Origin of the sequence: Bifidobacterium goeldii, assembly GCF_003951095.1 — a bacterium.
GTDB classification, from domain to species: domain Bacteria; phylum Actinomycetota; class Actinomycetes; order Actinomycetales; family Bifidobacteriaceae; genus Bifidobacterium; species Bifidobacterium goeldii.
Map to the genome: position 1 here is coordinate 57,672 of NZ_QXGL01000005.1, position 57,671 is coordinate 115,342.

General features: G+C 55.9%; 45 protein-coding genes, 3 tRNA genes and 1 pseudogene (2 of these 49 cut by a window edge). 26 read left to right on the forward strand and 23 right to left on the reverse strand.

All coding sequences use genetic code 11. The features are described from left to right. Window positions 1–98, reverse strand: the 5' portion of a protein-coding gene (gene dnaA / locus D2E25_RS07915) for a chromosomal replication initiator protein DnaA (protein WP_125981598.1). It extends 1,570 nt beyond the left edge of the window; 98 of the gene's 1,668 nt are visible here — the first part of the coding sequence; its start codon is at window positions 96–98; its stop codon lies off the left edge, out of view. Between the two features lie 315 nt (window positions 99–413). On the opposite strand from dnaA, the gene rpmH reads away from it, so the two are divergent. The 8 genes from rpmH to D2E25_RS07955 all read left to right on the forward strand — a co-directional run bounded on the left by rpmH (window position 414) and on the right by D2E25_RS07955 (window position 6,601). After that, a complete protein-coding gene (gene rpmH, locus D2E25_RS07920) occupies window positions 414–548 on the forward strand; it encodes a 50S ribosomal protein L34 (protein WP_003827866.1) in 135 nt (44 codons plus the stop codon). Between the two features lie 22 nt (window positions 549–570). After that, a complete protein-coding gene (gene rnpA / locus D2E25_RS07925; protein ID WP_125981600.1) occupies window positions 571–951 on the forward strand; it encodes a ribonuclease P protein component in 381 nt (126 codons plus the stop codon). Further along, window positions 948–1,259 (forward strand): membrane protein insertion efficiency factor YidD, encoded by a 312-nt coding sequence (yidD, locus tag D2E25_RS07930; RefSeq protein WP_125981602.1) that lies wholly within the window; start codon window positions 948–950, stop codon window positions 1,257–1,259. The genes rnpA and yidD overlap by 4 nt, the downstream gene beginning before the upstream one ends. Before the next feature lie 19 nt (window positions 1,260–1,278). Then, window positions 1,279–2,298: a membrane protein insertase YidC gene (gene yidC / locus D2E25_RS07935; RefSeq protein ID WP_125981604.1), complete on the forward strand. Its 1,020-nt coding sequence runs from the start codon at window positions 1,279–1,281 to the stop codon at window positions 2,296–2,298. A gap of 117 nt (window positions 2,299–2,415) precedes the next feature. After that, window positions 2,416–2,982: a Jag family protein gene (locus D2E25_RS07940; protein ID WP_125981606.1), complete on the forward strand. Its 567-nt coding sequence runs from the start codon at window positions 2,416–2,418 to the stop codon at window positions 2,980–2,982. A 35-nt stretch (window positions 2,983–3,017) separates the two neighbouring features. Further along, the gene (rsmG, locus tag D2E25_RS07945; protein WP_125981763.1) at window positions 3,018–3,740 is read left to right on the forward strand and encodes a 16S rRNA (guanine(527)-N(7))-methyltransferase RsmG; all 723 of its coding nucleotides are present in this window, start codon (window positions 3,018–3,020) and stop codon (window positions 3,738–3,740) included. Between the two features lie 340 nt (window positions 3,741–4,080). Further along, complete coding sequence (locus tag D2E25_RS07950) at window positions 4,081–5,025, forward strand: ParA family protein (protein WP_125981765.1); 945 nt, start codon at window positions 4,081–4,083, stop codon at window positions 5,023–5,025. Between the two features lies 1 nt (window position 5,026). After that, the gene (locus D2E25_RS07955; protein WP_125981608.1) at window positions 5,027–6,601 is read left to right on the forward strand and encodes a ParB/RepB/Spo0J family partition protein; all 1,575 of its coding nucleotides are present in this window, start codon (window positions 5,027–5,029) and stop codon (window positions 6,599–6,601) included. Window positions 6,602–6,721: 120 nt separating this feature from the next. Here D2E25_RS07955 and D2E25_RS07960 read toward each other — a convergent pair whose 3' ends face one another. The 3 genes from D2E25_RS07960 to D2E25_RS07970 all read right to left on the reverse strand — a co-directional run bounded on the left by D2E25_RS07960 (window position 6,722) and on the right by D2E25_RS07970 (window position 9,968). Then, window positions 6,722–7,828 carry an NAD(P)/FAD-dependent oxidoreductase gene (locus tag D2E25_RS07960; RefSeq protein ID WP_420897342.1) on the reverse strand — a complete coding sequence of 369 codons (1,107 nt, stop codon included), beginning with the start codon at window positions 7,826–7,828 and terminating at the stop codon, window positions 6,722–6,724. Between the two features lie 183 nt (window positions 7,829–8,011). After that, complete coding sequence (locus D2E25_RS07965; RefSeq protein WP_125981610.1) at window positions 8,012–8,974, reverse strand: Ltp family lipoprotein; 963 nt, start codon at window positions 8,972–8,974, stop codon at window positions 8,012–8,014. A 175-nt stretch (window positions 8,975–9,149) separates the two neighbouring features. Further along, a complete protein-coding gene (locus tag D2E25_RS07970; protein WP_125981612.1) occupies window positions 9,150–9,968 on the reverse strand; it encodes a hypothetical protein in 819 nt (272 codons plus the stop codon). Window positions 9,969–10,447: 479 nt separating this feature from the next. On the opposite strand from D2E25_RS07970, the gene D2E25_RS07975 reads away from it, so the two are divergent. Continuing rightward, a complete protein-coding gene (locus tag D2E25_RS07975) occupies window positions 10,448–11,698 on the forward strand; it encodes a Fic family protein (protein ID WP_125981614.1) in 1,251 nt (416 codons plus the stop codon). 90 nt (window positions 11,699–11,788) lie between these two features. On the opposite strand, the gene D2E25_RS07980 is transcribed toward D2E25_RS07975, so the two are convergent. The 3 genes from D2E25_RS07980 to D2E25_RS07990 are packed head-to-tail and all read right to left on the reverse strand — an operon-like array spanning window position 11,789 to window position 19,415. Beyond that, window positions 11,789–16,165 (reverse strand): murein biosynthesis integral membrane protein MurJ, encoded by a 4,377-nt coding sequence (locus D2E25_RS07980; RefSeq protein ID WP_125981616.1) that lies wholly within the window; start codon window positions 16,163–16,165, stop codon window positions 11,789–11,791. After that, window positions 16,162–18,750: a DUF6049 family protein gene (locus tag D2E25_RS07985; protein ID WP_125981618.1), complete on the reverse strand. Its 2,589-nt coding sequence runs from the start codon at window positions 18,748–18,750 to the stop codon at window positions 16,162–16,164. Before D2E25_RS07985 ends, D2E25_RS07980 begins: the two co-directional genes overlap by 4 nt. Further along, on the reverse strand, window positions 18,747–19,415 hold the full coding sequence (locus D2E25_RS07990) for an NUDIX hydrolase (RefSeq protein ID WP_164514770.1): 669 nt from the start codon (window positions 19,413–19,415) through the stop codon (window positions 18,747–18,749). The genes D2E25_RS07985 and D2E25_RS07990 overlap by 4 nt, the downstream gene beginning before the upstream one ends. Window positions 19,416–19,515: 100 nt before the next feature. Between D2E25_RS07990 and D2E25_RS07995 the strand changes: the two genes are divergently transcribed. Next, a complete protein-coding gene (locus D2E25_RS07995) occupies window positions 19,516–20,931 on the forward strand; it encodes a CCA tRNA nucleotidyltransferase (RefSeq protein WP_164514782.1) in 1,416 nt (471 codons plus the stop codon). Between the two features lie 327 nt (window positions 20,932–21,258). On the opposite strand, the gene D2E25_RS08000 is transcribed toward D2E25_RS07995, so the two are convergent. From D2E25_RS08000 to D2E25_RS08040, 9 genes are all read right to left on the reverse strand, one after another. Beyond that, window positions 21,259–21,882: a LytR C-terminal domain-containing protein gene (locus tag D2E25_RS08000; RefSeq protein WP_125981622.1), complete on the reverse strand. Its 624-nt coding sequence runs from the start codon at window positions 21,880–21,882 to the stop codon at window positions 21,259–21,261. Window positions 21,883–21,920: 38 nt separating this feature from the next. Then, complete coding sequence (locus D2E25_RS08005; protein ID WP_125981624.1) at window positions 21,921–22,844, reverse strand: 4-(cytidine 5'-diphospho)-2-C-methyl-D-erythritol kinase; 924 nt, start codon at window positions 22,842–22,844, stop codon at window positions 21,921–21,923. Then, the gene (rsmA, locus tag D2E25_RS08010) at window positions 22,841–23,833 is read right to left on the reverse strand and encodes a 16S rRNA (adenine(1518)-N(6)/adenine(1519)-N(6))-dimethyltransferase RsmA (protein ID WP_125981626.1); all 993 of its coding nucleotides are present in this window, start codon (window positions 23,831–23,833) and stop codon (window positions 22,841–22,843) included. Before rsmA ends, D2E25_RS08005 begins: the two co-directional genes overlap by 4 nt. Before the next feature lie 89 nt (window positions 23,834–23,922). Continuing rightward, window positions 23,923–25,602: an aggregation-promoting factor C-terminal-like domain-containing protein gene (locus D2E25_RS08015; protein ID WP_478213045.1), complete on the reverse strand. Its 1,680-nt coding sequence runs from the start codon at window positions 25,600–25,602 to the stop codon at window positions 23,923–23,925. A gap of 342 nt (window positions 25,603–25,944) precedes the next feature. Next, window positions 25,945–26,018, reverse strand: a tRNA-Thr gene (locus D2E25_RS08020). A 209-nt stretch (window positions 26,019–26,227) separates the two neighbouring features. Next, window positions 26,228–27,211, reverse strand: coding sequence for a DsbA family protein (locus tag D2E25_RS08025; protein ID WP_125981630.1), 984 nt, complete (start codon window positions 27,209–27,211; stop codon window positions 26,228–26,230). A 117-nt stretch (window positions 27,212–27,328) separates the two neighbouring features. Next, the gene (locus D2E25_RS08030) at window positions 27,329–29,497 is read right to left on the reverse strand and encodes a serine/threonine-protein kinase (protein ID WP_420897343.1); all 2,169 of its coding nucleotides are present in this window, start codon (window positions 29,495–29,497) and stop codon (window positions 27,329–27,331) included. Between the two features lie 200 nt (window positions 29,498–29,697). After that, window positions 29,698–30,540, reverse strand: a complete 843-nt coding sequence (locus tag D2E25_RS08035; protein WP_164514771.1) for a MurR/RpiR family transcriptional regulator — start codon at window positions 30,538–30,540, stop codon at window positions 29,698–29,700. An 86-nt stretch (window positions 30,541–30,626) separates the two neighbouring features. Further along, a complete protein-coding gene (locus D2E25_RS08040; protein WP_277599951.1) occupies window positions 30,627–31,421 on the reverse strand; it encodes a class II glutamine amidotransferase in 795 nt (264 codons plus the stop codon). Window positions 31,422–31,634: 213 nt separating this feature from the next. On the opposite strand from D2E25_RS08040, the gene D2E25_RS08045 reads away from it, so the two are divergent. The 13 genes and pseudogenes from D2E25_RS08045 (at window position 31,635) to D2E25_RS08110 (ending at window position 50,413) form a co-directional block, all read left to right on the forward strand. After that, window positions 31,635–32,942 (forward strand): glutamine synthetase family protein, encoded by a 1,308-nt coding sequence (locus tag D2E25_RS08045; protein WP_125981638.1) that lies wholly within the window; start codon window positions 31,635–31,637, stop codon window positions 32,940–32,942. Between the two features lie 33 nt (window positions 32,943–32,975). Continuing rightward, the gene (locus tag D2E25_RS08050) at window positions 32,976–34,385 is read left to right on the forward strand and encodes an aspartate aminotransferase family protein (protein WP_125981640.1); all 1,410 of its coding nucleotides are present in this window, start codon (window positions 32,976–32,978) and stop codon (window positions 34,383–34,385) included. A gap of 2 nt (window positions 34,386–34,387) precedes the next feature. After that, complete coding sequence (locus D2E25_RS08055; RefSeq protein WP_164514772.1) at window positions 34,388–35,524, forward strand: amidohydrolase family protein; 1,137 nt, start codon at window positions 34,388–34,390, stop codon at window positions 35,522–35,524. A gap of 233 nt (window positions 35,525–35,757) precedes the next feature. Continuing rightward, window positions 35,758–37,091: pseudogene (locus tag D2E25_RS10750) on the forward strand (amino acid permease). 106 nt (window positions 37,092–37,197) lie between these two features. Further along, complete coding sequence (locus D2E25_RS08065; RefSeq protein ID WP_125981644.1) at window positions 37,198–37,914, forward strand: type 1 glutamine amidotransferase; 717 nt, start codon at window positions 37,198–37,200, stop codon at window positions 37,912–37,914. Window positions 37,915–37,986: 72 nt separating this feature from the next. Beyond that, window positions 37,987–39,021 (forward strand): asparaginase, encoded by a 1,035-nt coding sequence (locus tag D2E25_RS08070; protein ID WP_125981646.1) that lies wholly within the window; start codon window positions 37,987–37,989, stop codon window positions 39,019–39,021. A 260-nt stretch (window positions 39,022–39,281) separates the two neighbouring features. Continuing rightward, the gene (locus tag D2E25_RS08075) at window positions 39,282–39,722 is read left to right on the forward strand and encodes a PTS sugar transporter subunit IIA (RefSeq protein WP_241217103.1); all 441 of its coding nucleotides are present in this window, start codon (window positions 39,282–39,284) and stop codon (window positions 39,720–39,722) included. 73 nt (window positions 39,723–39,795) lie between these two features. Beyond that, window positions 39,796–40,092, forward strand: a complete 297-nt coding sequence (locus D2E25_RS08080; protein ID WP_125981648.1) for a PTS sugar transporter subunit IIB — start codon at window positions 39,796–39,798, stop codon at window positions 40,090–40,092. 64 nt (window positions 40,093–40,156) lie between these two features. Further along, the gene (locus D2E25_RS08085; protein ID WP_125981650.1) at window positions 40,157–41,536 is read left to right on the forward strand and encodes a PTS ascorbate transporter subunit IIC; all 1,380 of its coding nucleotides are present in this window, start codon (window positions 40,157–40,159) and stop codon (window positions 41,534–41,536) included. Between the two features lie 225 nt (window positions 41,537–41,761). Next, a complete protein-coding gene (locus tag D2E25_RS08090; protein ID WP_125981652.1) occupies window positions 41,762–42,502 on the forward strand; it encodes a GntR family transcriptional regulator in 741 nt (246 codons plus the stop codon). A gap of 357 nt (window positions 42,503–42,859) precedes the next feature. Then, entirely contained in the window at window positions 42,860–43,987 is a 1,128-nt protein-coding gene (locus D2E25_RS08100; RefSeq protein WP_125981656.1) for an ABC transporter ATP-binding protein, read from the forward strand. Between the two features lie 226 nt (window positions 43,988–44,213). Continuing rightward, window positions 44,214–45,638 carry a DUF4032 domain-containing protein gene (locus D2E25_RS08105; protein WP_125981658.1) on the forward strand — a complete coding sequence of 475 codons (1,425 nt, stop codon included), beginning with the start codon at window positions 44,214–44,216 and terminating at the stop codon, window positions 45,636–45,638. 476 nt (window positions 45,639–46,114) lie between these two features. Further along, window positions 46,115–50,413, forward strand: a complete 4,299-nt coding sequence (locus D2E25_RS08110; protein WP_125981661.1) for a SpaA isopeptide-forming pilin-related protein — start codon at window positions 46,115–46,117, stop codon at window positions 50,411–50,413. A gap of 64 nt (window positions 50,414–50,477) precedes the next feature. Here the strand turns inward: D2E25_RS08110 and D2E25_RS10495 are convergent, their stop codons facing one another. Together D2E25_RS10495 and rlmB are read right to left on the reverse strand one after the other, a co-directional pair. Then, window positions 50,478–50,642, reverse strand: coding sequence for a hypothetical protein (locus D2E25_RS10495; RefSeq protein WP_164514773.1), 165 nt, complete (start codon window positions 50,640–50,642; stop codon window positions 50,478–50,480). A gap of 127 nt (window positions 50,643–50,769) precedes the next feature. After that, a complete protein-coding gene (rlmB, locus tag D2E25_RS08115; RefSeq protein ID WP_125981663.1) occupies window positions 50,770–51,771 on the reverse strand; it encodes a 23S rRNA (guanosine(2251)-2'-O)-methyltransferase RlmB in 1,002 nt (333 codons plus the stop codon). A gap of 105 nt (window positions 51,772–51,876) precedes the next feature. Between rlmB and D2E25_RS08120 the strand changes: the two genes are divergently transcribed. After that, complete coding sequence (locus D2E25_RS08120; RefSeq protein WP_241217104.1) at window positions 51,877–53,235, forward strand: MDR family MFS transporter; 1,359 nt, start codon at window positions 51,877–51,879, stop codon at window positions 53,233–53,235. Between the two features lie 185 nt (window positions 53,236–53,420). Here D2E25_RS08120 and D2E25_RS08125 read toward each other — a convergent pair. Together D2E25_RS08125 and D2E25_RS08130 are read right to left on the reverse strand one after the other, a co-directional pair. Further along, window positions 53,421–53,493: transfer RNA gene (locus D2E25_RS08125), tRNA-Ala, on the reverse strand. Between the two features lie 48 nt (window positions 53,494–53,541). Next, window positions 53,542–53,615 (reverse strand) — tRNA-Ile (locus tag D2E25_RS08130). 119 nt (window positions 53,616–53,734) lie between these two features. On the opposite strand from D2E25_RS08130, the gene D2E25_RS08135 reads away from it, so the two are divergent. Further along, a complete protein-coding gene (locus D2E25_RS08135) occupies window positions 53,735–54,358 on the forward strand; it encodes a M48 family metallopeptidase (RefSeq protein ID WP_420897340.1) in 624 nt (207 codons plus the stop codon). Between the two features lie 216 nt (window positions 54,359–54,574). On the opposite strand, the gene D2E25_RS08140 is transcribed toward D2E25_RS08135, so the two are convergent. The 3 genes from D2E25_RS08140 to D2E25_RS08150 form a co-directional block, all read right to left on the reverse strand. Then, on the reverse strand, window positions 54,575–55,054 hold the full coding sequence (locus D2E25_RS08140; RefSeq protein ID WP_125981667.1) for a Dps family protein: 480 nt from the start codon (window positions 55,052–55,054) through the stop codon (window positions 54,575–54,577). 233 nt (window positions 55,055–55,287) lie between these two features. Continuing rightward, window positions 55,288–56,595, reverse strand: a complete 1,308-nt coding sequence (locus D2E25_RS08145) for a hemolysin family protein (protein WP_125981669.1) — start codon at window positions 56,593–56,595, stop codon at window positions 55,288–55,290. 99 nt (window positions 56,596–56,694) lie between these two features. Next, window positions 56,695–57,363 carry a carbonic anhydrase gene (locus D2E25_RS08150; protein ID WP_125981671.1) on the reverse strand — a complete coding sequence of 223 codons (669 nt, stop codon included), beginning with the start codon at window positions 57,361–57,363 and terminating at the stop codon, window positions 56,695–56,697. Window positions 57,364–57,613: 250 nt separating this feature from the next. On the opposite strand from D2E25_RS08150, the gene ahpC reads away from it, so the two are divergent. Further along, window positions 57,614–57,671, forward strand: the 5' end (the start) of a protein-coding gene (gene ahpC, locus D2E25_RS08155) for an alkyl hydroperoxide reductase subunit C (RefSeq protein WP_125981775.1). 506 nt of this gene lie beyond the right edge of the window; the window shows 58 of its 564 coding nt (coding positions 1–58); its start codon is at window positions 57,614–57,616; its stop codon lies beyond the right edge, outside the window.

The window sequence follows — 57,671 nt, forward strand, 5'->3', positions numbered from 1 at the left end:
TCGCGCGGCGACAGTGACGGATTGTCACGAAGCATTGCCAGCGTGTCGCTCCACAGGCGCGCTGCCTGTTCGGCAGGTCCAAGAAGGTCATCCGACATTGTGACCTCCTTCAGGCGACGGTTGTGCGAATGAATACGACAGACTATATTTACTCCAAAACATGGAAGTTATCCACAGCCTCGCGTGTTGTGCTCATTGGGATGTGAATAACATCTGTGTAATTTGTGGATAACTCATCCCCAGCTTTTGGCGTGGTTCCAAGGATTAATAGTCATTACGCGGCGTGCAGCGGTGTATCGGAATGTGAAGAAAACCGTTTCATTTTGACTTAGGGTAGGGGTCAGAGTAACGTGATAGAGCTTGACTCATGAGGAGCCGTGCATTGTCATGGCTAAAAACCGGGAGCATTAACTATGAAGAGGACATTCCAGCCCAACAACCGCCGTCGTCACATGAAGCACGGTTTCCGCGTTCGTATGCGCACTCGTTCTGGCCGTGCGCTGATCAACCGTCGTCGCGCTAAGGGACGCAAGTCCCTGTCCGCCTGATTGTAGCGGCGGTATAACCGACGTGGAGCGGCTGAAGAGCCACCGTGACTTTGTCACCGTGCTCAAGCGGCGTCGTAAAGTCAGTGATAAGGATATCGTCGTGCACTATCTAGTGCGCGACGATTCCTCGATTTTAGGAGATTCACACGTTCCCGCAGATAGTGGGCGGCGAATCGGTCTGGCTGTATCCAAGTCGGTGGGACATGCGGTAACTCGCAACACTGTCAAACGACGTTTTCGGGTTTTGGCCCGTCAATACGAATCACGTCTGCCCGAGCGGTGCGATGTGGTACTGCGGGCAAAACCAAGCGCGGCGCATGCTGAATTTCAGTCGTTAGATGGGCAGATGGCCTCATTATTCGATGCTGTTGCCCGCAAGGCAGCGAAGCAGGATCGTCGATGAGCATTGCCAATGCCATGATTCGTGCGATTCGCTGGTATCAGCGAAATATCTCAGCGAATCGGCCGGCATGCTGCAAGTATTACCCCACGTGTTCGAGGTATGCCATCGAAGCGTTGCAACGTTATGGCGCCTGTAAAGGGGGACTTCTGGCGGTATTGCGCTTATTGCGCTGCCGGCCATGGAGCCGAGGCGGCATCGACGACGTACCGCAGCGTTATTCCGTCTTTTATCGATTTTCGTGGTCAAAGGCTCATGAGGAGCCTCGACTCACACCACTGGCCTGGCATGACAGTCATCATGCCGAATAATAAGGAGAGGGCCTAAGCGATGAATAATTCTAGTCAATTCCTGCTTGACAGCGGGTTCTGGGGATTCTTCTATAAGATCCTGACCCCGGTTGAATGGCTGCAGACTTGGATCATGAAGCTCATGCATGATTTCCTCGTCATGCTTGGCATGAACCCGGTCGGTGTCTCGTGGGTCGTCTCCATTATCTTCCTAGTGCTGTTTGTGCAGGCGTGTATCTTCCCGCTGTTCTACAAGCAGATGAAGTCGATGCGCAAACTGCAGGCTTTGCAGCCTAAGATGCAGCGCATTCAGAACAAGTACAAGGGCAAGAAGGACCAGGCCAGCAAAGAGGCCATGCAGCGTGAGATGATGAAGCTGTATCAGGATAACGACGCTAACCCCGCCGGATCCTGCCTGCCGCTGCTCATCCAGAGCCCGGTGTTCATGGCCATGTTCTACACGCTGTCTGCTATTCCGTACATCGCGAGCGGTGTACGTGAAGAGCCACTGGGCGCGTTCGATCAGGCCACTGCTCAGCAGTTCACGCAGACTGACGTGTTCGGTATTGTCAGCGTCACTGATAACTTCACCTCTGCGGATATGGGCGGCAAGGTTGTTATCGGTGTGTTCGTAGCCTTGATGTGCTTCTGCCTGTGGTTTACCACATACTTCAGCATGAAGCGCAACACGAACCCGGAGGCAATGGTTGGCCAGGCTGCCACCATGCAGAAGAGCATGCTGTGGCTGTTCCCAATCATGTATATCTTCTCCGGTATCGCCATGCCGTTCGCCGTGTTGGTGTACTGGCTCACTAACAACGTGTGCAACTTGGCTCGTACAATCTGGCAGGTATCCGCATTCCCAACTCCTGGCTCCCCGGCTGCTAAGGATAAGGAAGTGCGTGATCACAAGCGCGAGAACGAGCGCCGTGCGAAGGCTGGTCTGCCGTCCCTCGAGGAAGAGGAGCTGCAGAAGGCCAAGGAAGCTGCCGAACACCGTGATGCTCATGGTTACCAGCGCGTTCAGCCGCAGCGCAAAAACCGTAATAAAAAGAAGTAAGCGGCTTTGATTATTGACTTGGTCTCATGGAAACGACAACAATTCGTTTCCATGAGACCAAGTGGTTTACACTGACTTTTAGATTCCGAGACCTTCGCTGAGTAAGGAGTTTGTGACATGGCGCAGGATGAGAGTAAGACGATCGATCAGCTCAATGATGAGGCTGATATCGCTGCCGATTATTTGGAAGGTCTGCTGGATATCGCCGATTATGATGGCGACATCGAGATGGGCGTGCGTAACGGTCGCCCGATGGTGCAGATCGTTGCGGACGATGATTCTGACATTAAGCATTTGATCGGCCGCAATGGGGAAGTGGTCGATGCGCTGCAGCAGCTTACTCGACTCGCTGTGCAGCAGAAGACTGGCGATCGTTCGCACTTGATTGTTGATGTTGACGGCTTCCTGAAGCGCAAGCGTCAGCGTCTGCGTGATATTGCATTGGATGCTATCGACGAGGTGAGGGAGACCGGTGAGCCGGTTGATTTGAAGCCGATGAACTCCTTTGAGCGCAAGGTTGTGCACGATGTGGTTCGCGATGAGGGCTTGAAGTCCCGCTCGCACGGTGAAGAGCCGAAGCGTTATGTGACGATTTACCTGCGCAACAACGCAGAGGATACTGACGCTGAGGTGGCTGATACCGACCTCGATACTGATCTCGACAACGAGGCTGGCGAAGAGTGAGCGACACTGTTTCACGTGAAACAATCGAACCGCCGCTGGATGATGCTTCAGCATCTGCTCCAGTATCCACGTCAGCGGTTGCTCCAGTACCGGATGAGCTTGATGGCTCGCCTGTAGTGCGCGAAGTTCTCGGTGATGCATATGACAAGCTGTCAGTGTTTCACGTGAAACTTTCCAAGGAGGGCGAGCCTCGCGGTCTTATTGGGCCGCGTGATGTGTCGATTATCTGGGAACGGCATATTCTCAATTCGGCAGCTATTGTACCTTTTGTGCGGCGCTCTACTGAGGGTAAGCAGTTCAAGACTATTGCTGATGTTGGTAGCGGGGGAGGCTTCCCTGGCATTGTTGTGGCTGCTTGCCTGCCAGATCATCACGTCACGTTGATCGAGCCGATGGAACGTCGTGTGGAGTGGCTGCAAGAATGTGTCGATGAGATGCAGCTGGATAATGTCGACATTATTCGCGCGCGGTCTGATGAAGTTATCGCGCAGGTGCGCGATCGTCGCTCAGGGATGCATCCGTTTGCGGTAGTGACCTGCCGCGCAGTAGCGCCGATGACTAAACTGTCTGGTTGGACGCTACCACTCTTGGGTCGTCGTGGTCAGCTGATTGCGCTCAAAGGTCGCTCTGCTCAGGCGGAAATCGATAAGGCTAAGCGTCAGATCACGCAATTTGGTGGCTCTCATGCACGCGTGGTTGAGGCTCCAGTTGGCCCTGGTTTGGAGCCGACGCACGTCGTTATCGTCAATAAGCAGTAATGCGTGACTGTATACCAAACGATGCGCATTATGGGCGTACGGTAGCAGCACACTAAGGGTTATCCACATTTTTTCAGACATGTCCACAGTTATCCACAATGCTTTTTGGATATCTGTGGACATGTCTACAAACGGCGGTGTTGCAACGATTTTCAGCGTTGCTAAGTGGTACTATCAAGCAAGATTTCAACCAAGTTATCCACAGTTATCCACATGGGTGTGCATAACTCACAAATAGGTAATGCATGTCCATACGAATAGGAAAACTAGAAATTGTTGTTTTTTCAAGGAGGGGATAATGCAATCCGTTGGGCAGTCTGATTCCAATGCAATGGCTGGTATGGAATCTGCCTCAGAGACCATTCGCCGAATCTTCGGTGACAGCAGTTCCTCGCTCGGTGCGGAGATCATCGACGAAACAACGCGCTATCACGCCCTCCAAAATCAGGAGTTCCCGCGCCCCTCGCGTACGCGTTTGATCGCTGTCGCCAACCAGAAGGGCGGCGTTGGTAAAACCACCACCACAGTGAATGTTGCTTCGGCGTTGGCTGCACATGGTGCTCGCGTACTCGTCATCGATATGGACCCGCAGGGCAACGCGTCTACAGCGCTTGGTGTCTCTCATGGCACTAAAGATCCGTCAGTGTACGATGTGCTTGAAGGTCGACTGACTATTGCTCAGGCCAAGGTACAGTGCCCGCAGTTTGAGACCCTCGATGTTGTGCCAGCGTCTATCGATTTGTCTGGTGCAGAACTCGAAGTTGCTGATCTTGCCAACCGCAACGATCTACTCAATGAAGCACTGTCGGCGTTCCTCAACGAATCCGAAGAGCATTACGACTACGTGTTCATTGACTGCCCGCCGAGCCTCGGCTTGCTGGTGATCAACTCGATGTGCGCAGTCACTGAAATGCTCATTCCGATTCAGGCAGAGTATTACGCGCTGGAAGGTCTCGGTCAGCTCATCAACACAATTGGCTTGGTGCAGGAGCATTTCAACCCGAACCTGACCGTATCGACGATGCTGGTCACGATGTTCGATAAGCGTACGTTGCTCAGTCGCGAAGTGTACAACGAAGTGAAGAGTCACTATCCCTCCATCGTGCTGAATACCACTATTCCGCGCACGGTGAAGATTTCCGAGGCTCCAAGTTTCGGTGAGTCCGTAATCAGCTACGATCCCCGCGGTATGGGAGCAATAGCATACGGTGAAGCAGCGCTGGAAATTGCGCGCCGCTCGCCATCCGTAATCGCCGCGATCGATGCGAAGAGGGGAGAGCACTGATATGGCCTCGAAGTCACGTTTAGGAAAAGGTCTTGGTGCTCTGTTCCCTGCGCTACCGGGCGAGCATGAGGCTGCTGACAAAGTTGAGTCGCAGCACGGTGCCGATGATCATCGCGTTGGTGCAACTGCATCAGCGGGGGAGAAGACGACCGCTACCAAGGTTGCTGCTACCCCTGCTACTCAGACTGCAGCGGCGAAGAAATCCGCTACGGTGAAGCCGGAGCCGACCGCAAAACCAGCTACCGCTACAAAGCTGGAGTCTCAGACCGCTGATGAGTCGTCGACAAATCAGCCGTATGTGGAACGCAAGCGTCCGGCCGTACCTGCAGTGCAAGATTCTGTGCCGGAGATGCATTCGCCGTTGACTGCGTCCTCCTCGCGCAAGTCTAAGCGCGCGTCGATGCCAGGTCTGGGAGACATCGCGCATCACCCGAGTGATATGTTCTTCGGTGCGCCTGCTGTGCCGACTGTATTGCCGGGCCTAGATGCGCACGATGCAGGTAGTAGTGCAGCAGCCGATAAGGTTGCGGATGCTACTGCTCCTGGCAGCAAGCCTGCTGCTCAGAAGAATGCCGTTGCCGCTCAGGGCAAGGGTACTTCGGCTCAGACTCGTAACAGCGAAGCTAAGGCTGATGATAAGGATAAGGAACCGGAGCTTAAACCAGTGGCAGGTGGCTACTTGGCTGAGCTCAAGGTGACCGATATCGTACCGAATGCGCAGCAGCCGCGTACGGTATTTGACGAGGATGAGCTGAACGAGCTGTCCGCGTCGATTAGCGAAGTTGGTGTGCTGCAGCCGATCGTTGTTCGGAAGAAGCCCGATGTTTCACGTGAAACATCGGCGACAAACGCAGACAAGACCGACTCCGCTGATGTTTCACGTGAAACATCTACAGCATCAGCATCGTCAGCACACTATGAGTTGATCATGGGTGAGCGCCGTTGGCGTGCATCTCAGCTGGCTGGCCTGACCACGATCCCTGCAATCGTGAAGACAACCACCGACGATGAGATGTTGCGCGACGCCTTGCTGGAAAACCTGCACCGCGTGGCACTGAATCCGTTGGAAGAAGCTGCTGCCTATCAGCAGATGATCGACGAATTTGGACTCACTCAGGCTGAACTGTCGAAGTCAATCTCCAAGTCTCGCCCGCAGATCGCGAACACGCTACGACTGCTGAACTTGCCTGCATCCGTGCAGAAGAAGGTTGCGGCTGGCGTACTGTCTGCCGGCCACGCTCGCGCACTACTGGCGTTGAACGACGAAAGTGAGATGGAGAAGCTCGCTACGCGCATTATTGGTGAAGGCCTGTCGGTACGCAGCGCCGAGGAGATCGTAGCGATGAAAAACGCTGAAAGCGATGCTCCGAAAAAGCCGCGCGCCAACAAAAACAATCCGTGGGCTGGCTCGCCGATTCTCAACAACCTAGAGAATCACTTTGACACTAAGGTGTCAATCAAGGGCACGCAGAAGCATGGCCGTATTGAAATTGTGTTCTCTTCCCCGGAGGATATGGATCGCATTCTTGGCTTGCTGATGCCGGCTGCAGATAAGCCCAAGTCAAATTGGGTGTGATAACCCGAGTATCAAATCTCAATCATTAACAGTAAAGGCCGCGACTCATGTACGAGTCGCGGCCTTTACTATAACGCGTTGAGCGATTGCAATCGTGGTTAGCAGATCAGCAATCAGCCCTCAGTCCTGCTGCTCAGCAAGATAATGTTGCGCGTCAAGTGCAGCGCGGCAGCCCATGCCAGCAGCGCTAATCGCTTGACGGTACACGCGGTCAACGCAGTCGCCGGCAGCGAAGACGCCAGGCACTGATGTGCGCGTGCTTGCGCCGTCTACCAACACATAACCGTCATCGTCCGTCGCTACCTGACCGTTGAGGAAATCCGTGGCAGGCACATGGCCAATCGCCACGAAAATACCGTTGGCAGGCAATGTTGAACGCTCACCGGTTACCGTGTTCTCAAGTTCGACGTATGCGGCAGAAGCGGGCTTGTTTGCCTGTGCAGCCGAGAGGGCACCGAGATTGAGTCCGATTGCAGGTGCTTGAGGAGTGGAAAGAGCCAGCGATGCGCCGCCGACAGTAAGCTTCGGGGTAGTGGTTCCTGCGTTGTTGACAGCTGCTGCTGGCGCTGGATCGGCGCTGGTGGCGTTCTCTTCATCATCGCCGCGTACCGCAGTGACGATCGTGTTGGTGAGCAGAGTGATCTTCGGATTCTGCTTCGCGCGGTCGACGAGAATCTGCGATGCGCGGAACTGATCACGACGATGAATGAGCGTCACCGAGGAACCAAATCGCGTGAGGAATTCAGCTTCACTAAGCGCGCTATCGCCGCCGCCGATGACCACAATCGGCTGGTCTTTGAAGAAGAAGCCATCGCAGGTGGCGCAGTAAGAGACACCGTGGCCAGAGAATTCTTCTTCGCCGGGCACACCGAGTTTACGGTAACGCGAACCGGTGGAAATAATCACCACGGGAGCTGCGTAACGTTCCCCATCGCTACACGTCATGGTTTTTACATCGCCGGCAAGATCAACGTCAACGACATCAACGTATTCGATAATCGCACCAAATGCTTCAGCTTGATCGCGCATACGGTCCATCAAATCCGGTCCGAGAATGCCCTCAGGGAAGCCAGGAAAATTCTCAACAGTGGTGGTGTTCACCAACTGCCCACCGGGCGTAAGCTCGCCAGCCAGCACGGTCGGCTTATAACCAGCGCGCGCCAAGTACAGCGCCGCAGTGTAACCGGCAGGGCCGGAGCCGATCACCAGCGCCTGCACGTGGTGCACGTCGTTATTGGCCTCATTCAACATAGCGGAATCATGTTCACTCATGCCCCTCACGATACCGACCCACACTGACCTCCACGCACATAGCGTTGGCCGGAGGCGAAAAGTGGCCTATAACCATGATGCCGAGTACAACAGGTGTACTCGGCATCACGCTACTATCTCAGCTCAGCTCAGATTTGTTTACCAGATTGCTCCCGAATGGTCTACGCCGTAGACGGCTTGCTCATGAGTGAACTTGCTATATTCAAGTTGCTCAATCAATTCATCTCGCGAAAAAGACATGAGCTTGAGATAGGACTGGGCTTTTTTAACGGCTTGCTCATTCCAATTGGCACCGCTCTGGTTCACACCATAGACAGCTTGTTCATGAGTAAACTTGCTGTACTCAAGTTGTTCAATGAGACCATCGTACGAAAATGCAGTGATTGTAAGATAGGACTTGGCCTTTTTAGCTGCTTGCTCATTCCAGTTAGCGCCACATCGATCTACAGCCCATGTCGCATCTGCGGTTGAGAACTTGCTGTACTCAAGTTGTTCAATAAGACTCTGATAAGAGAAAGAAGAAATACTCAAGTAGCTCTTTGCTTTTTTCAGTGCATTAACTTGTGATGTGGTTACGCGCAGGCCATACCAGCCAATGTTTTCGTTCCGCCATCCAAGCTGAATCAGCGAATCTCGTTCACCAGCTGACGAAGTGTAATTGTGTGAACCAGTCCGAGCATTGGGATTGTACTGACGGTACAAAGGTGATCCCTTGGCATCATCGGAGTACCAGCCGATACCTTCGTACCGCCAGCCAACGCGCACCAAATTATCGCGTTCTGAACCGCTCATCGTGTAATGATGATCGCCGGCATTCGGATTGTACATGCGATACACCGGCGTATTGGATTTAGCTGGCGCAATCCAACCCACGCCCTCATATCGCCAGCCCTGCCAGTCGAGAGTATCGCGCTCACCTTCGGAAGCCGTGTAAAAATGCTCTCCTGAATTCGGGTTATACAGGCGATACATCTCCTGCACGCCTTCGCTGGCCGCAAATGCAGTGGAAGGTGTTGCAACAACGATACCGGCGGACAGCATGGCCGCTGTAATGCCAATAGCGCAGTACTGGCGAATTTTCTGTGATAATGGGTTGCTCATAGTAACCTCCTTGATACTTCTTCATACTTCTCATTGAGATTCGTCGTCGAATCATCAATGCGCTTCAGTTATTTCCAGGGAGATGATGTTTCGTTGACAGTCCCACAGTCCCCTCAGCTGAGGGGACTGAGACTCTGTCATCATCGTTGCTGGTTAGGTTGCAGAACCAACGCCATCACGACGACAGCTGCATGATCCTTGCTACCACGCTCGGTATGGTGATATGCCCGCCAAGCGTTGACTCATACGTGATCGTGCCGTTTGACGTACCCCACAATTCGACGATATCGTCCTCGAGGAGTCGATTATCGTTACCAGTGCGAATATACGTTACGTAGATCACCTTGTTAGAATCCCAGCTGCCGTAATCAGTTTGTTCAACACTAATGCGATATTGCACTGAGAGTTCATCTTCCATGACCTGCACGATTTTGCCGCGGAAGTGAACTCGCTTGTACTTGTTGGCATCGGGATTCCTTGCGAGCTCTTCGTAAGAAATATCCTGCGTGCTGGCCTTGAACTGGTCATCCGACTCCTCGACGTTAACCGTAAAGGTAGCTTCATGACCCTTATATTCAACAGTGAATTCTTGGGTCTGACCAGCTTCAAGCGTGCCAGGATTCTTCACCGTGAACCCTCGCACATTATTCGTATGAGTATCGTCGCTATACACTACCGTGACATCAATGTCAGATTGATCATTGATTTCAGTGCCGGCCGTGGTCGGGCCGTTATATTCCGCTGAAATACTAGTGATGCTTTTTGGCTTTGGTGTCTCTTTGTTAGTATCAGTAGACTGCTCGCTCTGCGTGGAGGAATCACTGGCGGTTGTATCAGTCTGCGGTGCGGTCGTAGTATCTACAGGAGCTAGTGCAAATGCAATGCAGGTCAGTAGGATCATGCCAGCGAACACTGCTCCCACCAACGAGAGAATAAACTGCCAGATCTTGAGAGTGATGGTCTTCTTTGACCATTTATTCGGCGGCAGTGACATCGGCCCCTGCTGCTGAAGTGGCTCCTGACCTACCTCAGGTTGTGGCGCATATTGCCCGTATTGCGGCGCGTACTGCCCATACTGCGGTTGAGATTGTGGCTGCGGTTGAGACTCACTCAGTTGCGGGGGGGGGCTTGCATATCTGGCTGTGTCGGTTGCATCGGCTGCAACGGCTGCTGATTGTCTGGACTACTCATTGTCCTTCTCCTATCTCTTCTGTAGGGGGTTACTTCAGTTTATATGGTTCTTGAATGCTTGGGAGTGTATGACGCTATACAAGTTGATCTGATGTCAGAAGAACTCTTTGCCGAGAGCTACGCATACGGTGGGCCTGCTAACTCGATTGTTCTTGTCAGTGATCACTAGCAGCAACGCACATGAATAATCGCTGTACTTCTATTGTGTCTTTTTGCCCAAAAGACACAATAGAAGTACAATTTTTGCAATGCTGTATGGCATAGAGCGGTGAAAGGAACCATATGCAATATAAAAGCATTCGGCAAATGGTGCATATGAGCCAGTCCTCAGAACCACTGCAAGTTATCGCTGAGCGTGAATACCAGCAACGACTAGAAGGCTGGAGTACGTTCCGCTCTGGCATTGTTCTGCGTGGTCATGAATTATGTATCGTCAATTTTCGCGAACTTGCCACTATCGTCGATCATATTCGTGAACAAGAAAACGTAGTTATCGCCCTTTGGGAAAACCTTCCGCCTATCGCTCGGCGCGCATACATCATGGACCTCATTGGTGCAGAAATGCAAAGCACTAACAGTATCGAAGGTGTTCGCTCCACTCGTAAAGAGATCAGTGACGCGTTGAAGAGCGCAATAGATAACGGGCCGCATAAAAGGTTTAGCGAGTTTGCCAAACTGTTTCTTGCGCTCAGCGACAGTAATCCAGAGCATCTTGCTCTCCCGCACAGTCTGGAAGATATTCGTGCCATATACGATCAGGTGATCTCTGGCGAGCTTGAGGATGCTGACCTGCCAGATGGCGATCTGTTCCGCAACGGCCCTGTATACATTGACGATGAGGCCACTGGTCGACGCATTCATACCGGCATTACTCCGGAATCTGAGATTAAAGTACTCCTTACCCAATGGTTGACCTTCACCAGCAACTCAGATATGCCGTCATTGCTCAAGGCTGCAATGTGCCATTTTGCGTTTGAATATATCCACCCGTTTTACGACGGCAATGGCAGAACAGGAAGATTCTTGTTCGCAATGCAACTCAGGCGGCATTTGAGCGTGCCCACAGCCATTAGTCTCAGCCCCGTGATCTCAGATAGCAAAAATCGCTACTATAAGGCGTTTGAGGAAGCGCAACATCCATTGAACTGCTGCGACGTCAGTTTATTTGCTTATCAGATGATGAAATTCATAGCTGACGCTCAACGTCACATCATTGATGATCTATCCGAAAAGCGAGCATCGTTTGAACGTGCAAAAAGCGTTCTCTACACGTTCGGGCATGAGCACAACTGGAACGATGATCACATCAACATTATCGGCGTGCTGATTCAGGAGGAACTCTTTGGTGTACAACCTCACTGGGTTACGCGTCCGCAGTTGCGGGATGGTTTAGCGCTTGGCCGTAAACGAGTAAATACAGCGCTGGATGTACTGATTGCGGATAAAGCCATAACAACAGTGGGAGAGCGACCGGTTTACTATTCGCTGAGTGACAGCATGAGAAGCCTGCTCTTCGGCAAGGACTATGGATAACAACCCCAAATATGATTGTGGCCTCGTACGTGTGATACGTGCGAGGCCACAATCATACTGCCATTCGTATGGCTGTTGTACAGTCCGCGTTTACAGTACGCGCACCGTGATGATATCGGGGTTGTTGTTATCCACACCGATATCAGTGGGGGATAGAGCAGCAGACTTCGAACTCTTGGAATTCGAATCACTGTCACCAAACGGGACATTATTCAAATCAGACTTGTTGTACTGTTCATCCTTCAACGAATTACCGTTATCGGAACTGTTATTCAAGCTGAAATACGCCAAAACAAAAAGTCCAACCATCACCACAAGGGCGATAAGAATAACCGTAATCCTCACCGGCAAACTATTCCACAATGGCTTATCTGGCAGATGCGCTTCATCATCCATTTCAGCAGCATGCTGATGAACCTGCGTAGGCGCAAAACTTGGCGGCATCGTCGGCGGCAACGGCTCAATCGGCGTACCAGTCATACCAGGCAGCGACATCGCCGTCGTAGAATCCAGCGCATTCACAGCGTCGATATTCGCGTTCATGGCCGCAATATCCGCGCGCTGAATCGGCGCAGTCATACGACTACGACTCACCGGAACGCGCACCGGCGCCTGCGTTCCAGCAGCGTTCGGCAGCGGAGCACCGTGAGCGGCCGCTTCAGTAGCAGCATCCGTATGCGCCGCAAACGCTTCCAGCGCAGCCGGCGAATGCGTAGCATGCGCGCTCGCAGCCGATCCACGAGCCGGTACCGACGACGGCGGATATGCGGGCGGAATACTCGGCGGCATTACCGCACCGACCATAGCGCTACCAGCAGCCGCTCCAGGTACTCCTGCAGTACCAACCTGCGGCACCTCACCAGTACTACCAGCTACAACATTCGAAAAACCGCGACGCAGCGGCTCGCTCGCAGTGCCAGAACCGTCAGCGCTCACCGCACCAAACGGCGAATCCACTGGCATTTCAGCCAGCACATCAGCCCCCTCCGGAGCGGCAGAAGCAACACCCGCATCGGTCGCCGGCGGAATCAGCATCGTCTCATAGCCAGACGGGCCACCCGCATACGGCGCGCCAGCTGCCGGTACCGTTTGACCGTTTGCAGCCGGGGCAGCTCCAGCCAACTCTGCTTCAGTTGGTCGCGCTTGCGGGGCGCTGGTAGGCGGGAATGACATCGGTTGCGACGGTGGCGTAGTGATTGGCAGCGCATCATCAGCAACTTCAAACATGGTCTGCTCAGCAGAATTATCCTCAGCCGGCTCGCCATCCTTATGCCAAAACGACACAATGTGCCCCACCTTGGACTGCAACGCAGCCAGCGTACTGTTCGGAGCGGCAGTATCCGGTTCGGGCAGCGGTAGCGGCTGCTCAAACTTGTCAATCACAGGCAGCTCAGACGGTACATCGCCCGGCAATTGGCCAATAAACGCTTCCTGCAAGCGACGCTGCTCCTGCTCAAAGCGCGCTTCCGCGCCAGCAGTACGGCCCGCAGCAGAAATCGCCAAATCAGGCAGCTTTTGCGATACTGCAAAATCGTCAGGCAGCTCAACAATATCGTCGCCGCTCAAATCATTCATGCGCGCATCAACAATGGACGCAGTACCGGCAACAGCCGGCAGCGCAATGTCATGCTCTTGCAGCTTATTAAACGGAATCCACGAGCCCAACAACGCACTGAACTCTGCCAGCGACACCATGGGTACAGCGGTATTTCCATCAGTATCCTGCAAGCCAAGGCCACGCTTGCAAATCACCAAAAACTCCGGTGGCGTATCAGCCGGCAGTTTCGCCAAATCAAACGTCATATCAGGCGAGGATGGCGTGTGCGTGAGCAGCGCGTACAAAACAGCAGACAGCTGGCGAATCACATGCTCCTCATACGACGTGTTTTCCGTGCGCGCACTATTGCACACGTCAACCAGTGCGGAAACAATCGGCGTATCAGCAAGCTGAATGCCATCAATGCTGACACGAATCGTATCCGTGCTCAATGCAGTGTGCAACAGATTCGTATCAAGCAGCTCTTGCACTGCCTCAGTAGTCTGGCATAGCACCGAGCGAATAGCCTCAAAGCTTAAGAATTTGCCCGATTCGCCAGTCATATACTCGGTGAGCGATAGGCCAGCATCCTCTTCGGTAATCACCAGTGCAATATCGCCAACATGCTGCAATTGGAGCACGCGCGTGCAATACCGACTGTTAGCGAGCACGAGTGCGGAAGCAGCCGCGTTGACCTGCGGCAGAATCGATTCGTCGTTGATAATAAACATCTGGCAATCTTGTGCCAGCATACGATCGGTGACGATCCAAGCGCTGAGGCCAGTTTCCTCGCGCAGCGACGACACCAGCGTGTAGCGTCCGACGACGGTATCTCCCAGTTGCGGCTTCATGGTTCCTCTGTTTGTACGCGGCGCAGACCTGTGATGAATTGGCTGCGGCATGGCTGACATTGTAGTGGTGGGGATGGTCGTGCGAAGGGGGAGCGCTTGCGCATGATCAGCAAGCTCCGACGCCGCACCATCCGTGGGTGTTTGCGCTAACATAGATGGCTCGTCTACAGTGCCTGTAGCGGGGCTATCGGTACCGTTGTCATCGCTGGCAGCGTTGTCACTATTGCTAGCGTTGTCATCGGTGGATGGCGCAGCATCAGCCGGCGCGACCGTGCCAGTGGTACCCGCCGCAGGTGCAGGACCATCGCCACCGTTGTCGCCACCGTTGTCGCCACCGTCAGCGCCACCGTCAGCGCCACCAGCGCCGCCGTCAGCAGTGCCATCAGTACTCGCGCCACCATCAGTACCAGCAGCGTTCGCGCTGCTAGCACCTCTACGCCGTACGCGGTGCATTACCGAATCCACGAGATCCGTAAACTCACTGACGCGCAGCATCCACAACAGTGCCGCATACACGGCGGCCACAATAATCGTCAACACCGCGCAAATCACAATGGACTGAGCCCAATTCATATGCCCGCGCCCACCATCTACGCTGGCGCCCACCATATGCGTCACTAGTGGGTTAAACAGCAGTCCGCAGGCGCCTGCGCACACGCCAGCAATAGCTGCCTTCACGTGCATCGTCACAATCCGTCGGCCATCAAGCCGTCCGCCAAATCGACGCCGTAGCAACCAGAACACCCATGGGAATGTAATCACATACGACAAACTCAGCGACAGTGCAACCATCAGCACCCAGTCTTTTGGCTGAGTAAGTCGCAATGCCACCAGCAGCAGCGTCAACTGCACCGCGTTATCAACCGCAGAGAACAGGAACGGGCTCTTACCATCCTCATACGCGTAAAACGAGCGCTGTACCAGCAAGAACGCGCTCGTAGGCACCAAGCCAACCATGAGGCCGATAAGCGGCCCAGAGATCAACACAGCGCCATGCAGCGTCGCGGAAGGAATCAGCGCTTTGACCAGCGGCACCGGCATAGCCACCATCGCCGCAGTAAAGAAGATCATCGCCAAACCAGTAGTGCGCAGCGAAGAGCTCAAATCAGCGCGCGCATCGGCAATCCGCTGTTCGCTAATTGCGCGCGACAAGCGCGGGAACACTGCCGTCGTAATCGAAACAGCAATAATCGAATACGGCAGAATATAAATCGTGTACGCGTACTGGTAGCTCGCGTTACCCGCAATGCCATACAAGTCGCCACCCGCAGTTGGCGCGCCCGTGTTCACACGCGAGTTGACGATACCCATGAACTGGTTGAGCACCACCATCGCCATGCTCCACACAGCCACCTGGCCCATCGAGCGCAATCCCAAGCCATGCACGCCCCAACGTGGTCGATACCGCAAGCCAAGTCGGAACAGTGGCACGAACAAAATCAGCGCTTGGAAGGCAACGCCAGCAGTCCACGCGCCAGCGGTAAGCGCCACCTTGTCAGGCGTCCAAAACTCCATCGGCTGGCGGCCAGCATTACCAAACAGTGCAATAAACGCGCCAAAACCAATGCAGCTGACTACGTTCGCACCCACCGAACTCCACGCGTACGTGGCAAACCGGCCTTTTGCCGCCAGAATCTGCCCGAGCACGGTGTATAAGCCGTAGAAGAGAATCTGCGGCATGCACCACAGCGTGAACGCGTTCGCGAGCGCGCGCTGTGCTGGGTTCCAGCTCGAGTCCAGATACAGTGCGGTCAGCAGCGGTGTGCCAGCCATCATCAGCAGCGTGATCGCCAGCAGCAGCACGCCGGAGAGCGTGATGAGCTTGTTCAGACGATCTTCAGCGTCATCTTCTTTCAGCGTGCGCACGATCTGCGGCACAAGCACCGCGTTAAAAATGCCAGTAGACAGCAGATTAAAAATGACCTGAGGAATCTGTGCGCCAGCCTGATACGCGTTGGCCGCGATGCCGGTGGTGCCCAGCGCGCCAACCAAGAAAATCGTGCGGATCTGACCGGTTACACGAGAGGCGGCCGTTCCGCAGGCCATGATCAGCGAGTTGCGACCTACCGTAGTGCTCATTCGTCAGGGTCCTTCTTTCGATGGAATTGGCGCCACAATCCAAGTACGCCGAGAAGCAGGGAGAAGCCTATCATAAGGAACCCGCTCATATCACTGATGCGCAGCACGCTCGTAATCGACGTGTCTTGCGTAACGCCGAACGCCTTGTCGTTGCGATCTAACAAGTTGATATGCGCAGTTGTGCGTCCTGAAGTGGCAACACGAATCGTGAAGGTGACCTGCGTTTCGCCATGCGCGGGAACATCAGCCTCGGTGAAACGTGAGGTGACGATTTCCATCGAATCAGTGAGCGACGATACTTTGACGTGCACGGGGTACGGGTGATCGTTACTAATAGTCACCGGCATTTTCGCAGTTTCGCTGACCACGCTAATCGACTCGGTAGGCGTGATGCGCACGCCGGCAAGCATGCCTGAGCCCAGGCTCGTAGCGCCTTGAATCAGCCCTTCGCGTTCCTCATTGCCGGCTTGCTGTGACAGCGCGTGCAGTGCGAGCGTGGTGTGCGCGGCTCGCACGCGGCTCATCCACCGCTTGGCAGCCTTGGTGCTTGCGCTCGCTTCCGTAAGCACGGAGGAAGCAAATCGATCGATATCTTTGCGGCTGGCAGTCAGATCATGCAGCGTACTGTTCAGCGTTTGCGACCGCTTGGCGCTGAGTTTGCTGCTCTGCGGCACAGTTTTGAGCGCAGTATCACCGGTCTGATACGACTCTGCGTTGGCAAGCTGGTCCAGACTGGTCAGCTGCAGCCAAGACGACTGTTCGAGCGCGGTCATCAGCGTGTCAATCACTGCGGGGGAGGTGTTCTCACCAAAGCAAACCAGCAGGTTACGCGTGGTGTATGGCTGCTCCATTTGATAGAACGCGCTTTGCGCCACAAAACGCGCAATACGCCCGGCAGCACTCTGCTCGCTGTCGGCGTTGCTGCTGGTGGCTTTGCCCTTGGCGAGCTTGCCGAGTTCTTGCTGTTCGGCGAGCACGGTGACTTCGCCTGCATCGGTGGGCACTACGTATTTGCCGGTGTGCACGGTGGCGGTAGCGCTCGAATCGAAATCGTGCGCGGCGATCACCATGCCGTACCCCTGCTGTTTGGCGGCCGCGAGGGCTTGCAGTGTCCAGTCCCCGTTGCCTTGCCATGCGATGGTTGTGCCAGTGCTGGTAATGCCGTTGAGCGCGGATTGCGCGCTCCAATCGGCGGTGTTCACGCCTGCGTTCTCATAGCTGCTGGCGTCGTTTTTGGCAGCGTATGCGGTGATATCGAATCCTGCTGGCTGCATGACTGCGTTGACGCGCGTGGACTGGCCGGTAGCGAGCGCAAGCGCTGGATCGGCGACGACTTGCAGGCTCGCGTGCTTGGCGATGACCTGCTGCAGCTGCGTGAGTGTGCCGTTTTTCTTCGGCGTGGCTACGCCGGACGACGATGGTGCGGTGTTCGGCTGGGATTGCTGCGACTGCGACTGGGACTGGGACTGTGACTGCGACTGGGACTGTGCGGAATCGTTCGCAGAGTTTTGCGATTGCTGGTTTTGCTGACTGCCAGCAGATTCGCTGTTTGCTGAGCCTTCAGATGATGTGCTAGCCGAATCATTATTGTTCGCTGAGTGAGTAGCTGAACTATTGGCGTCAGCAGCGTTATCCGAGTCAGTATTCGTGTTGTTCGTGTCGGCTTTATTCTCGCCAGTGGTACTACCAGTGCTGCCACTGGTGTTGTTGGAGGATTTACTAGACGATTTGCCAGACGATTTCGATGAGCTTGACGTACTCGAGTTGTCGCTTTGCGATACGAGAGCGTCGATAGCGTCAGTGTTAGTCTGCCAAGTCGTGCTTGTCATTGGCGTTACCATCGTGATGTTCATCGCCGGCGTTGCCGCATTCGACAGTCCATCAGTGGAGCGCGTCAAAAAACTATGCAACTGGATTGGCTCTACATCGGCAGCATCAGTGTCATGCGCTGTGCTTGCGCTGGAATCGTTCGCATTAGGAATTCGCGGCCCATACGTAACCTGCAGCGGCTTCGGCCCCCACACCACAATTGCTTTCAACGCCGCACTATCCGCAGCCGCATCCACACTCACCGTCACCTTACCGCCGGCTGGAATTTGCGGAACATCAACCTGCCCAAGCACGGTTTTAGTAGGAATCGCAACATCGCCCTGCGCCCAATGCTGCATATCAGCGCGCGATACAAAAATATGCGTGGGATTATAGGCCACCGTAAGCGTACCCGCAGCGCGCGTAGTCTCCGTATTGTTGACGATCGTGGCGCTCAAGTGATAGCCGGAAGTAGCCGTGACTACCGCCGTTGACTGCGCAATCGACATCGTCACACCAGTGTGCTTGTCAGCAACGGTCGACGTACTCGCAGCATCGTCATCATCCACAGCGCTCACTGTCGAACCGCTAGTGTTGTTGGAATTGCCAGCTGCGATAGCGGCCGGCGCAACAACGCCAGCGCACGCCAAGCTCGCCATGCAGGCGACTGCGGCGAGAATAGCGACAACAACACGCCACAGAGGCGACGAGCACAACATATGCGCATGGTGCACGGTATGCACGCCGGGAGCGTGCCAGGATTTTCTCGAGGTCATCCCTGCTTCAATTTCCTTGCGTAGAGCCAAGCGATCTTGCGTTCATTAGGATAGCTGAGAACGTCATCCAAGTCATCGAAATTCACCCAGATCGCGTCCTCTGCCTCATGGTCAGGATCGCCGTCAACGGTTAGCTCGCCGCCAATCTGACGCAATGCGAAATGGTGAACGAGCTTATGCACGCGCTGGCTTGTTCCCGTAAACCAGTAGTCGATCGTGGCAATCGACTCAACCACTTCACCGAGAATGCCGGTTTCCTCGTGCACTTCGCGCACAGCAGTCTGCTGCGGCGTTTCACCTTTTTCAATATGCCCCTTAGGCAAGCACCATTCCAAGTGTCCGTTGCGCGAATGACGCGCGATAATCGCCACGCGGCCCTGTTCGTCGAACACCAGTCCGCCAGCGGAATATTCGCGCACTACTGGCAGTTCTTGCGCATCGAGTGACGCGAACGTTGTCGGACCATCGTTCGCTCGCCGAGGTGGCATCATTGCGGGAGTGGGCGCGGAAGGGTCGATCGGCACAACTTTACGTTGTTTTTTCGCCGATTTTGCCGGGCGTGGAGCCTGAGACGTATACAACAGCTTGTCGGGCGCCAGCGGATTTTGGGCATGGTCGTCCGCAGCATGCGCAAGCATGCGCGCGAGGTCTGCGGGCGTAATCATGTCTCCCACCTTACTCAACCCTCTGTGCAGGTGGGGTAACGGTATGCTTGAATACGCATGAAAATGGCATTATTAGTGAGATTTTATGGAAAGGGCTCGTGTGAATTTCGAAGTGTGGCCTGAAGCCATTGAGCTGGGACGTCTGTTCGCCGAACGGGGATACGAACTCGCACTGGTCGGCGGGCCGGTGCGTGACCTGCTGTTGCACCGGCGTTCGCACGACCTTGATTTCTGCACTTCGGCGCGTCCTGAAGAGTTTGAGCCGATTCTGCGCCACTGGGGGCGTGATGGTTTTTGGGATATGGGCCGTAAGTTCGGCACGCTGGGTGCAATGCGCCGGCGCGCGGATGGTACTGAAGTGCAGGTTGAGGTAACAACCTATCGTTCGGATACGTATGATCCTGATTCGCGTAAGCCTGAAGTCAGCTACGGTGATTCGCTGGAAGGTGATCTGTCGCGCCGTGATTTCACCGTGAATGCGATGGCGCTGCGCGTGCCGCAGCTCGAGTTTGTGGATCCGTTTAACGGTGCGAACGATTTGGCTAAAGGCATATTGCGTACGCCGGTGGATCCTTACCAGTCGTTTGATGATGATCCACTGCGCATGATGCGCGCAGTGCGTTTTGTTGCGCAGCTTGGCTTTACGATTGCGCCCGATACGGCGGCGGCAATCAGTGACATGACCGATCGCATTGAAATTGTTTCCGCTGAGCGCGTACGCGACGAATTAACCAAGCTGCTGCTGTCGGATCGCCCGCGCGCTGGCATCGAAGCACTGGTGGAATCCGGGCTTGCAGACATTGTGTTCCCGGAGATTCCCGCACTGCAGCTTGAAATTGATGAGTATCACCGTCATAAGGACGTGTTTGAGCATACGATGATCGTGCTCGACCGCGCAGTCGCATTGGAAACTGGCGATGACGGCCCCGTGCCGCGCCCGGACTTGACGCTGCGATTGGCTGCGCTGATGCACGATATCGGCAAGCCAAAGACTCGTCGATTCGAGCCGGGTGGCAAGGTGAGCTTCCATCATCACGATGCAGTCGGCGCGAAAATGACGCGTAAGCGACTCAAGGCGCTGCGCTTCGACCATCATCTTATTGAGGATGTCAGCGAGCTGGTGAACCTGCATTTGCGCTTCCACGGGTACGTAGACGAGCCGTGGACCGATTCTGCGGTGCGACGCTACGTCAAGGACGCAGGCCCGCTGTATGAGCGTCTAAACCGCCTTACGCGCGCTGACGCGACCACGCAAAACAAGCGCAAGGCGATGGTGTTCTCTTCCGCGATGGACGAGATGGAGCAGCGCGTGCGCGACCTCAAAGAAAAAGAGGACTTCGACGCGATTCGCCCTGACCTTGACGGTAACGAGATTATGGCATTGCTGGGTCTTGAACCTGGCCCGATGGTCGGCAAAGCGTATAAGCATATGCTTGAATACCGCCTTGATAATGGCCCGGTTGAGCATGATGTAGCGGTTGCTGAGCTAAACCGCTGGTACGCCGAGCAGCAGTAAGCAATAGGTGGTACCCGCGCTTCGCGCGCCAGATCTCTAAGCCGAGGGAGCCAAGTATGTGGTGCACGTTAGTGTGGACGCGGTAGCCTCGGCTCCCTCGGTTAGGACAACGCCGTGTAGAAAACAGCCCGGTGGGCTGTTTTTAGGCGTTGTGCTCGCCGATAGGCGAGCCAGCAATAACGCTCGCGAAGCGAGTCCGCAGTTGCAGGACGCTGTCAGCCGTAGGCTGACTGAGGGAGCGTCCACCACAATCAATGTGGCCAATAAAAAAATCGCATCGCGCGAAATGTGCGATGCGATTGTTGTATTCGCTAGGTCACATGCGGGTTAGTTAAACTCCGCGTGCCCCGCAGCCTTGGGCAGATTCGTCATCTTGTCGGCGGCAACGCAACCTTCAAAATCTTGGATAGTTTCGTCAGCGCTGGGCACATCGTCTTTGTCGCGCAAATCGTTGAAAGTTGCGCCAAGCACCACGTCCACCAGCTTGTCGGAACGATCATCCATCACCATTACCGCGTCGGTGAAATTGGAGTTCAGCGTATACGCTTCATTGATCGCATTCACGCCGAAGTAAATCGTCGTGCGCGTCAGCTCAGTCTGATTCGTGTCATATCCCACCACGGAGAACTGACGCTTCTGCAACGCTTGAGCCACTGCGTTCGCAAGTCCCGAGAACTTCGTCGCGTTGCGCACACGCACCTTGATGTTCGTGTAGCCCATATACTTCTGCTGCTTGCCTTCAGCATCTTTCACCGAGCACGGCACTTTCACGCCATAATTCGGCTTTACCGCAGCCGTAGCCACCACGCCCAAACCGCCCACGTGGAAGAAGAACAGAGATGACACAAGAAATACAACAGCAAGCGCCGCGCCCGTGATAGTGAACACGATCCGCTGGCGTTGGCGGATGTACCGCTTGCGTTCAATACGCTCGTCATGGGGTTGGGTCATGATCCGTCCTTTTCTGTGCAATTGTTCCCAGATTAGCGTTACTGTCTGACGCTATACGACGTAGAAACTGCTGACGTGATGTGCGGGTATGCGGGAGCGTGCGCTGCGATGACGCGATCAACAAGACGCGCTCGCTCCCATGCCTGTGCCACCGCTTGCGCAATCGCTGCAGTGGGCGTAAATGCGATCACTGACGGTCCCGATCCAGAGACAAACGCATGGCGTGCACCCGCTTGGATTGCCGCCTCGATCGCCTCACCACTGCGCGGATGAAGGCGAATCGCCGCCGCCTGGAGATGATTATCATCGCCAGCACCTGCGCCGATCTGGTCAAACATGCGATACACGTCAGGCGTACTCAACTGCGCGTTGTAAGCGCCCACCAACACGTTGCCTGCATAGCCACGATCGCGCAATGCGCGTACCGTCTCGCAGTCCTCATCTAAATGCTCAATGCGCTCGCCAAAGCCAGTGCCGCGCGCAAAACCGCCCGTCAAACAAAACGGCATGTCAGCGCCAAGCGTTGCCGCAACCTCTTGCAGTCGAGCAATCGGCCAATGCAAATCCCACAGCGTATTGAGCGCAAGCAATGTTGCAGCAGCATCCGCTGAGCCTCCCGCAAGCCCTGCGCCTACCGGAATCGTTTTCTCAACATGCAGCGCTACATCCGGTTCGCGCTCGGCAGCTTGCGCGAGCGCGAACAGAGCCAGCACAGCATGATTGCGGCGTAGATCACTGGATGCAAGATCGCCAAGATGATCGCCATCAATCGCCAGCGAAAAACCTGAGCCGGGGCGTTTACGCGTAGCGGTGACGGTATCGCGCACGCTAATCGCACAGTAAATCGTGTCGAGTTCATGCCGGCCGCTCCACTGTGCGCGCGGTGCGCCAACGTGCAGCGTCAGATTCGTTTTTGCAGGAACGCTGACGGTGATCGTGGTATGCGGCACGTCTTCGCTCATGCCGTCGCCTCCGCAGTATTCGCCGCCTTCTGAGCTTCCAGCGCGCGGGCGAGCGCAGTGAACTCATCAATCGTGAGCGTCTCTCCGCGTCGCGTTGCATCAATGCCAGCGTTGTCAAACACGCTAGCGGGCACTTCATGCTTGAGGGCCGCGTGCAGGGTCTTGCGGCGCTGGCCGAACGCGGCGTCAATCAGACGGAACGTGGTAACGCGCAGTGACTCTTCGGCAGCAGCCTTGGCAGCATCCGCTGACGGCTTGCGCGTGCGCGTGAATCGTACCAGCGCAGAATCAACATTCGGAGCCGGCCAAAACACATTGCGGCCGATCGTACCAGCGCGCTCAGCAGTGCCATACCAGGCAAGTTTCACGCTGGGAGTGCCGTAAATTTTGGAGCCAGGCTTAGCAGCAAGACGGTCGGCAACCTCTTTTTGCACCATAACCACGAACGAATCAAGGTTCGCAAAGCGTTCCAGCAAGGTGAGAATAATTGGCGTCGCCACGTTGTATGGCAGGTTGGCGACGAGCGTGAATGACGCGTCGTCGTTAAAATCTGGCAGATTGCCAGGCGTCACGGTCAGCGCATCGCGATTGACAACAGCGAAGCGGCTGACTGCTTGCGGCATAAATTCAGTAATAGTGCGCGGCAAACGCTCAGCAACCGGCGGATCGATTTCCACAGCGGTCATGCGCGCGCCGGTTTCAAGAATTGCCAGCGTCAGCGAACCCAAGCCGGGGCCAACTTCCAGCACGTGCGTATCGGCAGTAACGTCAGCTTCGCGCACAATACGGCGTACTGTACCCGGGTCGATCACGAAATTCTGACCGAATTTCTTGGTCGGGCTGATGCCAGCGTCCGCAGCGATACGGCGAATATCGGCGGCGCCGAGCAAGCGGCCGGTGGGGGAGTCGGCCGCAGTGGTGTTGCTCGCAGTGCTGTTTGCTGCGTTGCCCGCTGCGGATTCGATGGTGGGGGAGTCGATGTCAGACATGAGTGCTCGCTATCAGTGTCGCTGTCGATAATGCTTATGAATGCTTATGGTGTGGCCGCTGTGCGCTTGGTGGCGTTGCTTACTAGTGTTTAGTACCAGTTGTACTGCTCCGAATGCGCCCATGCTTTGGAGGGGCTTCCGTACGCTTGCGCGATATAGCTCAGGCCCCAGTCGATTTGCACGGCGGCGTCATCACGGTAGTTTGCGCCAAACGCGGCCATTTTGCTTGCTGGTAGTGACTGCGGGATGCCGTACGCGCCGGAGCTTTTGTTTTCCGCATACCACAGCCAGCCGGATTCACGATTCCACAGTTTGACAAGATCAGTCCAATTCTGACCGGTCCAGCCGCGCTGTGCAGCCGCTCCAGCCGCGTAGGCTTGCGCTTGGGCTACGGTCGCATGCCACAAGCGGCCTTGGGCTGTTGAAGAATCGGACGATGATCCGCTATTGCTACTGCCGGAATTGTTGGAATTGTTGGAACTATTGGAGTTACCCGAGTTATTCGTTGAGTTATTTGAGTTGCTTCCAGTGTTCCCCGAGTTTCCGGTATTTCCTGAGTTGTTAGCGCCCGAATTGCTGTTGTTCGAGTTGGAGTTACCGGAATTATTGGAATTGCCAGAGTTGCCGGAATTGGAGTTGTTTGAATTATTCGATTCCGGCTTGGTAGCACTGTTGTTGTTCGAGTTATTCGAATTGCTCGAGTCCCCAGAATTTCCGGAGTTCGAGTTTCCTTTATCAGTGCTGTTGGAACCGTTAGAGTTTCCAGCATTCCCCGAATTGCTCGAGCTGCCGGAGTTTGACCCGTTCGAGTTGGTATTGTTCGAAGCTGAACCGTTGGAAGATCCTGCGCTACCGGAACCAGTATCGTTCTTCGAGCTGTTATCCCCGTTCGACGTGGACGTGTCTTCCTTTGCTGCCGGCCCTACAGCAATCACCGTATCGATCGCGATTTTCGTAGTCGTTTCTGATACCAGTGTTTCCGATTCCACCGCGCCATCAACATACGTGACGTTGTACGCCTGCTGCTTTTCGCCATCTTCGCCCTGCGTACGAATTACTGTCTGCCCGGGCTGCAGTGAATCATCAACAATGGTCTGCGTGCCATGCGGTACGGTTACTGTGCGCGTTTCTTGGCCATGCGTGACGCGTTGTACGCGCAGAATCGTCTCGTCACCGTTCTTCTCAACGCTTACACGATCCTCTTTGCCCAAGATAATGCCCTTGGAGTCAAGAATCGAAGCGGCGGGCAGCTTGCCATTCGGTGCAACCGATGTCTTACCATCAGCGATAACCGTAACCGGGCCATTCTGATTAATGACTAGTCCGCCAGTGAGCTGGTTGTATACGTTGTCAATATCCACAGTGACTTTCGCAGCAGCGCTCTCGTTCTCCTCAAAGAAACCAAGCAGCTGATCAACACTGGTGGCTGTGGTCCAGAACGGTACCTGCTGGCCGTCAATGTTGATAGTGGTCTGATAAGCGCTGCGAACCGTGACCACTGCGTGATTAGCGAGCTTGTCGCCACTGGTAGATTGCACCAGATCATGCGATTTCACATCGATACCCTGCTCTTGCAGCAGTCGAGTGGCACTCATCGCATACGTTGTCACTGTTTGTGTTTCGCCATTCACGTCAAGCGCTACAGTTTTGCGCGCGGTCACGCCGAAAGTCGCCATCGAAGCAACAGTGACGATTATGGCGCATGCGGCCACGCGGATTCGCCGCAACATTACAAATCGTTGGGGTGTCCACCGCCGAGCCATACGCATATCCTTCCATTCGCTACGGTTGGCATTGTAACCAACTGGCTTGAGCGATGGTGCGTTGCAAGCCGAGAGTCACCCAATCCCCCACATTTCATGCACGGCAAACGCGACGCTTCACGCTCACGCTGCAACGGGATTCAATCGCATATCATCGCTCAAAAAAGAAGAACGGGGGCGGGAGAGAAGGGGATTGTCCCGCCCCCGAAACGGCAGAGCTGGTTGGGGGACGCTCTGCCATATACCAGAAGCCTGAAGTTGGGGGAAGGCTTCTGAGACTTACTCAAGGTAAGTGTTATGCGTAACCCAACTACGTACTATCATAATACGCCTTTGTGCTACGTTGCGAGCCTCCTGTCGGGATCGAACCGACGACCTGCCGCTTACAAGGCGGCCGCTCTGGCCATCTGAGCTAAGGAGGCAATCCATGAGGTACGAGACTTCATGGTCATTGAACGAATGACTAGCTTACCAGCAGGTCACGAACGGTCAATTCCAGTAGTGTCGCGTAGTGTCGCAATGTGGAATATCACGAGTCATGATAAACGTATGCCCTCGTTGCACAGTCATGAATTCCTGTGCAACGAGGGCATATGCGCTGTCAATACGGCAGGTCGCCGGCGTATTCGTACTATTCGCCAGTCGTCACCGAAATTGGCTTACCCTTCGCGCCAATCGACGGCATTTCGCCTTCCTTGCCGACCTGATCTTCCGTCAAGCCAATCGATTCCAGCAGGCCAGTCTTCGAATCAATCTTGGCCAGCGACAGTTCATTGCGATCCCAGAACTTGCCGTTAATCGTGACGGTCGGCGTGCTCATCGCACCCTTATTCGTGCCAGATACCTGCCACAACTCCGGGCGCTTCGGCGTATACAGGTTGATCGCATCCAACCAATCCTGATATTCACGGCCAAACGCAGCATCAGCAATCTTCTTCGGCACGCCCGCCGAAATCGCCTGCTCCTTCAACTGGTCGTCGCTCACCGACTTGTAATCGCTGCCCTCGCCAGGCTGGAAATCTTCAGCGTAAATGTTAGAAATGAACTTCAGCAGATGATCAGGATCATCATCATGGCTAGCAATGTATGCAATTGCGCCCGATGCGCGGCTGGAATATTCATCAGTGGAGTAGCTATCCATAAATGACATCGGATGCAGTTCCAAATTGATCTGTCCCGCATCAGTCAACGCAATCAGCGTCGGATCAATCTCACGGTTCAACTGACCGCAGCCAGGGCACAACGGGTCCATATACACGGCAACAGTCGGCGCATCAGCCACCTTGTTATCCGCACCATAGCCATTCTTCGAGAGCAGAATACCGCCCTTATCATCCGCAGCAGAAGGCTTCGTCTTCACCGCTTGCAGCTGTGAGTACGCATCTTGCTCAGAAATCGACGCGTTCACAGACTTCTTATGCCACGCGTTATAGATTGCGAATCCAGCAACAGCGACCAGGATGATAACAATGGCAACCACGATGCCACCGATAATCGTCTGCTGGCGGCGCTCCTTGGCGGCCTGTTCGGCGCGCTCGCGTGCCGCCTGCTCTTCGGCAGCGCGACGCTGAGCGCGAGTATTACGTTTTGTAGTCTGCTTGTCGTTCTGTGCCACGTTTCGTCCCTTTCGTTCCTTCGCGGCCTTCCGCTCCCGACCATACTAGTGGACGACGCTCATTTTCTGCTTGCTGACCACCGGATTCGCCCTCAGCTATAGCAGTTCACGAAGAGTTCACACAGTGACGGTCGTTGGCAGCGGCCACCATTCGATACCGCCACCCATGCCAGCAACCACAATGCCAGCCACTGTGACTACTGCTAGCGCGATCCACAACGCGAGTTCACGCGCCGAAGGATGACGTAGTGCAGTCTTGATGGCACTGGCGTTATCGTCGACCGGCACTGGTGCGTTTGGAACTGGGGGTGTAATCAGATCGCGGATTCCAAGGAGCGAGCCGGCTCCGATACGCAAGAGCGATGATGATGTGCCGCTGAATACGGCAGTCAGCCACCCCGCAGCCGCGCACGCGGCTAGTGCACAACCGGACATGGATAGCGGCGCTGCGGCGATAATCGGCAATACCACGGCGATGCCGAGCAGCTCGAATTGAATATTCACCGTCGGCAGTGCGAGTATCAACGTCAGCAATGTGGCACTAACCAGCAGCACTCCCAGCATGATCAGATCACGGCTAATCGCCGGCAATATCGCTTTCACCGCATGCCACGGCAGCGTCACCACGCGCAGCGCAGTATCGCCGCCGCGGCGCTCGCCGCCATGCTTGTCTTCACGCTGCAACTGTGCGTTTACAGAAAACCCAATCGTGAGCAGCAGCCAAAACAGAACACCGGCAATAACGGTTGCAATCAGTGGCATACTCATCGCCATGGCGGCGATTGGCAGCGCCAGCATGGCAGTAAACACGCGGCCACGCTGAAGATACGCGCTGCGCTTGGCGTCAGTGGGGGAGAGGGGTGCTGCAGCCGCGGACGGTGCTGCAGCCGCCATCGTTCCGTCTGCCGGCGTTGCGTTCGCTGGCGGGACAAATTGCGGCGGTATATCAGCGATCACCTCGGTGGCCTCGCCGGGAGCTGGTGGCACAGGCTGCAATGGTTGCGTGGCAGCTGGTTCTTGCGGATACGCTGCAGTACGAGGGATATTCTCGCTGGCAATAGGTTCGCCAGAAGCCGCGTTGACTGGAATAGTGGGCGGATCAACCGACAGTGGTGCTGTCGCGGCTGAATTAAACGGCATCGTGCTCGCAACATCCAACGATTCTGTTGGCGGCTGCGGCGGTGTGTTTGGTGGCAACGGCGGCACAGACTGACTGATAATGCGCTGCAATGCCGGCCGCGCATTCGGCATAGCAGCCGTACTATCCAGCGAAGGCACACCGTCTGCGGTATGCGAGGTTTGCGCGGTTTGCGCGATGACCTGCGTATCATCGCGCCACAGCGTGCGCGGATTACGCAGATCAGGGCCGTCAAAAGGGCGCATCACATCCGATCCATCGGCAGCTACCGTTGCCGCGGCCTGCTGCCATGCAATCGGATTCAACGCATCCACGGTAATCGTATGCAGCAGCTGCTCAGGCGTGCACCGCTTACGCCGGTCCGGATCGAGCGCCGAACGGAACGCGGCCATCGTCTGCGCCGGCAGTCCACTGAGATTCGCATTACCGGAAGCCTCACGCTCAAGCACCGCCATCATCGGCTTCGTACCGAACACTGGCTTACCCGTCGCAGCAAACGCCAACACTGAAGAAACTGACCACCAGTCAGTAGTCTCATCCGATTCCGAGCCCTCAATAATCTCAGGCGCAATAAACCCAGGAGTGCCCATCACCAAACCGGTACGCGTAACGTGACTTTCACCCTCACCCATCGCAATACCAAAATCCACAAGCACCGGCCCGGAAGCAGAAACCATCACATTCGTTGGCTTAATATCGCGGTGCACAATGCCAGCCGCATGCACAGCGCGCACAGCATCCATCAGCTTGGAAGCCAAGCGCTCCAAGTCATCGCCAACATAGCGGCCGTTAATCGCCACATCATCGCGCAGATTCTTGCCTTCGATCAGCTCAGTAACGATGAACGCCAGCGAATCATCAAGCTCCATGTCAACAATGGAGCACACACCCGGATGATTGACTTTTTTCAACGCCATTGCTTCACGGCGCAGGCGCTCGCGAGCAGTGAGCTGGTCCGCGCTGGCTGCGGCGCTGGCGCGATCATCCGCGAGCGAATCGCGCAAGATCTTCATCGCATACACGGTGCCGCCATCGTCGCGCACACGCCACACTGATCCCATTGCCCCAGATCCCAACCGGGAGACCAATGTATAGCCGCCTACCAAATCGCCAGGCTTTAATTCCAACGCGCTACTCATGCCATCCATCCTAGCCAAGCTGGCGCGCAACACCGTCAGACGCCTTCCGAACTCGCCCAATCTCTTGGGTACTGCCGTCCTCCCCGGGTATCCTGCCACTCTTTCCGGGCATACGGCCAGTTTGAAGGGGTAAACCGGCAGTATGCCCGGAAAGGGGTGTAGCCTCGGTCACAGTTTGGGCGATCCGGGGTTCGGATGCCTAGGCCCGGTCAGTGCAGTGTTTCGTCGCCGGTGAGCAGCTCCCATTCGGCCAAATGCGTGCTAGCTTTGGGACCGATTTTCGTGTACACCTCGCCGAGCAGAATCTCAATGACCGTGACCGCAGTGGATAGGCCGTTGAGCGGCAAGAAGCTCGTGGTCGATACGGGCAGCACCACGGACGCGTCTTTTTTGATCGGGGAGATGTCGCCTTCGTTGATGTTCGACATCAGAATGATGGTCGCGCCTTTTTGCTTGGCGACGTGCGCTGCGCGAATTACCGATTTCTGATATCGGTAGAAATCGAAGACAAAAAACACTGACTTGCGATTCATGTCGAGCAAGCAGCCTTTGTCGCGCTGATCAAGATCGTCCAGCAAAATCACATTGGGGCGCAATAGTTGCAGATTCAGCGCGAGAATACGCGCGACTGCAGTGCTGAATCGGCCTCCTGCAACGTAAATCGTCTTGCTGGAGTCAGCCAGCAGGCTCGCCACATTGTCCCATTCGGCGAGCGGTATGCGGCTTAAATCGTGGCTCGCCTTCGACAAGAGGATTTCCAACTGTTCTTGCACGCGCGGAGTGTGTTCATCGCCGTCGAAATTGCGAGCGCGGTCAAGCGGGCCTTTGCTGTCTGCGGCGATTTCCGCGAGCACTGCGTCGCGGAATGCAATATAGGATGCGAATCCCATCGATTTTGCAAAACGCACTACCGACGGCGCAGACACGCCTGCGCCCGAAGCAATGGATGCGATAGGGCCTAAACAGGCAGTCGGATAGTCTGACAGCAGGTATCGCGCGACCAGTCGTTCGGCGTGCGAAAGGTCAGGAAACGCATCTTTGATGCGATCCACTACCGGCACTGTAGGGGGTGCGGGTGTAGTGGATGCGGCCTCGGTTACGGGGGTAGGATGTGCGGGTTCCTCTTGGTGCTCTTGGTTCATCGACCTTCCCAGAGTGTGCGAATCGCGGGAACACCCTGTTCCCGGCTGAGCACAAAGATACTCCCCTCAGGCAGTGTTTCGTAGTCGCCGTTCTGTATGCCGGTAGAAGCCACGATAATCGTGTGCGCGTCGCGGCGCATAACCAGCTCGTGATAGTGCTGTTCGTTGTGCTGCCACGGCAGGTGTTCGCGGCGGTAGGGGTCGTCGTCAACGTTAAATTCTGCGCCAGCGTGCACGTTGATGACATACACCTTGCCATCGTGCAGGATGAGCGAGTTGAGGCTGCGGTGGGGGAACGCCTTCTTGGTATCCTCAACAGCCTTGATAATGCCGGCTTCGGTATCGCCGGTCTGGCGGCAGCACTGCAAAATGTATGCGAAGAATCGTTCTGAATCGGTGCCACCGCGCACGAGAGCGTGTGCTTCATCGTCGAGCATCGGGTCGATGAGCTGCGGGGCTGCGATATTGCCGTTGTGCATGAACGCGTAGCCGTCGCGCACGAAGGGGTGAGAGTTTTCTGCGACGGTGGCCATGCCTTCGCTCGCCCAGCGCAGGTGGATGAGCTGTTCGGTGGCCGCGTTGTGGTGGGTGAGCTGCTCGAATTGTGGATCTTTTTCTGCTTCGATAATCGAGGAGCATGATTCGATGCGCCCGTCTGTGCCGGTCCAGGCTGCTCCCCATCCATCATTGTGAAAGTCGCTGAGCGCGGTAAACTCGGCGAGCTGCTCGTCGCCGAGCGCTTGCTGTGCTGTAATGGCGGTGTCTGACATGATCGCGAGTAGGCGGCACACGGTAAACCTTCTTTTCCTGATTTTCCAACGATTTCGAACAAATCTGCCAATATTATATACATTACAATTTGTAATTAAATTATTCGTTTTGTAACAAATACGACATACAGGGGCGTCTATGTTTGGTCACATGGAAACAGTGATCTATCCCACGTATAACGCGGCTTCTGGCACCCCGCCCCCGCCAATGCAGCCGCGCCAAGCAACCGCCGCATGATGCTCGGAAGCTTTGTCGGGCTTGACGGTGTCGTCCGCTCGAAAACCATCCCCACCACACGCGAATCCACGTTCATCCGCTCGGGCATGGGCGCTTCTCCAACGTGGGCTGTGTTCTGCCCCGATAGCCAGATCGCCTTCACGCCGAAAATCAGTGTAGTAGGCGACCTGCGACTGCGCATCGACCCGCATATGGAACGCCCGCTCGACGATCACGTCATCTGGGCTCCCACCAATTTGACCACGCAGGAGGGCGAAGTATCGCCACTGTGCCCGCGCTCGCGCCTGCAGCAGATCGAACGCGAAGCTGCCGCTCGCGGATACCACGCGCTGTTCGGCTTCGAATTCGAGTTCTACCTGCTGCCGGATGAGATTAAAGACGATATCGACTCGACCCAACTGCGCAAGACTCAGTGGAGCGCATACGGCACCGATAGCTTCCTCGAGCGTGAAGCCTTCTTCATGAAGGTGCAAGACATGTGCGCCGAGTCTGGCATTCCGCTGGAACAGCTGCACTGTGAATACGATAAGTGCCAGCTTGAGGCTTCTACCGCGCCGACTACGCCGGTGCGCGCTGCCGATCAGGCTGTGCTTACCAAGCTCATTATTAAGCGTGTCGCCCGCGATTTCGGCTGCTCGGTGAGCTTCTCGCCAAAGCCGTTCGTTGACCTGACCGGTAACGGTGGTCACATTCACTTCTCAATGACCCGCACAGCTGACGATTCGCCAATTTTCTCCGGCGGTGACGGTGCGTACGGCTTAAGCGAAGAGGGCGCGCACGCGATCGCCGGTATTCACGAGCACGTGTGCGAACTGAACGCTATTTACGCTGGTTCTCCAGTGTCGCAGTTGCGGTTGTCGCCAGATTCTTGGTCTGGCGCTGCTGCCTGCTGGGGCTTGGAAAACCGTGAGGCTGCTATTCGATTCTGCGCTGCCACTAAGGGCAACCCGCTGGGCGCTAACGTGGAACTCAAGTGCGGCGACTTGGCTGCGAACCCGTATTACGCGATCACATGCATCCTTGGCTCGGCGCTCGACGGTATTGAACGCCAGCTGTCGTTGGCTAAGGAGACGACGGTGGATCCGGCGTTGCTTACCGATGAGGAGCGCGCTGAGCGTGGTGTGAAGGCGCTGCCGGGCACCTACGACGCCGTGACCGAAGCATTTGCGAAGTCTGATTTTGCGCGCACAGTGCTGGGCGAGGACGTGGTGGAAGCAGAGCTGGCTATTCGCGAGCTGATGGCGAACACGTATCGCAGCGTGGACCCGAACGAGCTGGCTCGTAAGTTCCGTTTCGTCTGGTAATTCGAGCGTAATCACCGGGATTGGAGGCGCGGTATGCCAAGCGATACCAACAATGCGCAGTGCTGCAATACGCCGAGCGAGGCAGAGTCGCTTATCCGCCGCGATAGTAACGTTATTGCGGCTGCCGAAAAGGTACGTTTCTTCAATCGCCCGGTGGTCGGCGGCCGCGGGTCGCTGTACACCAGCGCTGATGGCGAAGAGCTGATCGACCTATCAGCAACGTGGACGGCTGCGGGATTGGGCTATGCGCATCCGCTGGTGCGCGAAGCTGTTGACGAAGTGCTGCGCAACTGCCCCGGCATGGGCATCGGCTCGGTAATCAACCCGCAGTGCCTCAAACTGGCGCAATCACTGCTTGCTATCACTGATTCGACTGGCTACGACCGCGTGGTGGATGATCGCCGCGTGTACTTCGGCCATAGTGGCTCTGACGCGAACGATGTCGCGCTGCGATTGTGCCGCAAAGCCAGCGTGCAGCACGGCGGCGGTCGGCGCGTGCTGGCGTTCGAACACAGCTATCATGGCGGTTTTGGCGAAGCGCTGGGCTTGTCCGGCGTGCAAGTGGAAGGTGGCGCTCGCCGCGATGACTGCGTGACCTTCCTGCCGTACCCCGATCCGGTGCACCCGCATACGCCAGGCGCGACTGCGAGCGAAGAGCGTGACTACTGCCTTGCCGCAGTGCGCGTCGCACTGGAAGTTGGCGATGCTGCATGCCTGATTGTGGAGGCTATTCTGTCAGACGGCGGCATGATCGTGCCTCCAGATGGCTTCTTACAAGGTCTGCGCGAACTGTGCAGCGAATATACCGTGCCAATGATTTGCGACGAGGTCAAGGTTGGTCTTGGCCGCCCGGGAACCACTTACGCATACCAGCATGAAGGCATTCACCCCGATGTGGTGACGATCGGCAAAACGCTCGGCTCGGGGCTGCCGATTTCAGCGATTATTGGCCCCGCGTCGATTCTGGATTGCGCGCCCGGCTCAGCACTGCTCACGATGGGCGGCAACCCAGTATGTGCGGCTGCTGCGAACGCGTTCTTGCAGGTGCTTGCTGTTGATGATCTGGCTGATAAAGCAGCTTCGGATGGCGAGGAGTCGCGCGAGTTTCTCGCGGAGGCGATCGCGGACGAGTCTGAGCAGACGCGCGCGCATGTGGTAGATATTCGCGGCCGCGGTTTGGCAATGGCGGTCGAACTTACTGATCCTGACCATCCGGGCGATCGCACGGCGGCGGAACGGTTTGCTGAGAAAGTGTGCTTCCGCGCGAATCAACTTGGCGTGGTGTTGTATTACGTTGGCGGCCATGTGTTGGAAATTACGCCAGCGTTGACGATTGATGCGATGACGTTGCGGCGCGCTCTGGCGCTGGTAGTGCAGGCAATTGTCGATGTGACCGCGGGCGCGGTGAGCGATGATGAGATTCACGGATTTGGAGGATGGTGATAATGGCTGATTCGCAGGTGTGCCAGCAGGTTCGCCAGCACATTATGCAGATGCCGCTGGTTGACGACCATGTGCACTCGTGTTTGGCTCAAACGCCATCGCGGCCGCGGTTTGAGGAGCTGCTGTGCGAGTGCGCTAAGCCACTTGGCCCAGGTCAGAGCCGGTTTGATAGTCAAGCTGGTTTTGCGCTGGTGCGGTACTGTTCGCCATTGTTGTTCGGTGAGCGTTGCGCGGTGGCAGATTATTACGATCAGCGCGCTGGAGTTGATGAGGAAACCGCTGATCGTACGCTGCTGCCTGCTGCTGGTGTGGGCGACTGGATTATCGACCCTGGTTGGGCTGCAACGGAGTTGATTGACAGTGACGAGTTTGCTCGCCGCTGTGGGGGCCGTGTGCATTTGCTGACGCGCTTGGAAACGGTTGCAGAACAGCTGTTGCAAGATGCGGGCGCCGTGCATGATTTTCCACAGGCGTTCCGTCGCGCGCTGCACGAGGCGGCAGCGAACAACGTTGGGTTTAAGACGATTTGCGCGTATCGCTGCGGGTTTGATATCGACTGGCGTAAACCGAGCGATACCGCGGTGCAACAAGCGGTTGATGCGCTGGATGCGCATGGTCGCGAGCGCCTAGTGGATCCGCAGATTGTGAGCTTTATTGTCCACGAAGCGATGGCGTTCCATAAGCCGATTCAGTTCCATGTTGGATTGGGCGATCGTGATATTGATTTCCGGCATAGTAATCCGCTGGATTTGCGTGATCTGCTGGTAGCGGCCGAGAACGTTGGTACACCGGTGGTGCTGTTGCATTGCTGGCCGTTTGAGCGCGAATGCGGGTACTTGTGCCAGAACTTTAACAACGTGTACATGGACGTTGGTTTGGCATCGTATTTGATGGGCGTGCAGGCGGTAGACGCATTGCGTCGCGCGTTGGAATTGTGCCCGTTTACGCGATTGATGTACTCCTCGGATGCGTGGGGTTTGCCTGAGCAGCATTACTTCGGTGCGATGGTGTTCCGTCGCGCGTTTGCTGATCTTGTTGAGCAGTGGGTGGCTGATGGTGATTGGCTGCCTGCTGATGCGATTCGTGTTGCTGACCTTGTAGCTGCCGGTAATGCGAAGCGTTTGTACCGCCTGTCCTAGCTGTAACAAATCTTATATTTTTCATTTTTTGTCTTTTTCTGTAACAGATTAGACATATACAACCTTCATCCTGAGCCGTAGGCGTTGTGCAGAGCAACCGATTTTGAAATCAACGCTGATCCACATCTCACACATCACACATAGATCGGAGAAGAGAGATGGATACTACAGTTGAAACGAAGACCGCTTCCGGCGGAGAACTGTCGAAAAGCTTGAAAAGCCGTCACGTTACGATGCTGGCAGTCGGCGGCGTTATCGGCGCTGGCTTCTTCCTTGGCGCCGGCTCGACAGTTAACACGGCCGGCCCTGCCGTCATCATCTCCTACCTGCTCGGCGGTCTGATCACCTTCCTAGTCATGGTGCTGCTCACCGAAATGGCAGTTAGCACGCCTGTTGCAGGCTCCTTCCAGAAGTACGCTGAAATGTCGCTTGGCCCGCTGCCTGGCTTCCTGACTGGCTGGACCTACTGGCTGGCCTTCCTGATCGGCCCGGCTTCCGAAAGTATTGCAGCCGGTACCTTCCTGAACGTGTGGTTCCCGCAGGTGCCCGTCTGGGTGTTCGCACTGGTGGTAGCTGCATTGATGACCGTAGTGAACCTCATCGGCGTGAAGTTCTTCGGCGAGCTGGAGTTCTGGCTTTCACTGATCAAGGTTGTGGCGCTCGTGCTGTTCATCGTCGGTGGTTGTGTGGTGCTGTTCGGCATCACGCCTGTGCAGAACGTGACGTTCTCCAACCTGACTTCGAACGGCGGCTTTGCACCTGCTGGTATCGGCGGCGTGATCACCGCCATGATGATCGTCATGTTCTCCTTCGGTGGCACTGAATCCATTGGTACTGCTGCTGAGGAATCCGAGAAGCCGGAACGCGATCTGCCGAAGGCTCTGCGCTCCACGCTGATCCGTATCCTCGTGCTGTTCGTGCTGTCCATCTTCGTGCTCGTGTGCATCCTGCCGTGGCAGAAGGCAGGCGTCTCCTCCAGCCCGTTCGTCGACGCTACCAACATCATCGCTGGCCCGGTTGCTGCCAACATCATGAACTTCGTGGTGCTGATCGCCGCTCTGTCCTGCATTGACGCTGCATTTACGCCACCAGCCGCATGATGTTCTCGATGAGCCGCGATGGCTTCTTCCCCGCGGTGTTCGCTAAGACCAACGAGAAGACCAAGGCTCCGGTGAACGCGATTCTGATCAGCTGCCTGATGCTGTTCATCGGCGCACTGCTGTACTACTTCTTCCAGGACTTCGCGTACACCTGGCTGGCATCCGTCTCCGGCTTCGGCTTCCTGTTCGCTTGGCTGATGATCTGCCTGTCGCAGCCGAAGATGCGCGATATCGCTATCAAGCGCGACGGCAAGCTCAAGTGGTCTGCGCCTGGCGGCCGCCCGCTGCAGATCGCCGCGGTTGTGCTGATCGCCGCTATCTACGTTGGCCAGCTGTTCAGCGAATCCGGCCGTAACACCCTGATTGCAGGCGTGGTCTGGCTGCTGATCGCTACTGCGTACTACTTCGCGATTGGCAAGAAGTCATTTGAGAGCAAAGCTAAGGAGCTGCAGGACAGCGTTAAGTGATTGTTCTTCAGTGATCACCATCGCGGTGAATGAATAGGCTGACGATTGTGGGTTCGCGTCACAGCGCGGGCCCACATCGTCGTATTGAGCGGGAAAGGAATTCGCTATGCGCGTGCATTTCGTCGTCCATGAGTCGTTTGAAGCGCCCGGTGCGTACGAGCAGTGGGCGAGCGCGCGAGGTTGGGATATTACGTATTCGCGCGTGTATGAGCACGAGCCATTGTCTTCGAGCGCGGATGGTATCGATCTGCTGGTGGTGATGGGCGGTCCACAATCGCCTGCGACCACAGTGCAGGAATGCCCGCATTTCAACGCGGCTGCTGAAAAGCAGCTCATCGCGCAGTGCGTACAGCAGGGGGCTGCAGTTGTTGGCGTTTGCCTCGGCTCGCAGCTGATTGGAGAGGCGCTGGGAGCGCCGTACGCACATAGCCCGCAGCGAGAAATCGGCTTGTTCCCGATTATGTTGACGCAAGCGGGCTTAAACGACCCGCTACTTGCAGATTTTGGGCGCGGCTTGCCGGTGGGGCACTGGCATGGCGATATGCCGGGGTTGACTGCCGATTGCGCGGTATTGGCTACGAGCGAGGGGTGCCCGCGCCAGATCGTGCGCTATCAGCCGCGCGTCTACGGTTTCCAGTGCCATCTTGAGTTCACGAGTACGACTATCGAGCCGCTTATTGACGCGTCCACTGACGAACTGACGCGGTACGCAAACCTGCCATTTGTGCAATCGCCCGCTGAATTGCGCGCAAACGACTATCGACCGATGAACGAAGTGCTGTTTGGCTTCCTCGATCGGCTGGTAGCAACTCCAGCGCGTTGATCGCGATCCGTTGATCGCGATCGAAGTAGCAGCAAGCAACAGGAAGCAGACATACAGGAGAGGATAGGCGATATGAGCGCAACGCAGTCGGTGCAAGCGAAGAGTGACGGTTCGCTACCAGTAGTGGCAGTGGGCGCGTTGGGTGGCACTATTTCGATGACTACCGACGACTCCGGTAAAGGCGCCGTGCCCACGCAGAACGCGGATTCGCTGGTTGGCTCGCTTGCACGGCGTTACCGTATCGCCGTGGAAACGCGCGATATTAGTCTGATCGGCTCGCCGTCCATGACTATCCGGCTGTTGTTGCAAGCGTTGGATTATGCACATGACGCGGTCGATCGCGGCGCTGCGGGCGTAGTGCTCACGCATGGGACCGATACGCTCGCAGAGTCGGCGTATGTGCTGAGTCTGCTTTGGGATCGCCCCGAGCCGCTGGTGCTTACAGGCGCGATGCGACCGTCCGACGCTCCTGGCGCCGACGGCCCTGCAAATCTCACATGCGCGCTGCGTTGCGCAGCTGACCCATCAATGCGCGGTCTCGGCGTGCTGGTGTGCTTTGCTGATTTTGTGCACAGTGCAACGCTGTGCGAAAAGGTTGATTCTACGGCGGTAAGCGCGTTCGCGTCTCCTGGCTGGGGCCCGGTCGCACGCGTTGACGCTGAATCCGTGGTGCATGTTATGAGCCCCGCATTTCATTTTGATGCGCTGCCAGCGCCGAGCGCGGACGCTCCTGTGCGTATTCCGATCATTACGGCGGCGTTGGATGACGATGGTTCGCTGCTGTCGCTACTGAACGCTGATACGTGCGATGCGGTGGTAGTTGCCGGCGTGGGGTCCGGCCGCATGTCGGTTCGCGCGGCCGAGCAGGCGAAGCGACTGGTGCAGCGCGGTGTGCCAGTGGTGTTTGTGCGCAAGCCCTCGCATGGCACGACGACGACGGCGTGCTACGCGTACCCGGGTTCGGAATCTGATTTGATTGCCGGCGGTTTGCTGCCGGGTGGTTTGCTGTCGGCAGAGAAGACTCGTCTGCTGCTGCACGTGTTGTTGCAGGCAGGCTATCGCGGCGAGGCGCTGGCAGCGGAGCTGCGCCGCCGTTGTTTGGCGTAGGTTTTGCGCCGGCGAGTAGACAATACGGCTGCATACAGCGTGGTATGCAGCCGGGTATGTGACTGAAAACGTGATCTGACTGCCTGTGTGGTAACGGTTCCGACACGCCGATATGACGATATGACGTTATGACGATATGATGATATTACGAATTTGATGAGGCGGGATGGTCCGCCGCACCGGATCCGCTCATCGACCATCGCAGGTCGAGAGGTCCAATCGAACGCGCAAGCGAGACAAACGAACCGCAAGGAGGCACTGTGCTCACGTCGTATTTTCAGCCCAATGGCATGATGTACGCCGACCGTGTATCGGGATGGCGCGAAGCCGTCGATAAGGTAACGCGTCCGCTACTTGACGCCGGAACCATCGAGCAGGGGTACGTTGACGCCATCAAAACGTCAATTAGCTCGCCCGGCGGCACGTACATCGACCTTGGTGGCGGTGTTGCGCTCGCCCATGCAAGGCCAGAAACCGGCGTAAACGAGACGTCGCTGTCCGTTCTGCACGTCGGCGAACCGTTCTTGCTCGCTGATGATGAAGCCCACCCGATTTCCACGATGTTCTGCTTGGCTGCAAAAGACTCCAACGCACACATCGACCTGATGCAGGCACTCGCTGGTCTGCTTACCGACTCTGACAAGCTCGCCGCACTGACCGCAGCCAGCAACGTCGAAGAGTTGGCTGCAGCGCTCGCCTGACCTGACATATCCCGCACTTCAATCCCTAAAACCACACCAAATCCCAATAATTTCAACAGAGGAAGGTATTCCAATGAAGATTCTCACCGCTTGCAGCACTGGCCTTGGTTCCAGCTTCATGACCCAGCTCAACATCGAGAAGGCGCTGTCCAACCTCGGTGTGACCGGCGTGGAAACCGACCACATGGATATCGCATCCGTTACCCCTACTTCCGCTGACGTGCTGTTCGTCGGCCGTGACATCGCAGAAGCTGCCACTGGCCTGATGCCTGACGTGGTTGTGCTCGACAGCCTCATCGACATGGACAACATCACCAAGGAAGTCGCCGCCGCACTGGAGCGTCACGGCGTTGAGGTGCCGAACAAGTAAGTAAGCGCCTTACTACAAAACTCACCACGGAAATCACAGGAAATAGAAACAAGGAGAGAGAGTAATGAACGGTGCATTGTCGGTTCTACTCGACATTTTCCGTCAGCCGTCCATCATCGTGGCGCTGATCTCGCTGATCGGTCTTGCTGTTCAGCGTAAGAAGCCCACCGATATCATGAAGGGCACCATCCGTACGCTCGTGGGCTTCCTGGTCCTGGCAGCCGGCGCTAGCGTCGTGTCTGGTGCACTGGACCCGTTCGGTAGCATGTTCCAGCACGCCTTCAACGTGCAGGGCGTTGTGCCGAACAACGAGGCCATCGTGGGTACCGTGCTCGTGAAGTACGGTTCTGAAGCGGCCCTGATCTTCTTCTTCGGCATGATCGTCAACATCCTGCTGTCGATGACCTCCCGCTTTAAGTACATCTACCTGTCCGGCCACGTGGCGTTCTACATGGCTACGATGGTTGCCGTGATCCTCGAGGTCGCTGGCATGCCGACCTGGGGCGTGATCCTGTGGGGTTCCATCGCTCAGGGCCTGATCGTCACCCTGTCCCCGGCTCTCGTGCAGCCGTTCATGAAGGATGCTGCTGGCACCAATGATGTCGCCCTCGGCCACACTGGTGGCGCCGGCATCGCACTCGGCGGTCTCGTCGCTCGCCTGACCCGCTCCAAGAAGCACCCGTCCAAGTCCACCGAGGACATCAAGTTCCCCTCCGGCCTGGGCTTCCTGCGCGACACCACCGTCATCATCGCTCTGTCTATGGCTGTGATTTACGTGATCGTGGCTCTCTTCGCTGGCGGCTCCTACATCGAGTCCAAGCTGAGCGACGGCCAGAACTTCATCGTCTTCTCCCTGCTGCAGGCTGCCACCTTCTCCGCTGGTGTGTTCATCATCCTCGCTGGCGTGCGTGTGGTCCTCGGTGAGATCGTGCCTGCATTCAAGGGCATCTCTGAGAAGCTCGTGAAGAACTCCAAGCCGGCCCTCGATGTGCCGATGATCTTCACCTTCGCTCCGAACGCCGTGCTCATCGGCTTCATCTCCAGCTTCGTTGGCGGCATCGTCGGCATGGGCATCATGGCTCTCGCTGGCACGACCATCATCATCCCGGGTATCGTTGCTCACTTCATGACCGGTGGTGCTACCGGCGTGATCGGTAACGGTCAGGGCGGCGTGCGCGGCGCAATCATCGGCGCCTTCGTCAACGGCTTGGCAATCACCTTCCTGCCGCTGTTCCTGCTGCCGGTCCTCGGCGACACTGGCCTGGCGAACGCTACCTACTCTGACGCTGATTACGGCGTTGCCGGCATCCTGCTCGGCGCGTTCGGCAACGGTGGTCAGACTGGTCTGATCATTGGCATCATCGCCTCCGTCGTGGTCTTCTACATCGTGTCCTTCGTGATGAGCGCTCACGATAAGAAGAAGGCCGCTGTCGAAGCGAAGTGACCAAGCGTCCACCAATCAGTGCTCGTTGATCGTACGTAACAGTGTGTGAAACAAACACAGATTGGCTATGACTCTTCTCAGGTTGCCGGGAATGGTTCGTGCCAATCCCGGCAACTTTGTTATTAGCGCCAGTGTGGCGTTTGCGTGAAGTGCGCGAGTGTGTAACTGGTGTGCGTTCATTGTGCGATAAAGTCGTGAACGATCAATCTCAAGGGGGTATCGACCATGGCGGAAGGCGTGCCGAAGTATGTTGCGGTTCGCGATAACCTGCGTCAGCGCGCACTGGCGATGCAGACGGGCGAACAGTTGCCTGCGGAGCCAGAGTTGTGCGACCAATACGGCGTGAGTCGTATCACGCTGCGCCATGCTGTTGACGATCTTATTCAGGATGGTCTGCTAGTACGCGAGCAGGGCCGCGGTACATTCCGCACCGATGTGGATGGCGAGTCTGAGCATGAGGTGATCAGCGACCATATTCGCGGTTTTTTTCGCCAGCAGGCCGACCTTGGCAACATTGTTGATACGAAGGTGATGAGCAACACGATTGTGCGTGATGCTCGTGCGGCTAAGCATTTGGATTTGCCTGCGGACACTGACTTGATTCGTTTAGAACGACTGCGCTACGTGGATAATGCGCTCAAACAGCACGTAGTGACGTTTCTGCCGGCCTCTCGCTTCCCGAAGGTGTTGGAGCAGGATTTTAGCCATCAGTCGCTCTATGAGCTGTTAGAGCGCGAATATGCGGTGCGTTTGATAGAGAACGACGCTGCAGTGCGTGTGCGTGCGTTGGATACGCGGATGGCGTGGTATTTCGGCGTGCAAGACGGTACGCCGGTGCTGGAGATGGATTCGACGGTGTACGACGAGTTTGGCGCAACTATTGCGTTTGGTACGACGCTGCATTCTCCAGACAGCAGTGAAATTACGTTTATTGTGCGTGCTCAGAAGGATTCAATGACGGTCTAGATGACGGCCTGAATGGCAGTTAGGCGATGGTCTGAGCGATGGTCGATGGTCTGAGCGCAGCGACGAGTGGCGCTGATACCTTCTTAGCGATTGAGCAATGTGATCGTGAACACTTTCTCACGATCTCATCGATGAAATGAACAAAATAGCGCAAACACGCCGTTGACGAAGTGACTACGGCGTGTATAGTAGAGCTTGGCTCAAAGAAGAGATCTTCAATGAACCGAAGATAAATAAACGCCGAGGCTTGTTGTTTTCGTTAATGCTGTTGTTGCGAGTGCACCTAAGTCGAAGCAAGGAAAATCCCTTTACCACGGATCGTGAGGCACGTACCTGCCTCTGAAAGGATGAACTATTATGGCAGAAGTCGTATTCGACCACGTCACTCGTATCTACCCGGGCAACGATAAGCCCTCTGTGGATGATCTGAATCTTGATATCAAGGACGGCGAGTTCCTTGTGCTCGTTGGCCCGTCTGGCTGCGGTAAGTCCACCACCCTGCGCATGCTGGCTGGTCTGGAAGAGGTCAACAAGGGCCGCATCCTCATTGGTGGCAAGGACGTCACCACGATGCAGCCGAAGGACCGCGATATCGCAATGGTGTTCCAGAACTACGCTCTGTACCCGCACATGACCGTTGCGGACAACATGGGCTTCGCTCTGAAGATCGCCGGCACCCCGAAGGAAGAGATCCGCAAGCGCGTTGAGAAGGCTGCTGAGATCCTCGACCTGACCGAGTACCTCGATCGTAAGCCGAAGGCTCTGTCTGGTGGTCAGCGTCAGCGTGTGGCTATGGGCCGTGCAATCGTCCGTGAGCCGAAGGTCTTCCTCATGGATGAGCCGCTGTCCAACCTCGACGCCAAGCTGCGTGTTCAGACTCGTACCCAGATCGCTGCTCTGCAGCGTCAGCTGGGTGTCACCACCCTGTACGTGACCCACGATCAGACCGAGGCTCTGACGATGGGTGATCGTATCGCCGTCATCAAGCTCGGTATTCTGCAGCAGGTCGGCGCTCCGACCGAGCTGTACGATCGCCCGGCTAACGTCTTCGTCGCTGGCTTCATCGGCTCCCCGTCGATGAACATCAACACCCACCCGGTGGTCAACGGCAAGGCAAAGATCGGTGAGGACACCGTGGACCTGCCGAAGGAAGCAGTCGACAAGCTGACCGCTGAGGACAACGGCCAGATCGTCGTTGGCTTCCGTCCGGAGGACGCCGGCTTGGCTACCCCGGATGATCCGAACGCCTTCTCCCTGAAGGTTGTGAACGTCGAGGATCTGGGCTCCGATGGCTACATCTACGGCAACATCATCACCGATGGCTCCGCCGCCGAGGCCTCCCAGGTCATGTCCGACCAGAACAAGCTCACCACGATTCGCGTGAACCCGCGTGCGCTTCCGAAGGTCGGCGACACCGTCAAGATCAAGATCGATCCGTCCAAGATGCACCTGTTCGCTCCGTCGACCGAGCTGCGTCTGAACTAGTCGATCGGCCAATCTTGGCCTGATAGATACTTGGCATGGAGAGAAAACCATGTCAACCATTAAACGGGGTCTTTCTCTTCCTCTCTATGGCCTCGTTGGAAAAGCCTCGCATTGCTGCGAGGCTTTTCTTTTTCTTGGGTGCTGTTTGGGCTCGGCGCACGATGGACATACGTTCTGATTTTCCATCGCGCACGCCACATCCCAAACGCAACGTAGAATTGAACGCATGGAGAATCAAGATTTGCCTCAGATGGATCCGCGCGCGTTGAAAGCGACGTCGGTTAACGCTGATGATACGTCCGCAACGTCCGCAGAGCCGCAGGCGTTGAAGATCACCGCCGCAAGTTCTAATCCGAAGATGTTCACGCTTCCGTGGCACAAGCCGCTGGCGACGTGGCCTGAAGAGCTACTCGCCAATCTGCCGCGAGGCATCTCTCGCCACGTGGTGCGCTTCGTGCACGTTGGCGACGACGTGTACGCGATGAAGGAAATCACTCGCCAAGTAGCTGAGCGAGAATATGAGCTGCTGCGCCGCCTGCAGAAGCTCGAACTGCCGACAGTGAAGCCGATCGCCGTGGTCACCGGTCGCCATACTCCCGAAGGGGACCCGCTGGAGGCGATTCTGGTTACCCGCCATCTGAAGTTCTCGCTGCCGTACCGCGCGCTGTTCGCGCGTAACCTGCGCCCGGATACTGCGGAGCGCTTGATCGACGCGCTGGCGGTGCTGATGGTGCGTTTGCACCTGGCAGGCTTCTACTGGGGTGATGTGTCGCTGTCGAACGTACTGTTCCTGCGCGATGCGGACGCGTTCTCTGCCTGCTTGGTGGACGCTGAGACTGGTGATCTGCACGTCACGCTTACCGAGGGTCAGCGCGAATATGATCTTGATTTGGCGCGCACGAATATCATCGGCGAACTGATGGATCTCTCGTCCGGCCGTATGCTGCCGAGCAGCGTTGACGAGGTGGAGGTCGGCAACCGTCTGGTTGAGCGTTACCACTCGCTGTGGAGCGCGCTGACGGATACTGACAAGTTCAACCCGGACGAGATGTGGAAGATTGAGAAGCGCGTCAACAAGCTCAACGAGTTGGGCTTCGACGTGGACGAGCTGGAGATGAAGACCGCGGAGGATGGCAAGCGTGTGCTGGTGCGTCCGCGCGTGGTGGATGCTGGCTATGCGTCACGCAAGCTGCTGCGCTTGACTGGCTTGGATGTGCAGGAGAATCAGGCTCGCCGTCTGCTCAACGATTTGGATGCGTACCGTGCCTCCACGTGGCGTGAGGGCGAGGATCTGGAGATTGTGGCCACCGACTGGATGCGCGAAGTGTTCGAGCCGACGGTGCGTATGATTCCGCCGGAGTACCGTTCGCAGATCGAGCCTGCGCAGTTCTTCCATGAGGTGCTTGACCATCGCTGGTTCCTTGCGGAGGCAGCCGGCCATGATGTGCCGATGGCTGAGGCGGTGTCCAGCTACATCGAGAAGGTGCTGCCGCAGTACAAGATGGATTCGAAGACAGTTGCTGCGATTAACGCCGACGCTGATTCGGGCGTTGTTGATGACGAATACACCTACAACGAGAACAACGCTCACCACGACGATGACGGCTACAACCCCGACGACGACCCCGACGCAGCAGTCTGGAGTCACTGAGTGGTGATGATCCCTTAGTCGAAGGAGCCGAGTCATGCGTAGATGCACGCCAGTGATGGGTGCGGTTAGCCTTGGCCCCCTCGGCTGAGGGGGCTGTCAGCGAAGCTGACTGGGGGAGCGTCGCCACAATGCACGCTACAGCCGGCGTTTTCGAAAGAAAACGCCGGCTTCTGCATAATAACGCCCTCGTATTAGCGCATACAGCCCAAGAAGAACGCCATATCCCACACCACAAAAACCAAACATGCGTCCGCATGGTGAAACAGTACCCCCTACATCAGAGGCCCCCGCGCCCGCAGATTGAATACGTTTTCCAACCCTAATTCCCTAACACTCCCAACATCTCCACACCCTCAACCTATCCTCACCCTGAAAAAATGACATCGTTTGCAATCACTTTGTTTCACGATTACAATTCGCGGTAGGTAAGGGGAACTGCGCCGGTCAAAGAAGAACAAGCCGCAGCGGGAGGAATCATGAGAGTTAGAGGGGCTAAAAGCACTACGCGCACAGTAGTGCAAACGTTCGCATCGCTGCTAATCGCACTCGCAGTCCTCATCACCGGCTGCTACGCCGGAGGCAGTATAGCGCTGGCCGCCGGCGCCACCTCTACCGTCACTAGTGTGAACGCGCAATGGAACAGATGTTCAGATTACTGCACCATCGATGCAGATACTGGGCGTATCACTTTTACGCCCAAGCGTGGTATCTCTACACTTTCCGCCACAGCTCAGTTTGATCTGACCTCCTCTGGCCAATCCAGCTCGAGTGGTGGTGAAACTATTTCGGCGAAGTCTCTTGAATGGCGTATCCCTGCTCATTTGTTCATCGGGCGTGACGGAAAACCTACTGGTACTACTCAGATTCCCGTCCCGGAAGCTCCGAGCTACAATGTGGACACTTCGTTGCAGTACACCTATGACGAAGACACAGACGAGTATGTCATCACCAATGCCACCGACATTCCTGCTGCCAATACCTTCAGTGTCCAGATCACGTACAATGCGCGTGCTCGAGACGTGCCTGATAAGGACACTAAGTCAGATAAACCCTACGCTGGCAGCGTTATTGGATCCATCACATCTAGTGCCACTATCAAAGGTAGTGACGAAATCAAAACAACCCCGCCGCTCACTGAAGTTACGGATACTGGCATTGTCATCTCTGATATCAGCAAAGAGTATGTCGGCAGTGCGACTGACGACAGTCTTATTCCTGAGGAGTGGCGTGATAGCGTCTACTTTGATGGTTTGTGCTATGTGCTGTGGAAAGTGACAGTTTCTGCTGATGGTGCGCAGCAAGGAAAGGTGACGATCGCGGATGAGATCACTGATCAGCTTGGCGGCGAAGTGATTGGTATGCTGGATGCGTCCAAAAATCCGGTTGGTGTCGCATGGAGCGAGGAATTTTGGGGAAAAGAGCCTTATACGATCGATATTGACGATTCCTCCCCGCAGGTTCGATATATCCTCACGTACTACTACTACGATTCCCTTGCTGGAAGTAGTTACACGTTTGAGAACAAGGTGACTGGCAGTCTCACAGGCAATGATGACGGTGTCACCACCGAGAAGAGCACGACTGCTGATCAGACAGTGAAGAATGAGAGCTTCTCCTACGACAAAGACCAGTATAGCTTGGACAAATACTGCCAAGGTGAAAGCGGATTAGATACTGTCTGTGATGCAAACGGTGGCCTGACGAGACTAGAAAACGATCTTGATGCGACAAGCGCCATGTTCGTCAACCATTATGCAGCTAAAACTTACGGCTTGACCACGCAGAAAGGCAGCGACAACGCAAATAGCAGCGGCGCGGTGAATTCCAGCCGTCAAGAGGATTACGGCCAAAAATACGTGCGGCACGAGTTTATTGACGACTCCTTTGCGCTTGGCGAAGAAACGCCAGGACAAATGGAGCAGGGAGGCACGCGTCCTGATGCTGAAAACGATCCCAGTATTCCAGTTCAAGGTTATGCAAAGCTGCAGCCTGACGATTTCTATATCAAAAGCTTCACTATTATGCATAGTTGCTCCGCGCAGGGGAATTCCTCATGTGATGTAGCAAACACCGAGTTTGGGAAGAGTTCCCGCGGATGGACTGTATATGACTGGAAAATCAACGATTCTGGCTCATGGGGACTCGTTCCTCGCGATCCTTCGGTTGATGCTCAGAGCCCCGCTACATCGGATAAACTTCAGATATACGGACTAGTTGCGACATACAACTCTGTCACTGGTCAGTACAATACGGCTTGGCAGCCAATGCTCGGATCTACATATGCCAACGGAGGATTGGATGAGCTGGCGTCTGCTGCGAAAGATTACACCATCGACGCCACGCAACGCTGGGACGGAGGACGAATCGTCGGTATCAAAGCCGTATACCAGTCTGCCAGTGCCGCTGCGGTAGAGCTCAATATTGGCGTGACAATCGTGTTAAACCCGACCGATCATGTCAAGACCCTGTTGAAACAGTTAAATGACACTAAGACTGAAGTAACCGATCAGTTGCGTACTGATTATGTGACGCTCACTGATTTCAACACGATGATTATTCGTACCCAATCGCAAATCGAAAAAGGAACAAAAGCTGTTGCAGGTTTTGATTCGCGAAGCGATCTGCAGGACTCTTCTTGCATAACCGATGTTGGTACGTATCAAGGCTGGCACGGTTACTTCAACGTACTTCCCTTCAGCAATGATGAGCAATACTACGAATACCCTTCAGGCAGCAGACAAGCACACACCCCGCCATGGAGTAATTCGACCACGACGGCACCTCTTTGCCATGCTACGGCCAAGCAGAAGTTGACGCCGGTAAGTCTAACGCCGGTTCGAAAGAAGAAGTTAACTGCGACGTTCTACGATAAGGTTAACAATCGTGTCAAACTGACTTACAAGGCGCAGATGGGGGAGAGTGGAGATTTCTCGTCCGACCTTGTGAAGAAAGGTACTGTCAAACCGCAACAAAGCGGTATGTTCTATGACTTGCTGCCTCAAGGCGTAGTGCCTGACATCAACAGTGTCAAAGTGCTTGGTGCCGATGACCGTGCGGAGATGATTGTTACTAGCGTGCAAACGTATGCAAATTATAAGAATTCAGGACGCACGCTATTAGTAGTAAAAGCTAAAGCGCCGGAGAATTACACCAATACATTGAGTGAGTCCATCTCCACAATGACCTTGGCTTTTGACTCGTATATCAGCTATGAGGACGCGGTCGATCTTGGATACAATACCGGTGCTAAGAAGCTGCATAATGTAGTTGCATATCAAACAGGCAATGAGGAAATTTCATCCGGTGACGATAATGACAATCTTCATAATCTGGGTCCCGATGTTCTCGATAATGAGAGTTGGAACGACAGTGAAAAAACGACTATGGCGGGATTAGACAGCTCTAGAACAGGTGATTTGTACTTGTATGCGGATGCTCTCAACAACATCGTTTTCGGCACGATATCGGCGTCCGGTTTGACAAAGCACGTGCGCGGAGGAAACCAGCCTGATTGGGTGAATGGACAGAATACTGTGACGGTGCGTGCTGGCGGAGAGTACACATATCGCTTGCGATATACGCCGGATAACAGCACTTCTGCCAGTGGTGTGGTGTTATATGATTCGCTAGAGAACTATTTGAGTTCTGATACTTCTACGTCAAACCAGGCCGTAACGACTAGCACACCGCGGTGGCAAGGCACACTGAGCAGCGTAGACGTGCAAGAACCGATGCTGCTCGGTATTGAGCCGAAAGTATATTGCTCCACGATTTCCGGCTTGACATTATTTGGAAAAACAGGTTCGGCAAACGAGAGCAATCGTGATTTGACGAATACGGCAATCTGGGAGAACTGCACACCGTCCGCTCAAGGTAACTATGACTATTCCAAAGTCAAGGCGGTGGCAATCGATCTGAGCAAGGCTGCTGATGGTAGTGATGCGAAGCTTGGGGGAGGCTCCTCTGTGCAGGTGACGCTTGTAATGAACGCGCCGACAGATCCGTTTGCGGTAGTTGATTACATGCGTGCTGATGCACACGCTTACAATGGTGTGCATTTGAAGACCACCACGATAGGTTCTGGTAATGGTGCGACGGTTGAATCCACGAACGACATCGACTTCGGCTATACGCGCGTTGGACTGATCGCCGACACGACGACGTTCACGTTCACTAAGGTGGATGGCTCGACGGTCGATTCTGGAGATGGTAGCACCGTCAAGCCGCTTGCCGGTGCCACGTTTGCGATTTATCGCTGGGTCGGTTCCAGTGATGCGCCGACGAGTGGGCTGATCGATACGAGTGCGCTTGGTCCCGATTGGGAGCAGGTGGGTACTGAGCAGACCAGCGGGGAAGATGGCAAGGTGTCGCTCGGCGGCCTGATGGTCGGCACTTACCGACTGGTGGAAACCAAAACGCCAAATGGCTTTAATAAGCTGAATTGCCAATGGGCCATCAAAGCAACGCAAGAATATGACGGGGGCATGCTTCAGCCTATCGTGATCCACACGCCAACCGTTGTTACCGCGAGCAGTGGTGTATCGTCACCGTCAGATGCCCCTGGCTTCACTAAGGGCAGCGATGGAGGCTTCCAACTCGCCAACTATCCCGGTGCTCGCCTGCCTGATACAGGCAGTATCGGCAGTACCGCGCTGATGATCGCCGGCGGTATCACCGCCTTCGTCGGTGGCGGCTGCCTCGCCATCGAGCACGCCAAAATTCGCCGTCGCGCCCGCCATCGCAGCGGCACCAGCGCTGTGCCTTCCGGTCGTTAGTCGGAAGATATGTGCAGATCGGCTGGTGACATTGCAGCAAAGAGCCAAGAAGATTGTGCGGCAGTTAGTTGTTGGTCATCATTGTTTCAGCGTCGATGATGGTCAGTGAAGGATCTGTCGCGCTTTTTGCGGCCGTTGCCGCGCTGACGGGTCGCTTGGTGAACAGGTAGTAAAGGCGCTCTCCGTTTTCTCGAATGAGCGGTGAGCGTGCCTTGAGCTGTTTGAGCATATTACTGTGTTCGTAAGCAAGTTGCGCATACACAACTTGCTTACGAACACAGTAATACAGTGATGGCTCCTCTTTAATGCATTAAGAGGAGCCATCACGTAGTTTGGGCGTTTCGCTTCTTTTGCGCTTACTTCGCAGCCGCTGCCGCTTCGCCAGCTTCGCGACGAGCGCGCGCCACGGCGTACAAGCTAATACCCGCCGCCACCGAAGCGTTCAGCGATTCAACCATCGAGCTGATCGGAATACCAGCGATCGAATCGCAAGCTTCACGCACCAGTCGGCTCAAACCCTTGCCTTCAGAGCCGAGCACCACCACTAGCGGATCAGTCTCAAAGCCAGTCTCGCCAACGAGCTTATCGCCGCCGCCATCAAGACCAACCGTGTAATAACCGCGCTCACGCAGGCTCTCAATCGCCTTCGTCAGGTTCACTACGCGCGCCACCGGCATGTGCGCAGCAGCACCAGCCGACACCTTCCATGCCGCCGCTGTCACCGAAGCAGAACGACGCTCCGGCAAAATCACACCATTCGCGCCGAACGCAGCCGCAGAACGAATCACAGCGCCAAGATTCTGCGGGTCAGTCACACCATCAAGCGCAATAAACAGCGGGCGAGCCATAATGCGCGCCGGGCCGTTCACGCCCTCCATCGCGCGCGCCTTCTTCTCCGCGCGCTCCACCAGCTCATGCAGCGACGAATACTGGTACGGCTGCACCTTCAAAATCACACCCTGGTGGTTGCTGGAGCGAGCAATACGATCCATCTCCAAACGGTCCGCTTCCAGCAGATGCAAGCCCTGAATGCCCGCGAGACGCACAATATCGCGCGTACGATCATCATGCTCAATGCGCGTAGCAATATACAGCTGCGAGCTCGGCACGCCCACGCGCAGCGCCTCCAGCACCGCGTTACGGCCGATAACCAGATCGTCAGAATCCGACGCGAACTTTGCTGCGCGACGGCGTGCAGCCAGTCGCGGATCAGCCATTTGACGGCGCTCAGCTACCTTCTTCGCCTTGTACGCCTTGTGGTACACGCGATCCTCGGCCTTCGGAGTAGGGCCGTATCCCTTGAGCTTATTGCGATGCTTTCCACCCGACCCCTTGGTCGGTCCTTTCTTAATAGCCATACCCGCCATTGTCGCAGGCCCCCAACCCAAACGCGCGAGATTGCGCGCCTCCTCGCGTCTCGTTGCGTCCCCTCGCGCATATGATCGCGGTGTAAGGTGGCACTCATGGGTGACAAGATGAGCGGGAAGAACAACATGCGCGGCAGCAAGGTTCACAAGACCATTTTTGGGCTGCCAATGCTGTTTTGGGGATTGTGGCTAGCGATACTGTTTCTGTGGATGGGACGCTTCGTCATCTCGTTCATGTCAATGTACTTGGTCAAAGACCTGCACGTTGACGCTGGTATTGCCGGCACGATCGTCTCCATGTACGGTTTCGGCGGCGTTTTCGGCTGTCTTTTCGGCGGTGCGCTGTCCGATCGATTCGGCCGCCAGTCGATGATTATCGGCGGCGAAATCGGCGCGGCACTCATGCTCGTCGCGCTCTCATTTATCGACAATCCGTTTGTTATGGGGGCAATGCTGCTCGTTTACGGCGCGATATCGTCGATTCCGACGCCGGCCATCGCCGCGTATATTGCCGACGTTGTGCCGCTGCGCGATCAAAAACGCGCGTACACGCTGCAAACGTGGGCAATTAACTTCGGTTTCGCTACCGGGCCGATTATCGCCAATCAGCTCGTGAAAATCTCCTACACGCTGATGTTTTACGCGGAGGCGATTATTCTCGCGCTGGTTACAGTGATGCTGATCGTGTTCTTCCATGAAGTGCGCAAAGTTGAGCGAGAAGCGGGGATCGCGGCTGGGACTGTGCAGGCTGCTGGTACCGTGCAGGGGGAGCGCGCTGCGAGCGAGCACAAGCCTGCCGATCACAAGCCTGCTGCCACGCAAGCTGATTCCGCTTCCAACGTCTCTGTATTGGGTAATTATCGTCGCGCGCTCACCGATGGGCCGTTTATCTCGCTGGTTGTGCTCATGTTTTGCTACACCATCGCCTATTTCCAGCTCACCAGCGGCCTGCCGATCGCGCTTACACAATTAGGCATGGGCACGGATGAATATTCTGTGCTGCTCACGATCAATGGTGGTGTGCTGTGCCTGCTGCAAATCCCTGCGCTCGCTGTGTTTGATCGCATGAGTAACACGCGCGTGCTGGTGCTCGGCATGATGGTTACCGCAGTTGGCTATGCGTTCCAAATCGGGGCTTCTACGTGGCTGAGCTTCGCGATTGCGGCAGTATTATGGTCGCTTGGCGAGTTGGGCACATTCCCGATCGCCGCCACCACGGTGGCAAATCTTGCGCCGGCGGAAGCACGTGGCACGTATCAGGGCTTGTACAACCTTGGATGGTCGCTGTCGAACGGGGCTGCGCCGCTCGTGGGCGGCTGGGTGATCAGCAGTTTCGGTAGCCATACGTTGTGGATTTCGTGCACGGTGATGTTCGTGCTCGTGGCTATCGGGTTGTACTTGACTAAGGGAGCGCGCGAGCACGCCATTGCGCGTAACCTGCGGCATGCGGCCTGAGACTGGGGCAACGATCCCGCGCCACATATGCGCCACATGGTTTGCTTCAAAGAGCCCTTCCGTGCCCCTCGCGTGCACTAGCTCAGTCGAAAACTGCTGCTTAACCCCTGTTTTGGGCCTAGAACTGCCTCGTAGCAGATATGCAAAAACCCTTGAAATCGGCTTGATTTCAAGGGTTTTATCTGTGGAGCATGCCGGGTTCGAACCGGCGACCCTCTGCTTGCAAAGCAGATGCGCTACCAGCTGCGCCAATGCCCCATTGGCTTGGAAAAAAAGAGCGGCACGTTGGCCGCTTCACTTTTCCTGTGGGCCCGGGAGGACTTGAACCTCCGACCTCATCCTTATCAGGGATGCGCTCTAACCACCTGAGCTACGGGCCCGATCCATACGCTTTCAAAAGCGCACAAGTGATTACAATACCACTGATGTTCGTGGTGTCAATTAGAGCGCCGTATCGGCGTGTCGCGGATTGGATTGGCTGTCTTGCTTGAGCTAGACAATGGCCCGCATGAATATCGACGGTCTTGAGGTGCAGGTGGTGCGTAAGCCCATCAAAAACATGTATTTGCGTATCAAACCGCCGAATGGTGACGTGGTAATCTCCGCGCCGCGCAGGATGAGTGAGCGAACGATTGTTGACTTTGTACGCGGGCGTCGCCGGTGGATTGATGATCATATTCGTGACATGGCGCGGGCGCGGCAACGATCCGGTTTGAATGCCGGCGATGCTGGCGATAGGGGACAGGCAGGCGCAGTGGATAGTGCTGCTTCCGTCACTTTCTCTTGGACTGATGAACGCAAACATCAGGCTGCTGCCAATATCAATGCTGCACTGCCGACTTTGTTGGCTCACTGGGGGCCGATTATCGGCCGTCAGCCGGCGCATATCACTCTGCGCATTATGACGTCACGATGGGGTTCCTGCACGCCGAAAACCGGCCGAATTCGATTGAATCTGCAACTAGGGCTGATGGATCCGCGGTTTTTGGAATACGTGCTCGTTCATGAAATGACTCATCTGTGGGCTAGCGGCCACGGAACGGAATTCCAACGGCGCATGAGTATCTATTTGCCCAATTGGCGTCAGCTTCGACGCGAACTCAACGCCTGTGTGGTTTGGTAGCCGATCGACTGCCTGGCGGCGGTTCTATTCGATAGTGTGCATATCCGGCCTACGTACACCGCTAAGGGGGTATCCAGATGGTCCGGATATGCACACACTGTGAGTAGATGGTCCGGATATGCACACCATCGAGGAGATTATCGAGGAGAAAAAAGGTCTGCACATGGATTCATCATGTGCAGACCCTAAAACTCGTGCGCAGACCCTACGCCGGATTCACGCGAGATGAGAGCGCATGAACCACTGGAACTTCTCAAGCTCCTGCACGTGGTCCTGAATGATGTTGGAGCTGACAAAGTCCAGCTCGTCCAGCTCGGCCACTGCGCGGCGGTCGTCGGCAATAAACGCGTCGTAGTACTCGATCAGCGCCTCAAGATACTGCTCAGTACCAGCGCGGCCCTCAACGTCAAACGGCTTCCACGTGCGGTTGCGCGTGATTGCGTCCGCGCGGCCGTCCGGAGTGCCACCCAGCGTGGCGATGCGCTCAGCCGTCTCATCAGCCTGCGCGAGCACTACCTCAACCTGCGGGTCAAGCATCTCGTGCACAGCAATAAAGTTCGGGCCGGTCACGTTCCAGTGCGCGTGCTTCAACACCAGCGCAGCCTCCTGCTCCTGGCTCAGTCGATTCTGCAGAATCGCGATAGCCTTCTCGGACGTGGCCTCATCAAGTCCAGGGACAACGAATGCAAGCGTCATAACTTGCTCCTTTCGATTGGTGGCTCCTTATGGGAACCAAGTATGTCCATTCTACGCGTTGCGGCTGTGCGCCATGCGCGGGGGAGAAGTGGCGTAACCCACAGTGCCCTATTCCTACCGCCGGAGCGTGACCGGGAGCGCTACACCTTCAGAAACCGCATCGTAAAACCTTGATATTTCAACGTTTTACGATATCGCCATCACGCGCACAACGCTCCCGGTCACGCTCCGCGTCACTCAGACGTTGCCTCGGCTGCTTTACGCACTTCGATCGTCTCAATACGGCGACCATCCACCTTGGTAACCACCATGTCGTAGCCATCATCAGAATGCAGCACATCGCCGACTGCGCCCATCTTGCCAGTGTGCGCAAGGAAGTAGCCGGCCACCGTCTCATACGGGCCATCATCCAGTTCGATGCCGGTGAGATCATCGAAGTCTTCGATAGTCATGCCGCCGTCAATCGTCGCCACGCCGTTAACGAACGCCGTACGCTGCTTGCGCTCGCCGCCCGGCTGGTCAGGTAGATCGTACTCGTCGCGAATATCGCCCACCAGCTCCTCAGTCATATCTTCAAGCGTGACAATACCGTCAGTACCGCCATACTCGTCGATAACCACAGCTAGGTGAATACCGCGCTTACGCAACAGTTCAAGGCTCGGCAGCAGCTTCGACGTACCCGGCAGCGAAATACCCTCGCGGGTCACATCGGCCACCGTCTTCGCGTTCGGATCGCGCACATCGAGCAGATCGCGCACGTGCACAAAGCCGATCACATCATCGAAATCCTTACCAGTAACCGGGTAGCGCGAATACGGCTGATCGCGCACATACGCGGCGGCCTCATCCAGCGGCTGAGCGCCATCAAGAAACACGACGTCAGCGCGCGGGCGCATTACCTCAGCCACGATCGTCTCGGAAGCGTCGAACACATCGTCAAGAATCGTGCGCTCGTCTTTGCTCAGGCGCGTGTTCGTGTTCACCAGCACGCGCAACTCGTCATCGGAAACTTCGCTTTCAGTCTCGTTCGGGTCGAAGCCAAGAAGACGCACAATACCGTTCGTATTCTTACCAATCAGCCAAATAATCGGGCGGCAGATCGTCGCGAAAATATCGATCGCGGGCACTACTGCGCGCGCAATCTGCTCAGTGCGCTGCATAGCGATACGCTTCGGCACCATTTCCGAAATCACGATCGAGCAGTAGGAGATAATCAGCGTCAGTGAGATGGTCGTCAGCGGCGCGGCGATGTGCGCGGGCACACCCCAGCCTTCAATAACCGGCACAATGTACGGGGAAATCGACGATTCACCAAACGATGCGGACAGGAAGCCGCACAGCGTCACGCCAATCTGCACGGTTGATAGGAACGTGTTTGGATCACGCGCGATTTTGGCCACGCGCGCGCCGCGTGCATCCTCCTGCTCCATCTGGTCGATTTGCGAGCCGCGCAGTGAGACCAGCGCCAGTTCGGTTCCGGAGAAAATCGAGCCCAATAGTAGGAATACAAAGATCAGGAGGATGTTTAAGCCAAGTGACATACCTCCACTCTAGGGGAGCGGCACGTCAAACGGCCGTAAGTCTGCACAGGGGTGAGCAAGTAGACAGACTTACGGCCGCAAAACCTTAGAAGAAAGCTCTTAGAAGCTCAGCACCTCAACCTTGCCGGTAGATAGCTGGTAGCGCGCGCCGACAATCATCAGCTGATCATGCGCCAGCGCGTCCTGAATAATCTCGCTACGCGTCACCAGATCCTCGATCGTGTGCGCAATATGCACGCGTTCAATATCCTCATGGCTTTCAACCTCAGCCTCGCGCGCCTGCCAGATCGACAAGCCTACCGTGCGCAGAATAATCGAATCGGCTTCAAGAATGCGCTCGTCCAAATCATCCATCGCATCTGCGGCTTCCAGCGAGCTCGCAGGGTCTTCCGTCGCCGAGGAGATCAGATCATCCAATTCGCGCGTAGCCAGGTCAATCGCACCGCAACCCTCGTGACCCATAATCACAATCAGGCTCACATGCAGTTTTGCTACCGCGTATTCCAGCGATGCCACCACCGAGTCGTCGATCATCTGGCCAGCAGTGCGCACAGTAAACAGGTCGCCCAGCCCCGCATCAAACACAATCTCCGGAGGCACGCGCGAATCCGAGCAGCTGAGCACCGCTGCATCGGGATTCTGCCGGTCGATTAACGATTCGCGGGTTTCGCGATCCTGCCACGGGTGGGTCGGTTTGCCTTCAGCGAACCTGCGATTGCCGGCGAGCATACGGCTCCATGTTGCGTTTGCGGTCGATTCCTCTGCCATGAGTACCTCCGTGGGTTCCGTCATTCCGTAAGTTTCCGTAAGTCGGTAGGTCAGTCTGCGCTTATCTTACCGCCCTCAGATGGCAGTGAACGTCGGCGTTCGCCGGTCGCCAACATCGCTGGCAGATTGGCGCTCGCTAACGGTGTGATGTTCCTCATACGTGCCAACGGCATATTTGTTCGGCGTGCCTGCAGTGAACAGGATACGATGAAGATGATTCGATACCAACGGTTTTTCGAAAGGAACGATGATGACCCTGCTGCAGCACGAACTCACCGATTTCAAGGTTCAAGCCTTCCAGAACAACG

Bases quoted from the DNA above. Each gene is read 5' to 3' on its own strand.
- D2E25_RS08045 (WP_125981638.1), top strand. From the start codon at position 31,635: ATGATGCTCGGAAGCTTTGTCGGGCTTGACGGTGTCGTCCGCTCGAAA.
- D2E25_RS07975 (WP_125981614.1), top strand. From the start codon at position 10,448: ATGCAATATAAAAGCATTCGGCAAATGGTGCATATGAGCCAGTCCTCA.
- D2E25_RS07955 (WP_125981608.1), top strand. From the start codon at position 5,027: ATGGCCTCGAAGTCACGTTTAGGAAAAGGTCTTGGTGCTCTGTTCCCT.
- D2E25_RS07980 (WP_125981616.1), bottom strand. From the start codon at position 16,165: ATGAGCACTACGGTAGGTCGCAACTCGCTGATCATGGCCTGCGGAACG.
- D2E25_RS08110 (WP_125981661.1), top strand. From the start codon at position 46,115: ATGAGAGTTAGAGGGGCTAAAAGCACTACGCGCACAGTAGTGCAAACG.
- D2E25_RS08070 (WP_125981646.1), top strand. From the start codon at position 37,987: ATGAGCGCAACGCAGTCGGTGCAAGCGAAGAGTGACGGTTCGCTACCA.
- D2E25_RS07965 (WP_125981610.1), bottom strand. From the start codon at position 8,974: ATGAGCAACCCATTATCACAGAAAATTCGCCAGTACTGCGCTATTGGC.
- D2E25_RS08005 (WP_125981624.1), bottom strand. From the start codon at position 22,844: ATGAGCGAAGACGTGCCGCATACCACGATCACCGTCAGCGTTCCTGCA.
- D2E25_RS07940 (WP_125981606.1), top strand. From the start codon at position 2,416: ATGGCGCAGGATGAGAGTAAGACGATCGATCAGCTCAATGATGAGGCT.
- D2E25_RS08085 (WP_125981650.1), top strand. From the start codon at position 40,157: ATGAACGGTGCATTGTCGGTTCTACTCGACATTTTCCGTCAGCCGTCC.
- D2E25_RS07985 (WP_125981618.1), bottom strand. From the start codon at position 18,750: ATGACCTCGAGAAAATCCTGGCACGCTCCCGGCGTGCATACCGTGCAC.
- D2E25_RS08000 (WP_125981622.1), bottom strand. From the start codon at position 21,882: ATGACCCAACCCCATGACGAGCGTATTGAACGCAAGCGGTACATCCGC.
- D2E25_RS08105 (WP_125981658.1), top strand. From the start codon at position 44,214: ATGGAGAATCAAGATTTGCCTCAGATGGATCCGCGCGCGTTGAAAGCG.
- D2E25_RS10495 (WP_164514773.1), bottom strand. From the start codon at position 50,642: ATGCTCAAACAGCTCAAGGCACGCTCACCGCTCATTCGAGAAAACGGA.
- D2E25_RS08145 (WP_125981669.1), bottom strand. From the start codon at position 56,595: ATGTCACTTGGCTTAAACATCCTCCTGATCTTTGTATTCCTACTATTG.
- D2E25_RS08080 (WP_125981648.1), top strand. From the start codon at position 39,796: ATGAAGATTCTCACCGCTTGCAGCACTGGCCTTGGTTCCAGCTTCATG.
- D2E25_RS08090 (WP_125981652.1), top strand. From the start codon at position 41,762: ATGGCGGAAGGCGTGCCGAAGTATGTTGCGGTTCGCGATAACCTGCGT.
- D2E25_RS08030 (WP_420897343.1), bottom strand. From the start codon at position 29,497: ATGGATGGCATGAGTAGCGCGTTGGAATTAAAGCCTGGCGATTTGGTA.
- yidD (WP_125981602.1), top strand. From the start codon at position 948: ATGAGCATTGCCAATGCCATGATTCGTGCGATTCGCTGGTATCAGCGA.
- D2E25_RS08055 (WP_164514772.1), top strand. From the start codon at position 34,388: ATGGCTGATTCGCAGGTGTGCCAGCAGGTTCGCCAGCACATTATGCAG.
- D2E25_RS08100 (WP_125981656.1), top strand. From the start codon at position 42,860: ATGGCAGAAGTCGTATTCGACCACGTCACTCGTATCTACCCGGGCAAC.
- rpmH (WP_003827866.1), top strand. From the start codon at position 414: ATGAAGAGGACATTCCAGCCCAACAACCGCCGTCGTCACATGAAGCAC.
- D2E25_RS08135 (WP_420897340.1), top strand. From the start codon at position 53,735: ATGGCCCGCATGAATATCGACGGTCTTGAGGTGCAGGTGGTGCGTAAG.
- D2E25_RS08120 (WP_241217104.1), top strand. From the start codon at position 51,877: ATGGGTGACAAGATGAGCGGGAAGAACAACATGCGCGGCAGCAAGGTT.
- yidC (WP_125981604.1), top strand. From the start codon at position 1,279: ATGAATAATTCTAGTCAATTCCTGCTTGACAGCGGGTTCTGGGGATTC.
- D2E25_RS08050 (WP_125981640.1), top strand. From the start codon at position 32,976: ATGCCAAGCGATACCAACAATGCGCAGTGCTGCAATACGCCGAGCGAG.
- D2E25_RS07950 (WP_125981765.1), top strand. From the start codon at position 4,081: ATGGAATCTGCCTCAGAGACCATTCGCCGAATCTTCGGTGACAGCAGT.
- rlmB (WP_125981663.1), bottom strand. From the start codon at position 51,771: ATGGCTATTAAGAAAGGACCGACCAAGGGGTCGGGTGGAAAGCATCGC.
- D2E25_RS08065 (WP_125981644.1), top strand. From the start codon at position 37,198: ATGCGCGTGCATTTCGTCGTCCATGAGTCGTTTGAAGCGCCCGGTGCG.
- D2E25_RS07990 (WP_164514770.1), bottom strand. From the start codon at position 19,415: ATGATTACGCCCGCAGACCTCGCGCGCATGCTTGCGCATGCTGCGGAC.
- D2E25_RS07970 (WP_125981612.1), bottom strand. From the start codon at position 9,968: ATGTCACTGCCGCCGAATAAATGGTCAAAGAAGACCATCACTCTCAAG.
- D2E25_RS08140 (WP_125981667.1), bottom strand. From the start codon at position 55,054: ATGACGCTTGCATTCGTTGTCCCTGGACTTGATGAGGCCACGTCCGAG.
- D2E25_RS08150 (WP_125981671.1), bottom strand. From the start codon at position 57,363: ATGGCAGAGGAATCGACCGCAAACGCAACATGGAGCCGTATGCTCGCC.
- D2E25_RS08015 (WP_478213045.1), bottom strand. From the start codon at position 25,602: ATGCGTATGGCTCGGCGGTGGACACCCCAACGATTTGTAATGTTGCGG.
- rsmA (WP_125981626.1), bottom strand. From the start codon at position 23,833: ATGTCTGACATCGACTCCCCCACCATCGAATCCGCAGCGGGCAACGCA.